Source organism: Luteibacter sp. UNCMF331Sha3.1 (genome assembly GCF_900109915.1).
Lineage (GTDB): Bacteria > Pseudomonadota > Gammaproteobacteria > Xanthomonadales > Rhodanobacteraceae > Luteibacter.
On sequence record NZ_FOBU01000001.1, the window covers coordinates 1,727,841 to 1,785,511 of the forward strand.

Genomic DNA, 57,671 nt, shown 5'->3' on the forward strand with positions numbered 1-57,671 from the left:
GAGCTCACGCCGCTCGAAGAAGCCCAGGCGTTGCACCGCCTGATCGAGGAGTTCGACCTGACGCACCAGCAGGCCGCCGACGCGGTTGGCCGGTCGCGCGCCGCGGTATCCAACCTGCTTCGCCTGATGGACCTGCCGGCGTCGATCAAGCAGCTGCTCGACGAAAGCAAGCTGGAAATGGGCCACGCGCGCGCCCTGCTCACGCTGCCCGCCACCATCGCCGAACCGCTGGCGCTGGAAGCGGCGCGTAACGGCTGGACGGTGCGCGAACTCGAGGAAGCGGCCCGCAAGGCCCAGCTCGAACCGAAGGGCAAGGCGAAGGCGCCGGCCGCCGACCCGAACATCGTCAACCTCGAGCGCGAACTCGCCGAGCGCTTCGCCACGCGCGTGGAAGTGGCGCACGGCCGCGGCGGCAAGGGCAAGCTCGTCATCCACTATCACAGCCTCGACGAGCTGGATGGCATCCTTTCCAAGGTCCGCTGAGCGGAACCTGTAAGGAATCGAAGATGGCGCCGGTCGTTAAGGGTGTGAATCCCAAGCAGCGCCAGTACGAAGCCATGGTGCGCGCCCTGTCGGCCGACCTCTATCGGTACGCCTTCTGGTTGTCGCGCTCCGAGACCGTCGCCCAGGACCTGGTCCAGGAGACGTTCCTGCGTGCGTGGAAGAACCTCGACGCCCTCCGCGACGCCGAATCGGCCAAGCCGTGGCTGTTCACCATTCTGCGCCGCGAGAACGCCCGCCTCTACGAGCGCAAGCGATTCGATACCGTGGAGCTCGACGACTCCGTGGTCGAGGACACCGCCTTCGCCAGCCCCGAGCGCAGCGGCGACGCCGCGCAGGTGCGCGAGGCGATCCTGAAGCTGCCCGAGAAATACCGCGACCCGCTGGCCATGCAGGTGCTGGGTGGCATGACCGGCGACGAGATCGCCGAACGCACGGGCCAGCAGCCGGGCGCGGTGACGACCCAGCTGTTTCGCGCCCGACAACGACTGAAAGACCTTCTCGGCGGACGCGCCCTGGCCGAGGGGAGCCGGAAATGAACTGCCTCGACTTCCGCCGCCGTATCGGCGCCGAACCCCGCTCGCGGGACCCGGAGCTCATCGCCCATCGCGACACCTGCAAGGACGGATGCGCCGCGTTCTGGCAGCGCGCCCAGCGTTTCGAAGACGACCTCGAAGCCGCCATGGCCGTGCCCGTGCCCGACGGGCTGGCCGATCGCATCCTGCTGGCGCAGGCCACCGGCGAGCGTCGGGGCCAGGTGGTGCGGCGTCGGGTCTGGATGGCCATGGCCGCCTCCCTGCTGATCGCCTTCATGGGCGCCGGCATGTTCTGGCGCCACGCCGACCTGAATTCGTTGCCCGCCCTCGCCGTGGCGCACATGCCGGGCGAGCTCGACGCGCTGAATCTCACACGCCCGATGACGGACGCCCAGGTGGAGGCCGGCTTCCTCGGCCGCTCGGCGACGCTGAAAGGCCCGGCACCCGGCGGCGTCACCTACGTGCACGACTGCATGGTGGGCACGCATGCCGCCGTCCACCTCGTCACGCGCATGAACGACGAGCCCGTGGTGGCGCTCTACATGCCGGGCACCATGAGCGAGGCGACGATCGATTTCCATCGCGACGGCTGGGACGGCCGGCAGATCGCGCTCAGTGGCGGCACGCTCGTGGTGCTGGCGCAGGGTGCGAGCCGACAGACGATGGACGCCGTCGCACGCGGCTGGCGCGATGCGATCGAAGGCTCCGGAGCGCCCGTCGTCGGGCGGATCTGAACGGTCGTTGAGACCGCCGCCCCATCCGGCGGTCGATGGGCGATAATGCGGCCCCCGACCCAGCCGCACCCGGAACCGAGATGACCGAACTCGCCGTGGTCGTGCCCGTCTTCAACGAGCGCGACAACATCCCGCCCCTTCTCGCCGAGATCGCCTCGGCCCTGCGCGGCCGGATCGACTTCGAGATCATCTACGTCGACGACGACAGCACCGACGACAGCGTCGCCGTGCTCACCGCCGCCCGCGCGCAGTACCCGGAACTCCGCATCATCCGCCACGTCACGCGCAGCGGGCAGAGCACCGCGGTGTCCAACGGCGTCCGCGCGGCCCGCGCGCCGTGGATCGCCACGCTCGACGGCGACGGCCAGAACGACCCCGCCGACATCCCGAAGCTGCTGGCCGCCCGTGCCGGTGCCGCGCCCGAGCTGAAGCTCTTCGCCGGCTGGCGCGTCACGCGCCGCGACAGCTTCAACAAGCGCATCTCGTCGAAGATCGCCAACGCGGTCCGCTCTCGCATGCTTCAGGACGACACGCCGGACACGGGCTGCGGCCTCAAGCTGTTCGAGCGCGAGACCTTCCTGCGCCTTCCCTACTTCGACCACATGCACCGCTATCTGCCTGCCCTGGTGAAGCGCGCCGGCTTCGCGAGCCAGAGCGTGCCGGTCGGTCACCGTCCGCGCACGGCGGGCACCTCGAAGTACGGCATGCTCGACCGCCTCTGGGTCGGCCTGGCCGACCTGCGCGGCGTGGCGTGGCTCATGCGCCGGGCCAAGGTCACGCGCACCGAAGAGATCTGACAGCGGTATGTGTAGGAGCCGCTATAGCGGCTCCTACGGGAGCCGCGATGCTCAGCGCGACAGCACCCGCGGATGCCATGCATCCAGCATCGCCGCGGTACGCTCGCGCCCCAGCTCGATGAGCTCTCGCGCGCGGTAGAACTCGTACACCGCCGACACGTTGCGCGGAATCTCCACCAGAAGGTCCGGCGGATACGCCGCGAGGCGCAGGCGCGACAGGTTCGCCTGCATGAGGTCCATCGACTGCGTCATGAGGTCGAACGCGCCGGGATCGCGTGTCTTGGTTTCGCCCAGCGGCAACACCTTGCCGATCAGACGGCCCAGCTTCGCGACATAGCCGGCATCGGAGACGGCCGTGACGTCCTTCTCGGGAGCTTTCGGGAATTGCGCCGCGCCGTCCACGCTCACCGCGATCACGTAGTCGGCGTCTTCGCGCATCAACGGAAGCACCGGGAGCGGATTGAGCAGTGCGCCGTCGACGAGGCGGCGTCCTTCATGGGCGTACGGACGGAACAGCGTGGGGATCGCGATCGACGCGCGGATCGCGTCGAACAGCGGGCCCTTCGTCAGCCACACTTCGCGCTCGCGATCGATGTCGGTGGCCACCGCGGTATACGCGATGTCCAGTTCCTCGATGTTGACCTCGCCGATGAGTTCGCGCAGCGCGGCCATGATCCGGTCGCCCTTGATGAACCCGCCGCCCGAGAAACTCCAGTCGACCAGTCGCAGCACGTCGAAACGCGCGAGCGTCGATACCCAGTCGCGGTAGATGTCGAGCTTGCCCATGCCGTAGATGCCGCCGATCAGCGCACCCATCGACGTGCCCGCGATCGCGACGATCTCGAAGCCGCGCTCCTCGAGCACTTCGATCGCGCCGATGTGCGCCAGGCCCTTCGCCGCGCCGGCACCGAGCGCCAGGGCGACGCGCGGCTTGCGCGGTTCGCCGCTCGAGGCCGGCACCGCGCCGGGATCTGCGATGTCGAGGTCGCTCATGGACGGCCTTTCAGTGGTGGTTGCCGTTCGCCTGATAGCCGGACAACGCCAGCTGCAGCAGGATCTTCATTTCTTCGCGGAGCGGCAACGGCGAGACGATCTCGGCGTCGGGTCCGTACTTCAGCACGTCCATCAGCAGTTCGCGCGAATTGGAGTACGGCACCTTGAGTTCGTAGCGGCCGTCGGGCAGCCACTCGCCCTTCTGCTGCGAATGCCAGTGTTCGTCGGCGACCCAGCGCGCCGCATGCGACGAGAACCGGATCGTCGCCCAGGCCTTCGGCTTGCCGGCGAAGATGCCGTAGCTCGACGCGAGCAGATCGTTGAGCTCGGCGTCCTCGACGTCCTTCGCCTTCGCGTCCAGGGCCTGCGGATCGGCGATGCGATCGACGGCGAAACTACGCAGCGCCTCGCGGTCGTGATCCCACACGTCGAGGTACCAGTTGTCGCGATAGTGCGTGAGGCGCTGCGGCGACACCGTGCGCTTGGTGTCGGAATTGGTGGTGCGCGCCTTGTACCGGAACGTGACCTGGCGGCGCTCGAGCACGGCGCCCGCGACGATACGGAACACCTGCTGGTCCATCTTGCGCGCACCCCACGAGATCACGCGGATGCGGTCGACAGGCAGCGCCTTGCCGCTGCCGTGATCGGAGAGCAGCCGTTCGATGCGCGCCTTGAACGGTGCGAGCGCGCCGGCGAGCACGCCGGGATCGGATCGCCCGATCAGCTCGTTCAGTGCCATCAACGCGGCGAGCTCGTCGCTGGTCAGCCAGAGGCCGGGCAGCTCGAAACTGTCGCCTTCGCCGGCCTCGTAGCGGAACGACGCCTGGTCGCCGGCCACGCTCTGCACGGGCGCGCCCAGCGCGTCGCGCAGGAAAGCGACGTCGCGATAGAGCGTGGCTCGCGAGCATTCCAGCTCGTCCATCAGTCGCGAGAGGGGCACCGGGTAATGGGCCGACTTCAGCAGTCGGTGCAGTGTCAGAATGCGCTCGTAGCGGTCCATTGGGGTGTCGCCGGCAGATGGAGCTTCGGGAAGTGTGTCCGCGTGGGCGTGATGCCCATATGTACGCAACCCAAGCATGGCGTCGGCCGCAGCGGTCCGCAAGAGAGGCCGTGCTGGACGTCCTGTAGGGGCCGCCGGTTTGCGCCCGGGGCCAATAGGCGCAAAAATGCTGCTTTGCGATTCTCCCAAGGCCCTCCCCCGACCATGGCGGAACCGAACGAGGCTCGCTCCGCGGTGCTGGGCCCGATGGGTCGGCCGGACGCGGGGGAACCTGCCCGCAACCTGTTCTCTACCCCGATCGTGGTCGTGCAGACGGCCACTTCGACGGGCTACGGCCTGTGGATGGTGCTGGGGACGGCGTTGGCGCTCGGTCTGTACCCCGACGGCCGTGGCGAGGTGCTCGCGCCGCTCACCGTCGGGCTCGCGTTGACCGCTACCGGGCTTCTGGCGACCTGCCTGCGACTACCTTTCGCGGCCGACTGGCACGGCTGGAATCCCGCCCAGCGGATGATGCCGACGGTCGAGGGCATGATCGCGATGGTCAATTTCCTGCCCATGCTCGCGCTCGCGGGCCTCGCGCGCGGTGAAAACGACTTCTGGGCCACCCGTGTCGCCGGCGGCATCCTCGCCGCGAGCAGCCTGGCGACGCTGGTGTATACCGCCCGCGCCGCGTCGCGCGACCTGGCGCCCCGCGTAGCGTCGATCGCCAACGCGCAGCCGGTCGGACGAGTGGTGTCCGCCCTGTTCGCCGGCGGTCTCTGGCTCTGGCTCTGCATCGCCCTGCAGTCCGAGACGCCGGCGGATCCGGTCAATCCCTGGCGGATGGCCCTGCTCGGGGTCGCGCTCGCGCTGGGGCTGGTCGAAGGCATGCGCTGGCGGGCACTCGTCCAGCTGGCGGCGGCGCATGGCGACGCGCAACTCACGTCCGCGGGCCGGGGACCCTTGCGGTTGCTGGGCTGGCGGGTCTGCGTGGCGCTGCTGTCGGTGGGGTTGCCGTCGTTGCTGCTGCTCTCCCACCCCGCTGGCCGGGCGCATGCGCTGGCCGCCGGTCTGGGGGCGTTAAGCTGCGTTATCGGTCAATGTCTCGAGCAGCGGCTCTATGGCCGCGCCTACGGCAGGCTCACGGCCAGCCACGCATGAATACCGATCGGGCGCGGGGGCGCCACCGGCCATCCCCAGGGCCGGACCCATTCCAACGAGTTTCCTTCCACATCCGGGTAGACGATGAAAAAACTGCTGATCGCCACGCTCGTTCTTGCCGCCCTGCCGTTCACGGCATCGGCGCAGGACGCCAACGCCAATTCGAACAGCGCCCAGAACGGCGGCTGGACCGGCTCGGGCGAATTCGGTTTCGCCTCGTCGCGCGGTAACTCGCGGTCCGAGAACGCCAACGCCAAGCTCGGCCTGAGCCAGGAAAACGAGCTGTGGAAGAACAACTTCTACCTCAACGGCCTGCGCTCCAAGGGTGAGGTGACCGTCGAAGACCAGGACGGCAACCCGGTCGACAAGTTCAGCACCACCGCCAACCGTTACGACACCGGCGCGTCCGTGGGCTACAAGTTCGACCCGCGCAGCTACGTCGTGACGGCCGCGCGTTACGAGCACGACGACTTCGGCGCCAACATCTGGCAGGGCATCATCTCGATCGGCTACGGCTACATCGCGCTGAAGAACGAGCGTGCCGAGCTCTCCTTCGAAATCGGTCCCGGTTTCAAGCGCTACCAGCCGGCCAACTCGACGCGCGCCGTGCTCAACGCGGATGGCACGCCGGCGACGGACGCCGAAGGCAACGCGCTCAGCGAAACCTATAAGCCGGATGCCGAGAAGGAAGTGGTCGGCCGTGGCCTGATCAACGCCAAGTACCGCCTCACCGACAACACGGCGCTGGAAGACACGCTGCTGGTCGAAGCGGGCTCGAAGAACCAGTACTACCAGAACGACATCGGCCTCTCGGTCAGCATGACGAAGAAGATGGCGCTCAAGGTGGGCTATCAGATCCGTTACAACAGCGATACGCAGCCCGGGACGGTGAAGACCGACAAGCTGACGACGACGAATCTGGTCTACAACTTCTGACGCGATGGGAGCCAGCCTGCTGGCGAAGGTTGCTTGCCGCGGCCACCCTTCGCCAGCAGGCTGGCTCCACCGTAGAGCGTCTCGCGATCAGCGCTGTGGCTTCAGGAACTCCGCCGCACCCTGCGCGATCAGCATCGCGGCCACTTCGTGGCCGAGCTCGACCGGCTTGTCCGCCGCGAAATCCGCCTGGGCGACCAGCAGGTCGCCGGTGGCGGCGTTGCCGACCATCCCATGCAGCGTGAGGCCGTGTTCGGCCACGACGCACCACGCACCGATCGCCACCGCGCAGCTCCCGCCGAGCTGTGCATTGAGGGCGCGCTCCGCGTTGACGGCCAGCAACGTGTCGGCATCGTTGAGCACGGCGAGCAGATCGCGCACGCGTGCGTCGTCGGCGCGGGACTCCACCGCGATCGCGCCCTGGCCCGGCGCCGGCAGCCAGTCGGGGCTGGCGAGGCGCAGGGTGATGCGATGGGACAGGCCCAGGCGATCCACGCCGGCGCAGGCGAGGATGATCGCTTCGTAATGGCCGTCGTCGAGCTTCGCCAGCCGCGTGTTCACGTTGCCGCGCAGGTCCAGCAGCTGAAGGTCCGGACGCAGGGCACGCAGCTGCGCCTGGCGCCGCAACGACGAGGTGCCCACGCGTGCGCCGTTCGGAAGGTCGGCGATGCTCTTGTAGTGGTTGCTGATGAAGGCGTCGGCGGCGTCGGCGCGGGGCAGGATCGCCGAGAGCACGAAGCCCTCGTCGAGCTCGGCCGGCACGTCCTTCAGCGAATGCACCGCGATGTCCGCGCGATCCTCGAGCATGGCGACCTCGAGTTCCTTCAGGAACAGGCCCTTGCCGCCGATGGTGGCGAGCGAGCGATCCAGGATCTCGTCGCCGCGCGTGGACAACGGCACCAGCTCCACCACCAGCCCCGGGTGCGCCTGGCGCAGCAGGGTGGCCACGTGCTCGGCTTGCCAGAGGGCCAGCGCGCTCTTGCGGGTGGCGATGCGAAGGGGTGCGGTCATGGTGAATCCGGGCTGACGTTCAGTCCGCCATTGTCTCGTAATCGCCGATCCGACGCAGCGTCGGTGGGAGCCAGCCTGCTGGCTCCCACCCGATCAATCACAACGGTGCGCGCAGGAGCTGGCGCACGGCCGGCAGGTTGCGGCGACTGACCTCGGGCGTGACGTCGGTGCCGGACAGGCGCGCGAGCACCCGCCCGTCGGCAAGGGTCTTCAGGCCCAGCAGGCGTTCGCGCGGCACGAGGCAGTTCCGGTGCAGGCGGACCAACCGCTCGCCGTGCGCGGCTTCGAGCTGGCGCAGCGACTCGTCGATCAGCCACATCCCGCCGCCATGGTGGACGGCGACGTATTTCTCGTCCGCCAGCAGGTAGATCACCTCGGCGAGCGCGACGCGCACTTCGTCGGCGCCGCTGCGTGCGCGCAGCCACGCGCCGCGTTCCGTACGCGCCGCGGGCCGTCGCGCGCTGGCGCGGTCGAGCGCTTCTTCCAGGCGCTCGATGCGCACCGGCTTGAGCAGGTAATCGGTAGCACCGAGATCGAAGGCGCTTAGTGCGTGCTGCTCGTATGCCGTGCAGAAGACGACCTGGGGCGGCGTGGTCAGCGACGCGAGCCGCCGCGCCACGGCGGTGCCCGTGAGCCCCGGCATTTCGATATCGAGCAGCACCACGTCGGGTTGCAGGCTCGCGCACGCGTCGAGCGCCGCGTCGCCATCGGCGACCTCGCCCACCACGACGACGTCGGCGCGCCGCGCGAGCAGGCCGCGCAAGCGGAGCCGCGCGAGCGGTTCGTCATCGACGATCAGGACGCGCACGCGCGGACTCCGGCAGGAAGACGGTGACGACGAAACGGCCATCGTGCGACGCGGCCTCCACCGAGGCGCGCTCGCCGAAATGGAAGCGCACACGCTCGCGCACATTGCGCAGACCGTGGCCCGTGCCCGGCACGGCGGGCCCTTCCGACAGCGGATTGTCCACCACGAACTCGACGCCGCCGCGCGCGACGCGCCCGGTCAGCCGGACCGTGCCGCCGCTGCGGCTCGGCTGCACACCGTGGCGGATCGCGTTCTCGATCAGAGGCTGCAACAGCAGTCGGGGCATCGGAAGGTCCGTGGGAACGTCGACCTCGCGCTCCACCCGCAACCGTTCGCCAAGACGCAGCGTTTCGATCTCGAGGTAGCGGTCCACCAGCGCCAGCTCGTCGCCGAGCGAGCCGACGGTGTCCTGATCGCTGCCGAGCGCCGCCCGGAACAGCTCGGCGAGGTTTTCGACCGTGCGCTCGGCGGCATCGGGATCGACGCGGATCAGCGTCGCCACCGCGTTCATGCTGTTGAAGAGAAAGTGCGGACGGATGCGTGCCTGCAGGGCCGCGACCTGCGCCTGCGCGCTGGCCGCGACACGCGTCTGCCACTGCGCGACGACGTAGAAGTAGCGCAACAGGCCGGCGCCCAGCAGCCCGGTGGCGAGCACGCTGTCGCGCACGAAGCCGAACGTGGAATCAGGGCTGAGGCCGAGCGTGAGGTTGTGATCCAACCAGCTCACCGCCGCCGCGCTGGCGCCCACCGTGAGCACCAGCAACAGCCACACCGCCGCGTACGGCCACATCCACGACAGGCGCTGCATCCACGGACGCAGCTTGCACAGCGCGACGGTCAGCAGCATCGAGAGCCAGCTGGTGAACAGCACGGCGATGCAGTAATCGCGCAGGTCGCCATCGTTACCGGGGGCCAGCCACATCAGCGTCACCGTGAGCGCACCGACCACCACCAACGCGAAAAGCACCGGCAGGCTGCAGAAATCGGGCAGCGGAGCCGACGGCGGACGCGGACTGGCGGGGAGCTCGGTGACGGACATGCCGCGAGTATGCCGGATGCCCGACGGAGCCGCCGCGCGCGGGATCACGCGTCGGCGAAGCGCTCGGACAGCCATCCACGGATGTCCTCGATCTCGGAAAGGCTGACCTGGTGCGCCATCGGGTAGCTATGCCAGTCGATCCGGTGGCCGAGGGCTTCGAGCGCCTGTCGCGACTGTTCGCCGAGTGCGATCGGCACGATGGGATCGGCGGTGCCATGTCCCCAGAACACCGGCGTCGCATGATTGGCACCGCTGCGCTCCGCCTCGATCGTGTCGTGCAGCGGCAGGTAGGCGGACAGCACCAGGATGCCCGCCAGCGCATCGCGATGACGGAGGCCGGCGGACAGCGCCATCGCACCGCCCTGCGAGAAGCCGGCAAGCACGATGTGCGAGGCCGGCACGCCACGCTCGACCTCGCGCGCGATCAGCGCCTCCACTTCGACGATGGACGCGCGGATCCCCTCGGCGTCCTGGCGGTCGGCGATGGAAAGCCCCTTGATGTCGTACCACGCGCGCATCGGCGCGTTGTTGTTTACCGTGACGGGCCGCACCGGCGCATGCGGAAAGACGAAGCGGATACCCGGCCATGCGGGATCCACGAGCTCTGGCACGATCGGCGCGAAGTCGTTGCCGTCGGCACCGAGCCCATGCAGCCAGATCACGGACCAGACAGGCGACGGCTGGGTTTCGTGTTCGACGGTCGGCAGCGGCATGGGTCGGTTTCCGTTGGAAAAGACCCGAATCGTAGCAGGCGAGGTTCAGCCAGCGCCGATCGCCAGCAGGCTGGCTCCCACCCTCCAGTAGCCATCAGGTGGAAGCCAGCCCGCTGGTGATCTGGTGGGAGCCAGCCTGCTGGCGATCCCGCGGCAGCGGGCATGTTTGCCTCAACGAAACAGGTGCGGCACGAAACAACTGGTATTGCGCGTAATCGGATCCCCGTCTTCACGGATGCCGATGCCTGCGGGCTCGTCGCCCACGATCCATGACCCGACGAGCGCATGACGCCCCTCGAAGACCGGCAGCGGCGCCAGTGCCTGATACACGTGCAGCGGCATACCGTCGCCCGGGTCGCGCTCGCCGAGGATGGCGATACCCTGTCCCTCGCGGCCCCAGTACGGTTTGCGCACCGCGGCACCGGCGACGTCGGCGCGCACGCGGCTGGCGGGCAGCAGGTTCGGATGCCGGGGAAACCATTCCCATAGCAGGGGCAGGATCGCCTTGTTCGACAGCACCATCTTCCATGCGGGCTCGAGCCAGCGCGTGGCGGCATCGGGAATGTGCGTCGAGAAGGCTTCGCTGAGCAGCCACTCCCACGGATACAGCTTGAACAAGCGCTCGATCGGCCGATCGGCGAGATCGATGAACGTGCGGCCCGACCAGCCGATCTCCTCGATGTCGAGCGGCTCCACGTCGAGCCCGGCCTGGACGCAGGTGTCGAGCAGGTAGTCGGTGGTGACCCCGTCTTCGATGTTGTCGTAGCAGGCGGCGAAATGAATCCGGCTGCGACGGCCGAACGACGCCCAGCGGTCGATCAGTTTCTCGTGGATCGAGTTGAACTGATCCGCGCCGCCGGCGACCTCCTCCAGCCAGTACCACTGCACGACCGACGCTTCGAAAAGCGACGTCGGCGTGTCGGCGTTGTATTCCAGCAGCTTCGGCGCGCCCCGCCCGTCGAACGAGAGGTCCATTCGGCCATACAGCGACGGCTCGCGGTCGCGCCAGCTCCGTTCGATGAGCGCCGCCGCGTGCTCGTCGAGACCGAGGTCGCGATAGCGCCCGCCGCGGATCACACGGTCGACGGCTTCGAGACAGAGCGCGTGCAGCTCGCCCGTCGCCCGTTCGAGCACGTCGATCTGCTGCTCGTCGAACACGTAGCAGGCGTCTTCCCGCCAGTAGGCCTGGCCGTCGATGGTGTGGAAGTCGAAGCCGATGCGCTCGACGCTCGCGCGCCAGTCGGCCCTGGGCACGATCGATTCGCGGCGCATCAGCTGCCCCGCGCGGAAACGCGCCCGCTGGAGCCGAAGCCGCCACGTCGGCCGAAGTCGACGCTCGACGGCCCATGGCCCGGTACGCCGCCGCCACGGAAGCTGCGCCCGGGGCCTGGGTCGCCGGCGAACGACCGGTCGCGCCAGTCGCTGCGGTACCACGGGCCGTAGTAGTGGTAGCCGCCGCCGCGATAGCCCGACGACGTCGCCTCGCGCGTGCATTGACCCGTCGCGTAATCCTGCTCGCAATCCTCCTGCGACGCATAACTGTTCCGCTGCACGTCCTTGCCGCCGAATGCAGCGATCCCCACGGCGGCGATGCCGAGCACGCCGACGACCACCGCGACGGAGCGCTTGCGCAGCAGGGGCTCCTTACGGGGATGGAACGAGGGGTGGCGGTAGTCCTTCGACAGCGAGAAGCGCGCATCCTCCCGGGGGGCGTCCGTATCCTTCCGGATCGGGGACGGCAGGGACGGCTTGTCGTTCTTCATGCCGGCGCCCTCAGTAGGTCATGGCGGCGGCGTTGATCGCGCCGACGCAGACCGCGACCACCGCGACGAAGAGCGCCACGGACCGCACGTCGTTCTCGATCTGGCCCCGGAGGTCGCGCACGACGAGCCTCAGCGCGGAATGCGTGAGCAGCTGCACTACCCACGCCACCAGTCCCCACACGGCGAGGTCCACGAGATTGACGCTGTGCGCGATGGCGCTGGCGAGCGGCTGGACGAATCCGATCGCTGCACCGCCGAGGCTGATCGCCGCGGCGAGGTTTCCATCGCGGATCAGTGCCATCTCGCGCTGCGGCGTGATCCAGATGTAGGTCACGACGAAGGCGAAGAAATACAGGATGCCCAGCGCGAGGTATGCGACGAACGCGGGCAGGGTGAACAGGTCCGATACGATCACGAGGCTTCCCTGGAGCGCGGCTCCCCTTGGCCGCCTCGCAAATATATGCGAAGCGTGGCGAGGTTGCCCGCTGCCGCGGGATCGCCAGCAGGCTGGCTTCCACCATGCCTGCCGAAAGCCGGAAGGTTGCCCGCTGCCGCGGGATCGCCAGCAGGCTGGCTCCCACCATGCCTGCCGAAGGCCGGAAGGTTGCCCGCTGCCGCGGGATCGCCAGCAGGCTGGCTCCCACCATGCATGCCGAAGGCCGGAAGGTTGCCCGCTGCCGCGGGATCGCCAGCGGGCGGGCTTCCACCTTGCCTACCGAAGGGTGGGAGCCAGCCTGCTGGCGAACTCGCGACGGACGTTATTCGCCCAGACCCAGCTCGGTCGCGAAGAACGTCATCGACAGCGCCGCGTTACCCACGCGCTGGCTGAAGGGGGCGCCGATACCGTGGCCCGCGTTCATGCGGGTCAGCAGCAGCACGGGCTGGCCCGAGGTGCTCGCATCCTGCAGGGCGGCGGCGAACTTGCGCGATTGCCACGGCGCCACGCGCGGATCGTTGGCGCCCGTGGTGAGCAGCACCGCCGGATACGACGTGCCCTTCTTCACGTTGTGCAGGGGCGAATACGCCAGCGTGGCCTTCGCCTGTTCCGGATCGACGACCGTGCCGTACTCGCTCACGTTGTACGGACCATTCGCGAACGCGGTCTCGTGGCGCGGCACGTCGTAGATGCCGACGGAACCGACGACGGCGCGGAACTGCTGCGGATGCTGCGTCAGCGCCGCACCCATCAGTAGGCCGCCGTTGCTGCCGCCGAGGATGCCGAGGTGTTTCGTGTCGGTCCACTTCGCATCGATCAACGCCTGCGATGCCGCGTAGAAATCGTCGAACACGTTCTGCTTGCGCAGCTTCTGGCCCTGCTCGTGCCACGCTTCGCCGAACTCGTTGCCACCGCGGATGTTCGCGTAGGCGAGCACGCCGCCGCGCTCGATCCACGCGAGATTCGGGCCGATGAAGCCCGGCGTGACGGGAATGCCGAAGCCGCCGTAGCTGTAGAGGATCGTCGGACGCTTGCCATTTGGCGTGACGCCGTCCATCGAGATCACCGTCACCGGGATCTTGCTGCCATCCTTCGAGGTGCCTTCGACACGGGTGACGCGCACCTTCGAATAATCCGCGGCGGGCTTCACTTCGAAGATCGTCCGGATGGAGCCGTTGGCACCGTCGTATTCCGCCCAGCGTGTCGGTTGCGTCCAGCCCGCATAGGTGATCAGCGCCTTGCTCTGTCCCTTCTCGGCGGCGACGCCACCGATCGCCACGCCCGTTGCCGGCAGCGGCACGCGGCGAACGAACGCCGCCTTTCCGTCGTACTGGTCGGCCCACCAGTCGGGACCGGCGCTGCGCACGACCAGGAAACCATCGCCGAGCGCGGTCACGTGCTGGATCGCGCCCTTGCCTTCGGGGAGCACGTCGACCGGCTTGCCGTCGGCACCGATGGCGACGACCTTGCCGCGCGGCGCCCCGGCGAAGGTGACGACGAAGAGCCGGTCGCCGACCCAGCTCGCCGAGCGGGCGTCCGCTTTCTGATCGAGGACCTTGCGGAACGTGCCCTGGCCTTCGCGAACGAAGACGTCGGCGGGACCGCCGTCACCCTCGTTGGCAAGCAGGGCGGTCGACCTGCCGCCCTCGCTGTCGAGAAGGATGTATTCGGCGACGTGCGAATAGTCCTTGCCGAACACCGTCTTATCCTTCGCCGCCGGCTCGCCGATCGTGTGGTGCGCCAGATAGGCGTCGAACTCGCGCAGCGGTTTCGCCTTGCCCGGCGTCGCGAAGCGCGCGTAGGTCACGCCTTTCTCGTCGGCGTCCCACGCCAGCGCCTGTGGCGTGGTGCCGCCGCCCGCCCAGGGCAGTTCGTCGGCCAGCGGCTTGCCGGTCGTGGTGTCGAGGATGTGGATCGTCGTCAGCTCGCTGCCGCCTTCGGCCGTACCGTAGGCGAGGAAGCGACCGCTCGGTGACGGCCAGTAGGCAGTGATCGCGGTGTTGCCGTCGCCCTTGTTGAGATCGACGAGGGTGCGGGTGGCGCCATCCGGCCAGGCCTTCGCCACCAGTACAGGCTGCGGCTGCGGCGGTGTGTTCTCGAAATAGAACAGCGTGCCGCCAGCGAGCGTCGGTGACGATCGCGTGGTCGAGGTGATGGCCAGCTCGCGGATACGCGCGCTCAGTTCCTTGCCCAGCGGCATCGCGCCGATGGTTGCCTCGGTGTATGCGTTCTGCGCCTCGATCCACTTCGTGACCTCGGGCGCGGTGGGATTTTCCAGCCAGCGGTACGGATCCGTCACGGCCTGCCCGGCGAGCGTCTCCGACACCACGTGCTTCGGGGTGGCCGGCGGCGTGGTCGAGGCGGCATGGGCGCCGAAGGCGAGGAACAGGCTGACGGCGAGAAGGCGAGGAACGATGGCGCGCATGGGGTGGACTCCCGGGGAGGATGGCCGAGCGTAGCAAAGGGCCGCACCGGGCTGCAGGCTGGCTCCCACCAACAACCAGTATCCTTTCTCGATTCACCGCTGCCGGAACCCTCCATGCGCGTCCTCGTCGCCGCCCTTCTCACCGTCCTCGCCGCCGCCCCGGCGCTTGCCGCGACGCCGCCGCTGGACATGGAAACGATCATGGCCGACCCGGACTGGATCGGGTCGCCGGTGGAAGACGCGTACTGGAGCGTCGACGGCGCGCAGGTCTACTACTCGCTCAAGCGCGACGGCAGCCCCGTGCGAGACCTCTGGCGCGCGGCGGCGGGTGGCGGTGCGCCCGAGCGCCTCGCTCCCGCGGCGGCCGTGCAGGCGGACGGCGCCGGAGCGGTGTTCGACCGCGATCATCGCCGCGCGGCATTCGTCCGGCACGGCGACGTGTTCCTGCGTGATCTCGCCAGCGGGGCCACGGTGCAGGTGACGCGCACCGCCGCGAAGGAAAGCGAGCCGCGCTTTTCGGCGGACGGCCGGCTGCTGACCTTCCGGGCCGACAAGGACTGGTTCGCCTATGCCGTGAACGGCGGTCCCGTCACCCAGGCCGCGGTGCTGGAAGAAAAGGACGATCCGAAGACGAAGCCCTCGGACGGCCTGAGCGACGAGCAGCAGTCGCTGTTCAAGACGCTGCGCGGTCTCCGCGCGGACGAGGACGCCATGGCTGCCGATGCCGACGCACTCGCGGCCGCCGATCCGGGCCGTATGCCGAAGCCATTCTGGCTCGGCAAGAACGTCGCGGTCGCCACGACATCGCTGTCGCCCGACGGTCGCTGGCTGCTGGTCGTCACGCAGGCGAAAGACGCCGATGCGGGCAAGATCGCGGATCTCACGCACTACGTCACCGATTCGGGTTACGCGGAGCCCGAGGCCACGCGCAGCTACGTCGGCCGCAACGACCCCGCGCCGCAATCGCTGCGCCTGCTCGACCTGACGACGCATGCCAGCTACGACCTCGACACCGCGACCCTGCCGGGCATCGGCGACGACCCGCTGGCCGCGCTTCGTGCGAAGGCGGTCGCCGCGCTGCGCAAGGAGGGCAAGACCGATCGCGCGGATGCCCTGGCCGCTCCGAAGAAGCGGCCCGTCATCGTCAACGCGGAGTACAGCCCCGGCATCGTCTGGAGCGACGACGGCCACGAGGTCGCCGTGCAGCTGCGCGCGATCGACAACAAGGATCGCTGGATCGCCACGGTGGACTTCGACCGCCACGCGCTGGTGAGCCAGCACCGCCTCACCGACAAGGCCTGGATCAACTGGGACGGCAACGACTTCGGCTGGCTGCGCGACGGACGCACCCTGTGGTACCTGAGCGAAGAATCCGGCTACGCGCAGCTCTACGTGCGGCCTCGCGGTGGCAAGGCCACGGCGCTGACGAAGGGCGCGTTCGAAGTCGATCACCCGGTGCTCAGCCCGGACGGCACCCGCTTCTACGTGCGCACCAACAAGGTGGCGCCGTACAGTTACGACGTCTACAGCGTGCCCGTGCAGGGCGGCGAACTCACGCGCGTCACCACGTACGAAGGCCTCGACGACTTCGCCCTGTCGCCGGACGGCCGCCGTCTCGCCGTGCTGCATTCGTCGTCGTACGTCCCGTCGCAGCTCGCCACGATCGGCGTGGACGGGTCGGACGCCCGCGACCTGACCGATACGCGCAAGCCGGGATTCAAGGCGCGCGAATGGATCGCACCGACGATCGTGCCGGTGCCGTCGCAGCACGGCGCGGGAAGGATCTGGGCGAAGTTCTACGGCCCGGCGGATGCCGCGGCCGCCGCGTCGCGACCGGCCGTGATCTTCGTCCATGGCGCGGGCTACCTGCAGAACGTGCACCTGTCGTACCCGGCGTATTTCCGCGAGCAGATGTTCCACAACCTGCTGGTGCAGCGCGGTTACGTGGTGCTCGACATGGACTACCGCGCATCCAGGGGCTACGGCCGCGACTGGCGCACGGCGATCTACCGGCAGATGGGCCACCCCGAACTCGACGACCTGCTCGACGGCAAGGCGTGGCTGGTGAAGGAGCATGGCGTCGACCCGAAGCGCGTCGGCATCTATGGCGGCAGCTACGGCGGCTTCATGACGCTGATGGCCTTGCTGCGCACGCCCGGCGAATTCGCGGCCGGTGCCGCCCTGCGCCCGGTGACGGACTGGACCAGCTACAACCACGAGTACACGTCGAACATCCTCAACGATCCCCAGATCGATCCGGAGGCGTACAAGGTGAGTTCGCCGATCCAGTACGCCGAGGCGCTCGCCGACCCGCTGCTGATCGAGCACGGCCTGATCGACGACAACGTGCTCGCCAGCGATTCCATCCGCCTGTACCAGCGCTTCATCGAGCTGCACAAGAAGAACTTCTGGATGTCGCTCTATCCGCTGGAGCGCCATTCGTTCGTGCACGCGGACTCGTGGTACGACGAATACCGCCGCATCGACGAACTCTTCCGCGACAGGCTGGAACCCGCCGCCGCGAAGTAACACCGGGTGTAGCCGCCGTGGATACCGGCTTACGCCGGTATGACGAAAGCTCGTCGCCCCGGCGTACGCCGGGGCCCACGGCGAGGCGATCGGTCTTCGCGACACGGCCTCCCACCAGAGAATTTACGCAAACGTTACGCCCCCGCCCCGCCGCGATACGCCGTAAATATCGCGTAAGGCGAACAATGCGCGCCGTTACCCCCGACGGAACGCTCCCGTGGAATTCCTGTACGTCCTCCTCCTCGTCGTCCTCACGGCACTGACGATCGGCTTCCTCATGATCTGCGACCGGCTCGGTCGTCGCTGAGGCATCGCCATGACCCTTTCCTATGTGATCGCCGCGATCGTCGCGGCCCTGCTCGCGGGTTATCTCTGCGTGGCCCTCCTCAAGCCGGAGTGGTTCGAATGACCGCGAACGACTTTCTCCAGATCGGCCTGTTCCTCGCCGTGTTGCTGGCGCTGGTGAAGCCCGCCGGCCAGTACATGGCGCTCGTGTTCGCCGACGAACCCAACCGCGTCACGCGCGCGGGCGCCGGTACCGAACGCCTGCTCTATCGCCTCGCGGGCATCCGCGCGGACGAGGACATGGGCTGGAAGCGCTATGCCATCGCCATGCTCGTCTTCAACGTGGCCGGCATCGCGGCGGTATACCTCCTGCAGCGGACGCAGCAGTGGCTGCCCCTGAACCCGCAGCACTTCGGTGCCGTGTCGCCCGACTCGGCGATGAATACCGCCATCAGCTTCGCCAGCAACACGAACTGGCAGGGCTATGCGGGCGAGTCGACGATGAGCTATCTCACGCAGGCCCTCGGCCTCGCGGTGCAGAACTTCCTCTCGGCGGCGACAGGTATCGCCGTGCTCATCGCCGTCGTCCGCGGCTTCGCGCGTCGCGGCGCCTCGGCCGTCGGCAATTTCTGGGTCGACATGACCCGCGCCACGCTCTACGTGCTGCTGCCCCTGTCGTTCATCATCGCACTGCTGCTCGTGTCGCAGGGTGTGGTGCAGAATCTGGTCCCGTATCTCGACGCGACCACGCTGGAGCACGGCAAGCAGTCGCTTCCGATGGGTCCGGCCGCCTCGCAGATCGCCATCAAGATGCTCGGCACCAACGGCGGCGGTTTCTTCAACGTCAACTCCGCGCATCCGTTCGAAAACCCGACGCCGTTCTCGAACTTCATCGAGATGCTCGCGATCTTCATCATTCCGGCGGCACTTTGCTACACGTTCGGCAGCATGGTCGGCGATCGCCGCCAGGGCTGGGCGATCCTGGCCACCATGCTGCTCCTTTTCGTTCCGCTGACGATCGGGCTCGTGGCCGCCGAACAGGCCGGCAACCCGGCGTTCCATGGGCTCGCCGTCGATGCGCAGGCAAGTGCCCTGCAGGCGGGCGGCAACATGGAAGGCAAGGAAACGCGATTCGGCATCGCCACGTCCGGCCTGTTCGCCGCGATCACCACGGCCGCCTCGTGCGGCGCGGTGAACGCGATGCACGACTCGCTGACGCCCCTGGGCGGCCTGGTACCCATGTGGCTGATGCAGCTGGGCGAAGTGGTGTTCGGCGGCGTCGGTTCGGGCTTGTACGGCATGCTCGCGTTCGCCGTGGTGGCCGTCTTCATCGCAGGCCTGATGGTCGGCCGCACGCCCGAGTACCTCGGCAAGAAGATCGAGGCGCACGAAATGAAGATGGCGAGCCTCGCGGTGCTGATTCCCTGTGCGCTCGTGGTGGTTTGCACCGCGATCGCCGTGGTGGCGCCAGCCGGCTATGCGGGCGTAGCCAATCCCGGCGCGCACGGCTTCAGTGAAATGCTCTACGCCGTCACGTCGGCCGCGAACAACAACGGCAGCGCCTTCGGTGGTCTTTCGGCGAACACGCCGTTCTGGAACGTCCTGCTGGGGATCTGCATGTTCCTGGCGCGTTTCCCGCTGGCGATCGCGATGCTGGCCATGGCCGGCTCGCTCGCCGCGAAGCGCGCGGTGCCCGTCACCGCGGGCACCCTGCCGACCCACACGCCGCTCTTCGTCACGCTGCTCGCCTGCGTGGTGATCGTGGTCGGCGCGCTGACCTTCCTCCCGGCGCTGGCCCTCGGGCCGATCGTCGAACAACTGATGTCCGCCACGGGCCATTGATCCATGACTACCCATGCCTCCGTACCGCGCGGTTTCGACCGCGCGCTGGTGACGCGCGCCCTCAAGGACGCGTTCCTCAAGCTCTCGCCGCGCCTGCAGTTCCGCAATCCGGTGATGTTCGTCGTCTTCGTCTGCAGCGTGCTGACCACCCTCCTCTGGGTGCAGGCGCTGACCGGCCACGGCGAAGCACCGGCGGGCTTCATCTTCTGGGTCGCCCTGTGGCTCTGGTTCACCCTGCTCTTCGCCAACTTCGCCGAAGCCCTCGCCGAAGGCCGCGGCAAGGCCCAGGCTGACGCGCTGCGCGGTTCGCGGCGTGACGTGCTGGCGAAGCGTCTGACGCAGCCGGAACGCGGCTCGCCGGTCATCTTCACGCCGTCGAGCGAACTGCGTTCGGGTCATTACGTACTCGTCGAAGCCGGCGACATCGTGCCGGGCGACGGTGATGTCGTGGTCGGCGCGGCGAGTGTCGACGAGAGCGCCATCACCGGCGAATCCGCGCCGGTGATCCGCGAATCGGGCGGCGACCGCAGTGCGGTGACCGGCGGTACCCGCGTCCTGTCCGACTGGCTCGTGGTGAAGATCGCCAGCAACCCGGGCGAGAGCTTCCTCGACCGGATGATCTCGATGGTCGAGGGCGCTTCGCGCCGGAAGACGCCGAACGAGATCGCGCTGACGATCCTGCTGGCGAAGTTCACGCTCATCTTCCTGCTCGCCTGCGCCACGTTGCTGCCGTACTCCATCTACAGCGTGCAGGCCGCCGGCGTCGGCCAGCCGATCACGCTGACCGTGCTCGTCGCCCTGCTCGTGTGCCTCATTCCCACCACGATCGGCGCCCTGCTCTCGGCCATCGGCATCGCCGGCATGGATCGCATGATCCGCGCCAATGTGATCGCGACCTCCGGCCGCGCCGTCGAGGCCGCCGGCGACGTCGACGTGCTGCTGCTCGACAAGACCGGCACGATCACCCTTGGCAACCGCCAGGCCGTCGCCTTCCACCCGGCGCCGGGCATCGAGGAACGCGAGCTCGCCGAGGCGGCCGATCTCGCGTCGCGTGCCGACGAGACGCCCGAAGGGCGCAGCATCGTGGCGCTCGCGGCGAAGACGTTCGGCTGGGCCGAGCGCCGCGCCGACGACAGCCGTGCCGTGTTCGTACCGTTCACCGCGCAGACCCGCATGAGCGGCGTCGACGTCGGCAGCCGGCACATCCGCAAGGGTGCGATGGATGCGGTCGAACGCTACCTCGACACGCAGGACAGCCACCTGCCGCCACTGGTCCGCCGCATGACGGAAGAGATCGCCCGTCGTGGCGCGACGCCGCTCGTCGTCGTGGACGGCTCGCTCACCCTCGGCGTCGTCGAGCTGAAGGACATCGTCAAGGACGGCATCAAGGAGCGCTTCGCGCAGCTGCGCCGCATGGGTATCCGCACCGTGATGATCACGGGCGACAACCCGCTGACCGCGGCGGCCATCGCGGCGGAAGCCGGCGTGGACGACTTCCTCGCCGAAGCGACCCCGGAGGCGAAGCTGAAGCTGATCCGCGACATGCAGTCCGAGAATCGTCTCGTAGCGATGTGCGGCGACGGCACCAACGACGCCCCCGCGCTCGCGCAGGCCGACGTCGCCGTCGCGATGAACAGCGGCACGCAGGCGGCGAAGGAAGCCGGCAACATGGTGGATCTCGATTCGAATCCCACCAAGCTGATCGAGGTCGTGGGCATCGGCAAGCAGATGCTGATCACGCGCGGCGCGCTCACCACGTTCTCCATCGCCAACGACATCGCGAAGTACTTCGCGATCATTCCGGCCGCGTTCGCGACGACCTACCCGGCGCTGGACCGCCTCAACGTCATGCATCTCGCGACGCCGCAGAGCGCGATCCTGTCCGCGGTGATCTTCAACGCGCTGATCATCGTCTTCCTCATCCCACTCGCCCTCAAGGGCGTGGCGTATCGCGCCCTGGGCGCCGCCGCGCTGCTGCGCCGGAACCTGCTCGTCTACGGGCTGGGTGGCGCGATCGTGCCGTTCATCGGCATCAAGGCGATCGACATGTTGCTGGTCCTCATCGGACTGGCGTGAACCGAGGTCACTCCATGCATTCCGTGAAGCTCACCGTTTTCATCGACGACCGCGCCGACCTGGACATGGAGGTCCATGTCGTGGCGCCCGACGCCGCGGCGGCCGCGAAAGCGCCTGCGCCGGTACCGCTGCGCCTCGTGCCGGAGCGTGCCACCACGCTCGACGACGAATACACGCTCGGCGGCTACGCCGGCATCTGATTTCAATCCATCTCAAGAGTCGATCATGAAATTCGCTTCGCTGGCCCTTTCCCTGGCCTTTGCTTCGCTCCCGCTCGCCGCTGCCGTCCAGGCGGAGGACGCGCCGCCGGTTACCGGTAACGTGGCCGTGGTGAACGACTACGTGTTCCGTGGCCTCACCCAGACCTGGGGCCATCCCGCGATCCAGGGCGGCGCCGATTACAGCCATCCGTCCGGCTTCGCGGCGGGCACCTGGGCTTCAAGCATCAGTGACAGGAGCTATCCCGGCGGCTCGATGGAATGGGACCTCTACGCCAGCTTCGGGCGTCCCATCGACGAGGACTGGTCGTGGCGGGTCGGTGTGTACGCGTACCTCTACCCCGGCGCCAATCTGGACGAGGCCGGTCTGCCGTCGCGCTCCTTCGACACGACGGAGGCGAACGCGGCGATCACGTGGCGACAGTTCACGCTCAAGTACAACCGCTCGCTGACGGATTACTTCGCCGCCGACACGGGGCAGGGTTACAAGGGCGACACGCGTGGCACCGGCTACGTGCAGCTCGACGCGGCATTCCCGTTGTCCGACGCGTGGTCGCTGGCAGTCCACGCTGGTCACACGCATTACACGTCGCGCTACGCCACGCCGCTTCCGAATGGCGCGCGTGACCCGGACTACAGCGATTACTCGGCGACGATCAAGTACCAGATCGCCCAGCACTGGTCGCTCAGTGCCGGCCTGACGCGGGCCACCAACGAGGCCGTCTACGGTCGCGTCTCGAGTTTCGTCAACGGCAACGACACGCGTGACGTCGGGGGAACCCGCGGCATCGTCATGTTCCAGGGCACGTTTTGAGGGATATCGTCATGAGCAGACTCATCAGACAAGCGGTCGTGCTGTTCCTCCTGCTGACGGCGGTGACCGGCGTGCTTTATCCGCTGGCAGCCACTGGCGTCGCGCAGGTACTGTTCCCGGCCGCGGCGAACGGTAGCCTCGTCAAGAAGGACGGAGTGCTGGCGGGCTCCTCCCTGATCGGCCAGTCGTTCACCCAGCCGGGTTACTTCTGGTCGCGCCCTTCGGCGACGTCGCCCGGACCGAACAATCCCGCGGCGTCGTCCGGCTCGAACCTCGGCCCGACCAATCCCGCGCTGACGGACGCGGCGAAGCAGCGCATCGATGCATTGCGCAAGGCCGACCCCGGTAACGACGCGCCCGTTCCCGTCGAACTGGTGGCCGCGTCGGGCAGCGGGCTCGATCCGGAGATCTCGCCGGCCGCGGCGCGCTACCAGGTGAAGCGCGTCGCACGAGCGCGTGGCATGGACGTCGCGAAGGTCGAGGCGCTGGTGGACGCGCATACGAAGGGGCGGCAGCTGGGCGTGCTCGGCGAGCCGCGGGTGAACGTGCTGGAGCTGAACATGGCGCTGGATGCCACGGGACGTTAGGGAGACAGGGTGGGAGCCCTTCGCCGGCAGGCTGGCTCCCACCAGGCAGGCTTTTGTTCCGATCGATCCGCTACGCTTCGCTTCATAGCCTTATCGACCTCCCATGACCGACTCCCGCGATGCCCGTGCCGATGCCTTGCTCCACTCGGTGAACGCCGAGGACGGCCAGCGCCTGAAGGTTTTCCTCGGTGCCGCGCCGGGGGTCGGCAAGACCTACGCGATGCTCGCCGCCGCGCGCGATCTCCGCCGGCAGGGGGTCGACGTGGTGATCGGCCTGGTGGAGACGCACGGCCGCGCCGAAACGGCCGCGCTCGTCGACGGCGTCGAGGTGCTGCCGACGCGTGTCGTGCGCCATGCGGGTCGCGACTTTCGGGAATTCGACCTGGAGGCGGCGCTCGTCCGCCGTCCGGCGGTGATCCTCGTCGACGAGCTCGCCCACACCAACCTGCCCGGAGGCCGGCACACCCGGCGCTGGCAGGACATCGCCGAGCTGCTCGACGCGGGCATCGAGGTCTATACCGCGCTGAACGTGCAGCACCTCGAGAGCCTCAACGACCAGGTGCGTCGCATCACCGGCGTGGCCGTGCGCGAAACCGTGCCGGACGCGTTCCTCGACCGCGCGCGCGACATCGTGCTGGTCGACCTGCCGCCCCGCGAGCTCATCGCGCGCCTGCGCCAGGGCAAGGTCTACGTGCCGGAAACGGCGGCCGTGGCGCTCGACGCGTTCTTCTCGCCGACCAATCTGGCCGCGTTGCGCGAACTCGCGGTCGAGACCGTCGCCGCCCACGTGGACAACGACCTGCGCGACCACATGCTCGCGCGCGGCGGTGCGATGCCCGTGCGGCGCCGTGTGATGGTCGCGATCGACGGATCGACGCAGAGCGATTACCTGGTGCGTGTCGCGCGCCGTATCGCGGAACGGCGCGGCGCGCCGTGGAGCGTGGTCTTCGTCGACCGCGGCCGCACGGTGGCGCAGCGACGCGAGCGGGTGGACGCCGCGATGCGCCTCGCGCGCCGGCTCGGCGGCGAGGAGGTGATCCTGCGCGGTCACGCGATCGCCGACGAGCTGCTCGCGTGGGCCGATCGCGAAGGGGTGGGCCAGATCGTGGTCGGCCGCACGCGCGAACGCCCCGTCGCGCGGCGCCTCGGCTATTCGCTGACGCAGCGCCTGCTGCGCCGTGCCGCGCACCTCGAGCTCACGATCGTCGCCACGCCGGCCGAGCGCGCACGCGCGCGCCATCGCCTGCGTCTGGGCGACGACGGAGGTACCCGTCGCGAATACGCCCTCGCGACCGTCGCCACGGTCGTCGCGATGGCGCTCTCGTTCGTCGCGGATCGCTTCCTGTCGGTCGCCAACCTCTCGCTCATCTTCCTCACCGCCGTCCTCTTCGTGGCGGCGCGCACGCGCATGGCCGTCGCCGTCTACACGGCGCTGCTCTGCTTCTTCGGCTACAACTTCTTCTTCGCGCCGCCGCGATACACGCTGGTGATCGCCAACGCCGACGACGTGCTCGCCGTGGTGCTATTCCTCGTCGCGGCGCTCGTCTGCAGCCGCCTCGCCACCCGTCTTGCCGGCCAGGTCCAGTCGCTGCGCGCCGCGCAGGTGCGTGCGCGCACACTCGTCGCGCTCGGTCAGCAGCTCGCCACCGCCGCCGACTCGGCAGCGGTGCGCACGGTCGGCGCGCGAGCCGTGGCCCGGGCGCTCGACGCCGACGTGGCGATTCTCGCGCGCGACGCGTCGCGTGCGCTCGTGGCCGAGGTCTTCGCGCCCGCCGCGTTCGACCTCACCCCGCAGGACGCCGCCGCCGCCGACTGGTGCGACGGCCACGGCGAACCCGCGGGACGCTACACCGACACGCTGCACGCCGCGTCCTGCTGGATGCTCCCGTTGAGCGGCGAAGCGCAGCCCGCCGGCGTCGTCGCGCTTCGTTTCCCGGCGACGCAGCGCGAACCCGACGCCGACCGTCGCGGTCTCGCGCTCGCCATGGTCCAGGACATCGGGCAGGCGCTGGAGCGCGCCAGGCTCGCCTCCGCGCTGGAAACCGCACGCGTGCAGGCGGAGACGGAAGGCCTGCGCAACGCGCTGCTCTCGTCGGTGTCCCACGACCTGCGTTCGCCGCTCGCCTCGATGATCGGGTCGGCCGGCACGCTGCTCAGCTACGACGCGCGGCTGCCGCCCGAGGAACGGGCGGCGCTCCTGCAGGCGATCCTCGGCGAGGGCCAGCGCCTCGATCGCTACATCCAGAACCTGCTCGACATGACGCGACTCGGGCACGGCACGCTGACGCTGCATCGCGACTGGATCGACGCCGGCGAAGTCGTCGCCGCCGCCGTGGCGCGCATGCGCCGCACGTTCCCCGACACGCGCATCGACGTGCAGCTCCCCCGCGAGACCGTGCTGCTGCACGTGCATCCGGCGCTGATCGAGCAGGCGCTGTTCAACATCCTGGAGAACGCCGCCCGCTTCTCGCCGCCTGACCAGGCCGTGCGCGTCGTCGTGCGCCGCGAAGCCGGGCGCCTGCTCGTGGACGTCAACGATCGCGGCCCCGGCATTCCGGAAGAAGAGCGGGCGTTGATCTTCGACATGTTCTACTCGGTCACGCGCGGCGACCGCGGCGGGCAGGGCACGGGTCTGGGGCTCGCGATCTGCCGCGGCATGATCGGCGCGCACGGTGGCAGCGTCGAGGCCTTGCCCCAGAGCGGCGGCGGCACGACCATGCGTATCTCGCTGCCCCTGACCGATCCCCCCGACGAGACCCGATGAACACGACCGCCCCCCGCGTGCTGGTGATCGACGACGAAGCCCAGATCCGCCGCTTCCTCGACATCGGCCTCCGCGCCGAGGGCTATCAGGTGCTGCTCGCCGAGACGGGCGATCAGGGGCTGGCACTCGCGGCCACGCAGTCGCCCGACGTGGTGATCCTCGATATCGGCCTGCCGGATCGCGAAGGTCACGACGTCCTGCGCGAGATCCGCCAGTGGAGCGAGGTGCCCGTGCTGATGCTGTCGGTACGCGATGCCGAAAGCGAAAAGGTGAAGGCGCTCGACCTCGGCGCGAACGATTACGTGACCAAGCCGTTCGGCATCCAGGAACTGATGGCGCGTGTCCGCGCGCTGCTGCGCCAGGGCGCCAAGGGCGGGCAGGCCGAGGTCCCGGTCCGCTACGACGACGGCGCGCTGTCGGTCGACCTCGCGCGACGCGAGGTGGTCGTCGATGGCGCGATCGTCGCGCTCACCCGCAAGGAGTTCGCCGTGCTGTCGCTGCTGGTGAGGCATCCCGGTCGCGTCGTCGGCCAGCAGCAGATCCTGCGCGAGGTGTGGGGGGCCACGCATACGCAGGACACGCATTACCTCCGCATCGTGATGGGAAAGCTGAGGCAGAAACTCGGCGACGATCCCGCGTCGCCACGCTGGCTGAAGACCGAGCCGGGTGTCGGGTACCGCTTCCCGGCACATTGACGACACGCTCACGCGGTTTTCATTGCAAGCCGGCCGCACGTGATTCGTGTCACATCGCGGCGTATTGAGGCGTTTTTTCAGATTTGTCCGATAGGCGCGGCTGCGGCATGCGACGACGCTCCGCACTCCCAGAAGAAGGAGTGTTGCATGCGCAGAGCGATCGTCGTCCATCTGTTCCTCGTCGTCGGTGCGTTCGCGCCGGCTGCCCAGGCCGCCGCGGTCGACTGCGCCGGCGAGCACTTCGTCGCGGGCGAACGAACGCTGCCCACGCACGACGAAGCGCTCGCGCAATGCCGCGCGGAAGAAGTCGCCATGACCCATCCCGAGCGCGGCAATTACGAAACCCAGCGTTCGTGCTACGACGTCAGCTCCCCGGGGACGCACGGCGACTGGCGGCACGGCCGTATCGCGGTCGATGTCGTGGAACGGCAGAGTGGCGTGGCGTACACGTTCGAGGCGCTGTGGATGTGCAAGCCGGTGAACTAGGCGAGCTGTCGCAAGCCCGTCGCGGCCGAGGCCGCTCCCCCAGTGCACATCGGCTCGCTGTGGGAGCGGCCTCGGCCGCGATGGGTGCTTGCCTGGGCGCCGCTAGCCCAACGCCTGCCTCGCCAGATACCGTCCCGGGGAATCGCCGAAGGCCTTGCGGAACATCGCCACGAACGCGCTCGGCGTGGCGTAGCCGAGCGCGTCGGATACGTTCGACACCGGCTCGCCCTTCGCCAGCCGCTCCAGCGCGCAGGCGAGGCGCGCCTGCTGTCGCCACTGCGCCACGCTGCACTGCGTCTCCTGGCGAAACAGGCGCGTGAGCGTGCGTACCGACATGCCGGCCCAGCTGGCCCATTCGTCGATGCCGCGCGTGTCGTCGGGACGTTCGAACATCGCCATCGCGATGCGGCGAAGGCGCCGGTCGACGGGCCATGGCAGATGCAGTTCCTCGACCGGCGCGCGGCGCATCTCGTCGAGCAGCACGGCGAACAGCCGATCGCGCGCGGGATCCGCCGGCGCGTCGAGGGGCCAGCTCGCGGCGCGCTTCACGATGGCGCGGAAAAGATCGTTCACGCCGAAGACGCACGGTTTGTCGGGCAGCCCGGCCGCGGCGCAGGGTGCGATGAACACACCCCACGCGTGACTCGGCCCCGCGATGCTCACCGTGTGCCGCTCGCCCGGTGGCATCCAGCCCGCGCGATGCGGCGGCAGCAGCCACGATCCGTGCTCGGTACGCGTGATCACCAGCCCCTGCTCGACGTAGAAGAACTGGCCGCGTACGTGGCTGTGCCAGTCCGTCTCCTCGAGCGGAATCTCGCCGCGTGCCTCGTACGCCACGAGCGGCGGCCCCTCGGCGCTTTCCAGCAGGGCATGGAGGTCGTCGTTGAGCATGTTGGCCGTTCCTCGACATAACTTGGCCAAGTGACGATATCAGGCCTAAACCTTCCATGGCTAACATTTGCATTCCCAACTATACGTCCCGCCCCGACGCCAGCGTGGTGCGTGCGGGACCCCGAACGGAGGGAATGCCCCATGATCCGTCTCGTTACCCCCGACTACAGCGACCTCGGCGAAGGCCGGGAGGCCGGCGATGCCCTGCTGACCTTCGTCGCCTGCGCGCACGCCATGCTCGACCCGTCCACCCCGGAGGAACAGGTCCGGCGCCTGGAAACCCGCCTTCTGGCCCAGCTGCCGACGCTTCGCGCGCTCGGCGTGTTTGACCTCTTCGCGGTCAGGGACACGGCGCTTGCCGCCCTGCTCGCCGACGAGGATGAACCGATTCATACCTGACAATAAATGCAATACGCATATTTGCCTTGACAACTATCCTGTGGGCAATAGAATATGCGGCATGAACAAGGTCGAATGCCTTATCTCGCCCGACGGGCGAGACAGCCTGGGTGTGCTGATCGGCTCGGTCCGTGCCGAGATCGTGCGCGCCATCGAGGCCGACCTCGCACGGCTGGGCGTCGACCTGAAGTTCACCCAGTTCCACATGCTGAAACGGCTGTCCATGCAGGGACCGATGTCGGCGACGGAGCTGGCCAGGGCGGTCGATCTGGATGGTGGCGCCATGACGCGCCAGCTCGACCAGCTCGAGTCCAAGGGCTACCTCCGCAGGCAGCCGCACGAGCAGGATCGCCGCGCGTTGCGCATCGAACTGACGGAAGCCGGCGTGGCGCTGTTCCGCCACCTGCACGAGACCAACGCGGGCACGCTCGAACGCGCCCAGCGCGATCTCTCCGCCGAAGAGCGCGAGCGGCTGCACGATTACCTGGGGCGCGTCCTCCGCGCGCTCCGCGACAAACCTTGATCTAACCGCCGAGGCGAAAAACTCATGCGTCTGCACACTCTCGTGGCGGCCGTCGGGGCCGCGTTGATCCTTTCCGGCTGCGTGACCAGCCGTGGGCTCGAGCCGCAGGGCCAGCTGACCGATCCGTCGACCCTTCACGCCGACCGCAGCCTTGCGAAGGCCCAGGTCTCCCCGGCCAACTGGCCGGCCGCCGACTGGTGGACGGGTCTCGGCGACAGCCAGCTGAACGGCCTGATCGACGAAGCGCTCAAGGGCAACCCCGATCTCGCCTCGGTCGACGCCCGCGTGCGTCAGGCGCAGGCCCAGTCGGGCGCGGCCGATGCCGCGCGCGACCCGACCTTCGGCGTCGGCGGCGGTGTCGCCGGCGCGCACCTGCCCGGCACCATCTTCCCGGCGCCCCTCGGCAACCACTTCGGCTGGACCAAGTACGGCTACGGCGACTTCAGCTGGGATCTCGATCTCTGGGGCGGCAAGCGCGACGCGTGGGAAGCCGCGGTCGGCGCGCAGCGCGCCAGCGAGATCGACGCGCGCGCCGCGCGTATCGAGATCTCCACCAATGTCGCACGCGCCTACGTGCAGCTCGGCTACGCGTTCACGCAGCTCGACGTGGCGAAGGCCGAGCTCGACCGCAGCAGCGCGTCGCGCGACCTGACCCGTCAGCGCGTCGCCGCCGGTGTCGACAACCAGATCCAGGTGAAGCAGGCCGACAGCGAGTTCGCGACCGCCGAACGCGAAGTGGCCGTGGCCGAGCGGGCCATCGACAGCGCGCGCAGCGCGCTGAGCGTGCTGCTCGGCAAGGGTCCGGATCGCGGCCTCGACATCGCGCGTCCCGCCACGCTCACGCCATCGGTGGTCGCGGTGCCCGCGAATCTGCCGGCCGATATCCTCGGCCGTCGTGCCGACCTCGTCGCCGCGCGCTGGCGCGTCGAAGCGGCGTCGAAGAACATCGCGGCGGCGAAGACGGAATTCCTGCCCAACGTGACCCTCGGCATCCTCGCCGCGCAGGTCGCCCCGGGCTCCGAGAACCTGTTTTCCGCGCACGCCCGCTTCGCCCAGATCCTGCCCGCCTTCAGCCTGCCGATCTTCGATGGCGGCCGTCTGCGCGCGAATCTCGCGGGCAAGGACGCCGACTACGATCTCGCCGTCGCGCAGTACAACAAGATCCTCGTCGGCGCGGTCAACGAGGTCGCCGACGACCTGTCGGGCCTCGATTCGCTCGGCACGCAGATCGCCGCCCAGCAGCGCGCGCAGGACGCCGCGCAGCAGGCGTACGACCTTTCGCAGCAGCGTTACAAGGCCGGCGTCGGCAGCTACCTGGAATCGCTGATCGTGCGTCAGCAACTGCTCCAGGCACAGCAGCGCATGGCCGCGCTCCGCGCGCAGCAGGTCGATACCTCCGTCCAACTGATCCAGGCGCTCGGCGGCGGCTTCCGTCCCGAGGCGGGCGACCAGCCGGTCGCCAGCGCCACGCCGGCCAACAACTAAGAACTCGTCCCGAGGCCATTCCGATGTCCCAAGAAAACACTGCCCCCGCCGGCGCCGTCGTGGTACCGCCACCGAAGAGCCGCCGCGGCTTCTTCCTCAAGCTGCTCGTCCTCGTGCTCGTGCTGGCCGGTATCGGCTGGACGGTCTGGTACTTCGTCGACGGTCGCTGGTATGAAGACACCGACGACGCGTACGTCAACGGCAACGTCGTGCAGATCACGCCGCAGATCGCCGCCACCGTGCTGTCCATCACGGCCGACGACGGCGACCTCGTCCACAAGGGCGACCTGCTGGTGAAGCTCGACGACAGCGACGCGCAGATCGCGGTGCTCAGCGCACGCGCCGAACTGGCGAACACGGTGCGTCGCGTCCGCGGCCTGTACAACAACGTGACCTCCGCGCAGGCGGACGTTTCCGTCCGCCAGACCGCGGTCGACCGCGCGCGCGCCGACTACAACCGCCGTCGCGACCTCGCCAAGTCCGGCGCCATCTCGGCGGAAGAACTCTCGCACGCGCTCGACACGCTGACCTCGGCGGAGGGCAGCCTCGCCTCTGCCCGCCAGTCGTACAGCACGAGCAAGGTGCTCGTCGACGACACCGTCGTCGCGTCGCACCCCGACGTGCGCGCCGCCGCCGCGAAACTGCGTTCCGCGTATCTCGACCTCGCCCGTTCGAAGATCGTCGCGCCGGTGGACGGATACGTCGCCAAGCGTTCGGTGCAGCTCGGCCAGCGCGTCCAGCCCGGTGCCGCCCTCATGGCCGTCGTGCCGCTGCACGAGGTATGGATCGACGCCAACTTCAAGGAAACGCAGCTCACCCACATGCGCATCGGCCAGCCGGTGGACGTGACGGCCGACGTGTACGGCAGCGACATCGTCTACAAGGCGACGATCCGCAGCCTCGGCATCGGCAGCGGCAGCGCGTTCTCCCTGCTGCCCGCGCAGAACGCCACGGGTAACTGGATCAAGATCGTGCAGCGCGTGCCGGTGCGCGTGGTCTTCACCGATCCGAAGCAGCTCGACCAGAAGCCGCTGCGCCTGGGCCTCTCGACGAAGGTGACCGTGTCGCTGCACGACCAGGGCGGCGCCCTGCTCGCGCAGAAGTCGCCGGCGAAGCCGGAGTTCTCGACCGACGTGTACGACCACCGCCTGGACGGCGTCGACGACGAGATCGCGAAGGTGATCCACGAGAACGCGTCCGCCGGCGAAGGCGAGCAGCAGAAGGCTCCGAAGTAAGGAACCGCCCGGACGGACGCCGCCGACCATCGCGGCGTCCGTTGCGACACTCATCTCACGACCAGGCTTTTCCATGAGCACCGAATTTCGACCGCCCAATCTGGCGCTGTCCACGGTCGGCCTCTCGCTCGCGACGTTCATGCAGGTGCTCGACACCACGATCGCGAACGTCTCGCTGCCCACCATCGCGGGCAACCTGGGCGTCAGTTCCAACCAGAGCACCTGGGTCATCACCTCCTTCGCGGTGAGCAACGCCATCGCGTTGCCGCTCACGGGCTTCCTCACCCGGCGATTCGGCGAGACCAAGCTGTTCGTCTGGGCGACGCTGCTGTTCTCGCTGGCTTCGTTCCTGTGCGGCATCGCGCAGAGCATGAGCATGCTGATCCTGTTCCGCGCCATCCAGGGCGCGGTCGCCGGCCCGATGTACCCGATCACGCAGAGCCTGCTGATCTCGATCTATCCACCGGCCAAACGCGGCATGGCGCTCGCCCTGCTGGCGATGGTCACCGTGGTCGCGCCCATCGCGGGTCCGATCCTCGGCGGCTGGATCACCGACAACTACACCTGGCCGTGGATCTTCTTCATCAACGTGCCGATCGGCATCTTCGCCAGCTTCGTCGTGGCGAACCAGATGAAGGGTCGCCCGGAAACCACGGAACGGCCGAAGGTCGACTACGTGGGCCTGATCACGCTGATCATCGGCGTCGGTGCGCTGCAGGTGGTGCTCGACAAGGGCAACGACGAGGACTGGTTCTCGTCGACGTTCATCGTCGTCACGTCGATCGTCGCGGCCGTCGGCCTCATCGTGTTCCTGATCTGGGAGCTCACCGACAAGGATCCGATCGTCAACCTGAAGCTCTTCCGGCATCGCAACTTCGCGATGGGCACATTGTGTCTCGTGCTGGCCTACGCCGCGTTCTTCGCCATCGGCCTGCTCGTGCCGCAGTGGTTGCAGCGCAACGTCGGCTACACGTCCACGTGGGCGGGCTTCGCGGCGGCGCCACTGGGCATCCTGCCCGTGATCCTCACGCCGTTCGTCGGCAAGTACGCGCACAAGTTCGATCTGCGCATCCTCGCCTCGGGCGCGTTCCTGGTAATGGGCGCGACGTGTTTCATGCGCTCGGACTTCTACCTCGAGATCGACTTCTACAGCGTGGCGATGGTGCAGCTCATCCAGGGTCTCGGCGTGGCGCTGTTCTTCATGCCGGTGCTGACGATCCTGCTGTCCGACCTGCAGCCGCGCGAGATCGCGGCGGGCTCCGGCTTGGCGACGTTCCTGCGCACGCTGGGTGGTAGCTTCGCGGCATCGCTCACCACGTTCATGTGGGACCACCGCGCCATCGTCCACCACGAGCGGCTGGCGGAGAACATCACGCCGTTCAACCCGCAGGCTCAGCAGACGCTGACGCAGATCGGGCAGGGCGACCCGCAGTTCGCTGCCGCCTCGGTGAACCAGATGATCACGCAGCAGGGTTACCAGATCTCGTTCAACGAGGTGTTCTACATGCTCGGGTTCGTGTTCTTCGCGCTGATCCTCGTGGTGTGGCTCGCCAAGCCGCCGTTCACGGCGAAGGGCGGCCCGGCCGCGGCGGCCGGCGGCCACTGACCCGTCCCGACGAAACGAAAAAAGCCGGCGCTGCGAAGCGCCGGCTTTTTTCTTGTGCGACGACCCGGCGTCAGATGTCGAAGCCGAAACCGACCAGCGCCATCGTCTCGCCGCGGTTGGGCTCCTGGAAGCTGCCGTTCGAGATGTGGCGGACCTGGAAGCTGACGTTCTTGTACTGCCAGCCGAGCGTGCTCACGAATTCGTAGCCGCTGGACAGAGCCTGCGTGCGGCCGCCGGCCGTGCCCGCCACCTGGAAGCTGAAGAAGAACGGCTGGTACCAGTCGCCGGCGCTGCCGTAATGAAAGCGTGCGCCCAGGGCGCCGACCCAGATGTCGTCCGTCGTGCCGGGATCGGCGTTGCGGTACTTACCGATGTCTCGGCCCTTGATGTAGCCGATCGACACGTCCGGCGACCAGGTGAATCGGCTCTGGCCCATGGCCTCGGGTGCGAAGACCGCCTCGGCGAAGAACGCGTTGGTGCCGTAGGAATTCATGTAGCTGCGCCCGCCCTGGATTTCGAGGTGCGTCTGGGCGGCGGCGGGAACGGTGACGGCGGCGAGCGATAGGGCGGCGAGAGCGCCAAGGGCGAGGCGGGACGAGCGCATGGGGGTGTGAGCCTTGTAGTGGGACGTTTGTGAACTGAATCGTTCGGTAAATAGTGTTCAGTCGGCGTGAAAAAAGGGGGCGGTGACAAATTATTCGCCCCGGGGTTCCCGTACGGCTTGGCCGGACATGCCGTTCTTCGCGATCCCGCGTTCAAGGCCGCCGCGCCGTGGCCGTTACAGACCCACGGGATCCGTCCGCGAGGGACGGCCGCAACGGGCAGCGAGGCGCAGGCAACGTGGAAGGCACGACGGAGACGATGTCGAGGAGGATGCGCGTCCGCTACGTGCGACTCGCGGCATGGGCCGGGTCGATCGCCCTTTCCGTGGGCGTCGTGGCACTCGTCGTCCTGCTTCAGCTCGACAGCTACCACGGCATGCTGGGCAATGCCCACCGGCAACTCTCGGGGTCGGCCATCGGCACCGTGCGCATGCTCGATCAGTACACGGAGGCCAGCCTTGGGCCGCTGCTCGCCATGCGCAACGCCATCGACAGCGGCGATCCCGGCCCCCTGCACATCCGGTTGTCGGAAGTGCAGGCCCGCCACCCCGAGCTGCCCACCTTCGTCGCCCTCGACGCCGACGGCGCGGTGGTCGCCTCGACCAGCGTGCCGCTCGCCAACTGGCGCGGCGCGCTGGCCGCGCCGCGCCGGACCGCGCTCGGCGTCAGCGTGCGGGTCGCGATCACCGACGCGCAGGGCGCCGAGCCACCGGCGATCCGTGTGCTCGTCGATTCGCGCGTGGCCCAGCCCGCCATCTTCGGCACGGTGATCGACGCCGAGCGTGTGCGCGACGGCATGCGTCATTCCATGCTCGGCGGTATCGCGGCGATGTCCGTGTTCTCGCCGGATGGCCGGTTCTTCGTGAGCAATCGCGAGGCCGCGTCGACGCGCTGGACCGGACCGGCGCCCGCGTCGGGAAGCGCGGGCCGCTACGAGGACGACACCTGGCTGTACGCGTGGCAGGCCTCGGCGAACTATCCGTACGTGGCGCTGGTCGCCATGGATCGCGAAGGCATCTTCGCCGAGTGGGTCCGGCAGGCCCGGCCCTCGATGCTGGCGACGCTCGCGCTGGTTTTCCTGCTCAACGGCTTCGCCGCGTTGTTCGACCGTGCGTACCGCAGGCAGACCCGGCTCGTCGATGCGCTGTCGCGCAGCGCGCGGCACCTGGGCGACGTGCAGCGCACCGGCCACATCGGGCTGTGGGAGGCCGACCTCGCCGAACGCACGATCGCGTGGTCGGGCCAGGTCCACGAAATCACCGGACTGCCGCCGGAGCGGCTCGACGGGCGCATCGGCACCTACTACAAGCTGGTACACCTCGACGACCAGCAGGCCATCGTCGACTGGCTGGAGCTTTTCTCCCACGGCGACGGTCCGTACGAATGCGAGCACAGGCTGTGCCGCCCCGACGGTCGCGAGGTGCGGGTGAACCTGCGCGCGGCGCGCATCGTGAGCGAGGAAGGCCACCTCATCCTCGCCGGTACCATCAGCGAGATCACCGCGCTGCATGAAACGCGGCAGCGCCTGCAGGACACCGACCGCGACCTCGCCGCGAGCGAGGCGGCCTACCGCCAGCTCCTCGCGCGCATGCCGCTTCCGCTGCTGATCGTGCGCGAGGGCTGCATCGAATACGCGAACCGGCTCGCGGAGGAACGGCTCGGCGGCGCGTCCACGACGCTCGTGGGGCGGCGCGCCGAGGATTACCTCGACGCCGAAGCGCTCGACGCCTTCCGCGGCGGCGCGCCCGAAGGCACCAACATCACCGCGTGGATCGAGCCGGCCTATGGCATGCCGTTCGAAGCGGAGCTGGCGCTGTCGGATTACCGCGACTCGCGCGGCGTCGGCACGCTGGCGATCATTCGCGACGTCACGGAGCAGCGCCGCTACGAAGACCAGCTGAACCACCAGGCCACGCACGACGAGCTCACCGGCCTGCCGAACCGTCGCGCGCTGCGCGAACGTCTCGACGCGCTGGTCGTGCAGTCGGTGGCGGACTCGACGGGGCTGATGGTGATGTTCATCGACCTCGACCACTTCAAGGTCATCAACGATGCCCTCGGCCACGTGCTGGGCGACCAGGTCCTGCGCGACGTCAGCCTGCGGCTGGGCGACGTGCTCGACGGTGTCGGGCAGGTCGGTCGCTTCGGCGGGGACGAGTTCGTCGCGATGGTGCCGTTCGACGGTTCACCCGTGAAGGCGGTCGAGATCCTTCCACGCCTCCAGCGCGCCATCGAGGAGCCGCTCTCCGTCGACGGCACCTTGCAGCGCCTGAAGTGCAGCATCGGCGTGGCCTTCGCCACGCGCGACGGCGCCGACGCGGACACGCTGATCCGCAACGCCGATACGGCGATGTACGACGCCAAGCGCTCCGGACGGCACGCATGGCGTTGCTATTCCGCGGAGATGCACGCCACCGCGATGGCGCGGCTGAGCGTGCTGACGCGCCTGTCCGAGGCGAACCTCGACGACGAGCTGGCGCTGGCCTGGCAGACGCAGCACGACGGTACGAGCGGCGCGATCACGGGCGTCGAGGTGCTGTTGCGCTGGCCGTCCGCGCCCGGCGACCTGCGTGGTAACGACCGGCTCGTGCCGCTGCTGGAAGAAACCGGCGCCATCGTCCCCGTCGGGCAGTGGGTCCTGCGCGAGGCATGCCGGCAGCAGCGGCTGGTGCTCGACACCATCGGCCACGACTGCCGCATCGCGATCAACGTGTCGGCGCAGCAACTCGTGCATACCGATCTGGTAGCCGACGTGCGTCGCGCGCTGGCAGAAACCGGTGCGCGCGCCTCGGCGCTGGAACTGGAGCTCACCGAGAGCGCCTTCATGAACGAGCCCGAGCGCGCGATCCGCACCCTGCACGAGTTGCGGGCGATGGGCGTGACGATCGCGCTCGACGACTTCGGCACGGGCTACTCGAACCTCACCTATCTGTCGCGCCTGCCGCTGGACAAGATCAAGATCGATCGCCACTTCACCGCGCGCCTGCTGGAAGACGAGGTGGATACCGCGATCTGCCGCTCGATCGTGTTCCTCGCCCGCAACCTCAACCTGCAGGTGGTCGCCGAAGGCGTCGAAACCGATCGCCAGCGCCGCTGGTTGCTCGACGAGGCCTGCATCGACATGCAGGGCTTCTACTTCTCGCGGCCCGTGCCGGTGCAGGATCTGGGGCGGACGTCTCGTCTGGATCCCATTCCGCTCTGACGCGGTTACCTTCGGGTGGGAGCCAGCCTGCTGGCGAAGGGTGCTTGCCGCGAGCACCCTTCGCCAGCAGGCTGGCTCCCACCGGGACGCAGGACCGGCCTTGCAGGTCGTTCACCCAGCGATCCAATCCGTTCTTCGCACGACGATTTATCCCGGATCGTCGCGCGCATACATTGTAGAAGGTGGCATCAGGCCACGTTCTTCCGGTGACTCCCATGTTCCGCGCCCCTGCGATCTTCGTCTCCCACGGTGCCCCCACGTTCGCGCTCGAGCCCGGTCTCCTAGGCTCGCGACTGACCGAACTCGGCGAGCGGCTGGCCAGCGCCAGTGCCATCGTCGTGGTGTCGCCGCACTGGCAGACCTGCGGCATCCGTGTGACCGGGTCCGCGCGGCCGCAGACGATCCACGATTTCGGCGGCTTTCCGCCGCCGCTGTACGCGCTGACCTATCCGTCGCCCGGTGCGCCGGGACTCGCCGCCGAAACGGCGTCGCTGCTGATCGAGGGCGGCTTCGTCGCGACGGTGGATGACGAGCGCGGCTACGATCACGGGGCGTGGGTGCCGCTTCGCTACCTGCGCCCGGATGCGGACACGCCGGTGATCCAGGTGTCCATGCCGCACAACCTCGACACGGCCACGGCGCTGCGGCTCGGGCGGACACTCGCGCCCCTGCGCGACCGCGGCGTGGCCATCGTGGGTTCCGGCAGCCTCACGCACAACCTCTACGAAGTCCGCCGCGACGGCGACACGGCGGAATACGCCCGTGCGTTCGCCGCGTGGAGCCGCCATGCCGTGCTCGGCGACGACGTCGACGCCCTGCGCGATTACCGGCAGGTCGCGCCGAGCGCGATCCGCGCGCATCCGACCGAGGAGCATTACCTGCCGCTGCTCGTAGCGCGCGGTGCGGCCGAAGACGATGCGCCGATGGTTATCGATGGCGGGATCACGTATGGCGTGCTGTCGATGGATTCGTACGCGTGGGGTGTGGCGTAGGCCGCCGCGCAGGTAGCGGCAGGGCGGCAAGCACCCATCGCGGCCGAGGCCGCTCCCGCAAGCACCCCGCTCCGTAGCAACGATCAGGTGGGAGCCAGCCTGCTGGCGATGGCTACATTTTTACCCGGAACATATTGCACCGATAATTTAGCCCGGGTAATATATCGGCATGTCTACCTACACCGCCTTCCACTCGCACACCCGCCTCGCCGCAGGATCGCTCGCCGCCGTGGCCGAACGATGCAAGGCCGTGCTCGATGCCAGCCCAGACGCCATGCCCATCGTGTACGACGATGCGACCGGCCGTGCCGTCGACATCGACTACCGCGGGACCACGCATGACGTGCTCGCTCGCCTCGCCACCCCAGGCGAGGCGCAGGCCGCGAAACGCGGTCCGGGGCGTCCGAAACTCGGTGTGGTCGCGCGCGAAGTGACGCTGCTGCCCCGGCACTGGGACTGGCTCGCCGCGCAGCCGGGCGGCGCGTCGGTCGCGCTGCGCCGGCTCGTCGAATCCGCGAGTCGCGATGGTGCGCCAGCGGACCGCACCCGTCAGGCGCGCGAAGCCGTGGACCGCGTGATGTTCGCGCTCGCCGGCGATCTGCCGGGGTACGAGGACGCCTCGCGGGCGTTCCATCGCGGGGAAGCCGGGGCGTTCGCCGAGATCGTTGGCGCGTGGCCGGCGGATGTGCGGGATTACATCGCCTTGCTGCACGACCGGGCGACGCCGTAGGACGATGCCTGGTGGGAGCCAGCCTGCTGGCGAAAGGTGCTTGCCGCGAGCACCCTTCGCCAGCAGGCTGGCTCCCACCGACGCGTGAACGAACCTCTTACGCCTCGCTCGGAATCAACCGTCCCGAGTCCTTGTCGCGCTGCTTGCGGATCTTCAGCCAGCGCTTGTACCGACGCTTGAGCATGCGACGGTGTTTCCGCTCCTTGCGATCGTGGTTCCACAGGTAGATGGCCGGCGTGCTGAGCAGCGTCAGCAGCTGCGACACCAGCAGGCCGCCGACGATGGCGATACCGAGCGGGCGCCGCATCTCCGAACCGACACCGAAACCGATGGCCAGCGGCAGCGCCGCGCCCATCGCGACGAGCGTGGTCATGGTGATGGGACGGAAACGCACCAGCGCCGCCTGACGGATCGCCTCGACAGGCGACATGCCCTGCTCGCGTTGGGCCACCAGGGCGAAGTCCACCATCAGGATCGCGTTCTTCTTCACGATGCCGATCAGCAACAGCACGGAGATGATCGCCATCAGCGTCAGCTGCGTCTGCGTGACCAGCATGGCGAGGAACGCTCCCGCACCGGCGGCCGGCAGCGTGGAGATGATCGTCAGCGGATGGCCGAGGCTCTCGTAGAGGATGCCCAGCACGATGTAGACGGCGACGATCGCGCCGATCAGCAGCACCATGCCGTTCGATTGCGCGTCGCGGATGCGCTGGTTCGCGCCGGTGAAATCCATGCGGATGCCCGACGGGAGCTGGATCGTCTGCACCGCCTGCTCCACCAGCGCGTTGCCGCGATCCGGCGTGACCTTCGGCGCCAGGTTGTATGTGATGTCCGCCGACTCGAGCTGGTTCTGGTGCGTGACCGCGTTCGGCACGGCGATGGGCGCGATCTTCGCCACCGCCGACAACGGCACCATCTTGCCGGCCTGGGTCTTCACATAGGTATTGAGCAGCGCCTCGGGACTGATCGTCTGCGCCGCGGCCGCCGTGAGCACGACCCAGTACTGGTTGATGTCCGAGTAGATGATCGACACCTGGCGCTGACCGAACGCATTGAACAGCGCCGAGTCGATATCGCCCATGCCGACGAGCAGCCGCGACGCCGCGTCGCGATCCACCTTCACCATCTGCTGCTTGCCGACGATGTCGAAGTCGCTGCCGACGTCCTTGAACTCCTTCATGGTGCGCATCTGCCGCACGAGCTTGAGCGTCCACGGCTGCAGGCTTTCGCCGCTGGTGCTGATCAGCTGGAACGAATACTGGCCGCGATTGCTGTTGCCGCCCCCGCCGCCGAGGAACTGAACGGGATTCATGAAGACCTGCACGTCGGAGAGCTTCTCGTATTCCTTGCCCAGCCGCGCGATGATTTCCTTCATCGATTCCCGGCGCTCGTCCGGCCCGCTGCCCTTCGGCTTCAGGTCGACAAACACCATGCCTGAATTACCGACCGCACCGCCGTTGTCGCCGCCAAGGATGGTGGTGACGTCGGCCACCGTGGCGTCCTTCTGCATGATGTCGCCGACGCGTTTCAGGCGGCGGGTCATTTCGTCGGGCGAGATGTTCGCGTCGGCCGTCACCTCCGCCTGCAACATGCCCGTGTCTTCCTCGGGCATGAAATTGCCACCGGCGGTCTTCACCACGGCCATGCCGAGCAGGAACGTCGCAATGAGCAGGATAAGCGGCTGCCAGCGCATGAGCCGCCGATGGCGCATGGCCCAGTCGAGGCCGCGTTCGTAAAAGGCGAGGAAACCGCGATCGAAGCGCTCGAGCGCGAGTTCCATCCGGCCCGGCTTGCGATCCGGGCGGTCGTGCTTGAGATAGTGCGCGCACAGTGCGGGCGTCAGCGTCAGCGACACGATCGCGGAGATGAGCACGGCGGCGGCGAGGGTCACGGAGAACTCGCGCAGCAGTTTCGTGATCATGTTGTTGCCGAACAGCAGCGGTGCGAAGACCGCCACGAGCGACAGGGTGATCGACACCACGGTGAAGCCGATCTCGCGGACGCCTTCGAGCGCCGCCTCCATCGGCTTCGCGCCGTTCTCCATGTGGCGGACGATGTTCTCGATGACGACGATGGCGTCGTCCACCACGAAGCCGATGCACAGCACGAGCGCCATCAGCGACATGGTGTTGAGCGTATAGCCCAGCGCCCACATGATGACGAACGCGCCCGCCAGGGACAGCGGCACGCTGAGCGTGGCGATCAGCGTCGGACCGAGACGGCGCAGGAACACCATCATCACCAGCACCACCATCACGATACTGATGAGTAGCGCGATCTTCACCTCGTGCAGCGCGGATTGGGTCGTCTGCGTGAGATCGAAGATTGGCGTGACCTGCGCGTCGGCCGGCAGCAGCGAGCGGAAGCGTGGCAGCGCGGCGCGGATGGCCTCCGCGGTGGCGATGGAGTTGGCTTCGGGGCGCTTGCTGATCTGCATGGTCACCGAGCGCTCGCCCTGGAACCACGCCTTCTGGTACTGGTCCTGTTGGCCGCTGAAGACCTTCGCGATATCGGCGAGGCGTACGGGGATGCCGTTGCGCACCGCGATGAGGATGTTGCCGAAGTCCGACGGATCGCGCAGCGAATCGTTCGCGACCACGGTCATCTGCGTATGGCCGTCGGACAGCACGCCCTGTGGCGACGTGACGTTGGCCGCGTGCAGCGCGTTCGACACGTCGTTGGTGGTCAGTCCTTTCGACGCGAGCGCATTGGTGTCGAGTTCGATGCGGACGGCGTGCGGCGTGCCGCCGAACACCTGCACGCGCGACACGCCGTCGATCTGGGCGACGGACGGCGCGATCAGCGTGTCCACCACGTCGAAGAGCTTGTCCGGCGGCATCGTCTTCGATGTCATCGCCACGAGCAGCACCGGAATCTGACCGGTATCGAACTTGAAGTACTGCGGCGGCGTCGGCATGCCGGCCGGCAGGTCCGCGGCGGCCGCGTTGATGGCGGCCTGCACGTCGCGCGCGGCGGCATCCGTCGACCGGTCCATGGTGAAGCGCACGCGCACGAACCCGGAGTTCTCCGAGCTGTTGGAATACATCTGGTCGACGCCGGGGATCTGACCGAGGTGGCGTTCCAGCGGGGCGATCACCGTGGACGCCATCGTCTGCGCGTTGGCGCCCGGCATCTGCACGCTGACGAACACCGCCGGTACTTCGATCGACGGCAACGCGGCCACGCCCAGCAGCATGTAGGCGATGGCGCCTGCCAGGGTAAGGCCCGCCGCGAGCAGCGAGGTGCCGATCGGCCGGCGGATGAATGGTGCGAAAAAGTTCACGACACTTCCTGTGATCGCGGGAAGAGTCCCCGCGCCCGCGAACTTTATGACGTTACGGCGATTTCGTCGCCTGTGCCTTTAGTGGGGACCCTGCCGGAAGGCAGGGGGTGGTCCGGTGGGAGCCAGCCTGCTGGCGAAGGGAGCTTGTCGCGAGCACCCGTCGCCAGCGGGCTGGCTCCCGCCGACCCTTCGGTAAGGCTCAACGCACCGGCGAGTAGCGCACGGTGAGGTAATACGTACGACCCAGCTGGTTGTAGTACGACGCGGTCTCGTACCGCTTGTCCGCCACATTGGCGACGCGGCCCTGCACGCTCCAGGCGGTGTCGAGGTGCCAGGTGGCGCGCACGTCGGCGGTGGCGTAGCCGCCGAGGCGGCGGGTATTGGCCGCGTCGTCGTAGCTGTAGCCCGAGGCCAGGATCGATCCACCCACCGTGAACGCGCCCAGGTCCTTGTCGAGGTCGGCGCGCGCGATGCGGCGCGGGCGGCGGGCCAGGAGGTCGTCCTTCTGGGGGCCATCGCCACGGTTCACCGGCTGCTGGAACGTCAGGTAGCCCCGTACGTGCCACCCGTCGACATCGGCGCCCACCTGGCCCTCGAGGCCGCGGATGCGCGCCTCGTCGACGTTGATCGGCAGGAAGTTGGCATCGAAGCCGATCAGCTCGTCGACGGTCGTCTGGTAGGCGTTGACCGCCCAGTTCCAGATGCCCGGCCGGGCCGAAAGGCCGATCTCGGCCGTGCGCGACTTTTCCGGTTTCAGATCGACCGGGGCGCCGTACGGATAGAACGCGTCGTTGAACGTCGGCGCATGGAACGCGGTGCCGTACGACGCGGTGATCTTCATGCCGTTGTCGAAGCGGAAACCGTAGGCGGCCGAACCTGTCGTGTGATTGCCGAACTGCGTATTGTGGTCGTGGCGCGCCGAGAGCTGGATCTCGTGCGGGCCGAACACGCCCTGGTACAGGGCGAACACGCCGGTGTTGTCGCGCGTGTCCTCGAGATACCCGCCGTCGCTCTTCAGCTTCTCCTGCTGGTAGTCGACGCCCACCGACAACGTCTGGCCCGTGGCCAGCGTGAAGTCGTTCTGCCACGACGCCTGGTTGCGCTTCGAATACAGGTAACCGACGCGCGCCTTGTCGACGCCGTAGTTCACGAAGTCGAGCGTCTTGTCCGCGCCGTTGAGGTAGTTGTCGGCACGGTCCTGGTTCTGGCCGAGGCTGATCGACATGCGCCAGTCGGTCATCGCGTCGAACGCGAGCTTCGTGCCGGCCACCTGCTGCGAACGACGGGTGAGGTTCTGGAAGTCGCCGTCGTATTCGATGTCGCCCTTGCTGCGCAGCCAGCTACCGGTGAGTTCCGTGCCGTTGTCCCACCGGTAGCCGCCCGACAGCGCGCCGTTGTAGGTGCGGTACGCGTCGTGGTCCGGTTCGTCGGTGAAGCAGCCCTGGAAGGCCGTGCCCGCGCCGATGCGGCAGGCGTTGATACCCGAGGTGTACTGGCCGCCGAGGCTGGCGTTGTACCAGCCGTGCGCCGTGCCGCCGGAGATGCCGACTTGTCCGGCCGTGTAGCCGTGGCTACCGCCCGTGACGGACAGCGACGGGCTCGGCGCCTCGCCCGCCTGACCGTGGCGGGTGAAGATCTGGATGACGCCGCCGATGGCGTCGGACCCGTAGAGCGCCGAGCGCGGCCCGCGAACGACTTCGATGCGATCGATCTGGCCGACGGGCAGCTGCTCGTACGCCGGCAGGCCGGCGCCGACCGTGCCGACGCGCACGCCGTCGACGAGCACCAGCGTGTGCGCCGAGTTCGTGCCGCGCATGAACAGCGACGTCTGCTGGCCGATGCCGCCGGTGTTGGCGACGTTGACGCCCGGCAGGCCGGTGAGCAGGTCGCGCAGCTCGACCGGCTGCATGCGCTCGATGTCGTCGCGGGTGATCACCGTGACGGGCGCCAGCACCTCGTCCAGCGGCGTCGGCGCGCGATTGGCGGTGACGACCACCGGGTCCAGACGTTCGGGGGCGTCGGCGGCGTGCGCGATGGCGATCGACGACAACAGGGCCGTCGCGAGCAGGGTCTTCTTCATGGAACCGTCTTCCTCCGCCGCGTGACGCGGCAATGCGGGAGTCGTCCGCGGAGGAGGCATGACGAACGGCGCACGGGAGCGATCCCGGAGGCTGTCCGGATCCGCCCTCCGCGAATCGACCGAAACAGAGGCGCCCGCCACGGGGGCGGGTCGCTCATCGGGCCGGTCTCCGGACTCGCGCCTGCCACGCTCGTGGCCGGACCCGGTGCCTTCCCGCTTTCGCAGTGGCGCATGACCGGTTCCGCGGAAGCCCATGGGCCTTCCGGACGCTTACCGTTGCGGGGGCAGTGCCGGCCTTGCCACGACGTGGCGCACCGGCTTCCCGTTTAATCCCCCCGAGGGGGACACCCGAACGGCGCGGATGCTACCAGCGCAAGGCACTGAAAGTCACGGAAATTTGCAAGATGGCGCACGGCCGGACGCCTAGATTCGATCCATGCGCACCCCGCCGGTCGATGCGATGGAGACGTGCCGTGACACCCTTTCTCAAAGCCAGACTGTCGTCGATCCTCGCCATCGGTGTGCTCGTCCTGGCCGGGGCGTCGGTCGTCCGCGCCGCGACCCCATTGCCCGACCCGGCGAAGGCCGGCTTCGCGGACAGGCTCTACCGACTCGATTGCGGCGATTCGCTTGCCAACGACGAGTCGGTGTGGACACCGGGAAAGAACATCGGAAAGCGCGTCCGCTTCTCGTCCACGTGCTGGCTGATCAGGCACGGCGGCGAATGGTTGCTCTGGGATACGGGGGTGCCGGAGAGCGCATTGAACGATCCCAGGGGATGGTCGACGCTGCCGAAGCTGATCGTCTACCACCTCGACAAGTCGATCACCGCCCAGCTGGCCGCCATCGGCCTGACGACGGGCGATGTCGCCTACGTGGCGGTATCGCACACGCACGGCGATCACATCGGCAACGTCGCGCTGTTTCCCGATGCGACCGTACTGATTCAGCGCGCCGAATACGAATGGATCCGCTCGCCCGACGGTGCGAACGCGAACGTGAACCAGTTGAAAGCCCTCGCCCGCCAGCTCATGGGTTCGCCAAAACGCCTGCGGCTGCTGGATGGCGACACGGATGTCTTCGGGGACGGCAGCGTGATGCTCGTCTCCACACCGGGCCACACCCCCGGCAGCCAGTCGCTCCTGGTGCACCTGAGGAAGACGGGCTTCGTCATCCTGTCCGGCGACGTCGCCCATTCGGCCGACAACCTCGAGCACGACATCGTGCCATCGCTCAATACCGACAAAGCCGCGTCGGTCGCCTCCATGGACCACGTGAAAGCGATGATCGAAACCTACCGCGCCCGGATATTCATCAATCACGACAAGGCGCAGGAAGATGCGCTGAAGCTGCTGCCCGCCTTCTACGACTGACGTTCAACCCCCTTCCAGCCTCGTGAGTCGACCGCCCACCGATGGGCGGGCGCATCCGGCGTGCCGCAATTTACATTTAAGTTGTTGAGAAATATGGCGTTCACAAAACTGGTCTTAACATGCACTTGACCATCGCAAAATGATTCGATTACAACCGTAAAGGATTGCCGTAGGGGGCGATTTTCTACGCCACGGGGAGGCAGCATCCCGCGGTCCGGATTCCCAGGGGTGGGACAGGACGGCAGCGATGCGGTTTACGGCGATCGCGAACGACGTCCGGTCCGCGCTTTGCGACCGGCGTTCCTTGCAGTTTCCTGGGGAGACAAACATGCAACGTTCCGCCCATCGCGCCGTAGCGATCCGCCGATCCGCCCTCTGCACCGCCCTCGCCCTCTGCTTCGCCAGCGGCGCCGTCATGGCCCAGTCCAACGCCTCGGGCGTGGTCTTCGGCCGCGTCGCCCAGCCGGAAGGCGCGACCGTCCGCCTCACCAACGTCGGTACCGGCACCGGTCGCGACATCAATGTCGACGCCGACGGCCGCTATCGCGCCACGTCGCTCCCCGTCGGTGTCTACAAGGTCACCGTGCTTCGCGGCGGCCAGGTCGTCGAGACGCGCGACAACGTGCAGGTGAACATCGGTGGCGGCGTGGACGTCTCGTTCGGCAACGCCGTCGCCAGCAGCACCGAGGCGCAGAACCTCGAAGGCGTGCAGGTCACCGGCAACGCCCTGCCGGCCATCGACGTCTCGTCGGTCGATTCGCGCACGGTGCTCACTTCCCAGCAGCTGCAGAAGATTCCCATCGCGCGCGACGTCACCGCCGCCGCGCTGCTCGCGCCCGGCGTCGTCGCCGGCGACGCGCGCTACGGCAACGTGGCATCGTTCGGTGGTTCGTCCGCGTCGGAGAACCAGTACTACATCAACGGTTATTCGGTCACCAACGCGCTCACCGGCCTCGGCTTCGTCAGCCTGCCGTTCGACGCGATCGACCAGCAGCAGATCTTCACCGGCGGTTACGGCGCGGAGTACGGTCGCTCGACCGGTGGCGTGATCAACATCGTCACCAAGCGTGGCGGTAACGAGTGGAAGGCCGGCCTCGGCCTGTACGTGACGCCGCAGGGCCTGCGCCAGACGCCCCGCAGCATCTATCGCGAAGACGGCACGCTGTGGCAGAACCGTCGCCGCAACAAGAGCACCGACGTGCAGTACACCGGCTACATCAGCGGCCCGCTCATCAAGGACAAGCTGTTCCTGTACGCGGCCGGCGACTTCACGCGCTCCGACAGCCGCAACACCAGCAGCATCGTGGCGCCGCAGCGCACCTATCAGGAGTCGAAGGCCACCAAGTGGCTGGCCAAGGTCGACTGGAACATCACCGACAACCACCTGCTCGAAGTCACCGGCTTCGGCGACAAGAGCAACGTGGAGCGCAGCGTCTACGCCTACGACTACGACGTCGGCGCACGCGGCGGCTACATCGGTACCGACAACCTGAAGAACTTCGACGCGCTGGCCGGTGCCGCACCGGGTGGCGACGTCTACGTCGGCAAGTACACCGGCTACATCACCGACAACCTCACCATCAACGCGTTGTACGGCCACAGCAAGACCGTGCACCAGCGCGACCTCGTCTACGCCAGCAACCCGAACTGCCCGTGGATCACCGACAACCGCGGTCTCCCGGCCGAGCAGATCACGGGTTGCGGCCTCGTCAACAACACCGTCCTCGGCAATGGCGCGGAAGACAAGACCCACGGCTGGCGCTTCGATGTCGAGTACATCGCCGGCGACCACGACATCCGTGCGGGCGTCGACAACCAGACGCTCGAGTCGTATTCCGGTCAGGTCTACGAAGGTGGCTATCGCTGGGTGTACGGCCCGGCCGGCAACATTCCCAGCCGCGGCATCGTCCGCCCGCCGGGCGTCGACTACTACGCGCAGAAGCGTCTGTTCCTCACCGGCGCGAGCGTCAAGGTTGAGCAGGAAGCGCAGTTCATCGAAGACAAGTGGCAGATCACGGACCGCTGGCTGGCGTCCATCGGCCTGCGCAACGAGCAGTTCAAGAACATCAACGGCGAAGGCGAAACCTACGTCAAGCAGCGTCACCAGCTCGCGCCGCGACTCGGCCTGACCTGGGACGTGTTCGGCGACTCCACGTTCAAGATCTACGGCAACGCGGGCCGTTACCACCTCGCCATCCCGTCGAACGTCGCGATCCGCGGCGCGTCCGCGTCGACGTATTACTCCGAGTACTACACGTACACCGGCGTGGCCCCGAACGGCGAGCCTACGGGAATCCAGCAGATCGGCACGCGCGCCTACCTCAACGGCGAAGACGGCACGCCGCTGAACCCGAAGACGATCGCATCGCAGGGTATCGACGCGTACTTCCAGGACGAATACATCCTGGGCTTCGACAAGGCGATCAACGCCGACTGGAGCTTTGGCGCCAAGGCGACACTGCGCAAGCTGAAGAGCTCGATCGACGACTTCTGCGATTCGCGACCGTTCGAGAAGTACGCCGCCCGCAACGGCATCGACCTGACGAACGCCTCGATCCCGGGCTGCTATCTGTTCAACCCGGGCAAGTCGAACACGTTCCTCGTCGACATCGACAGCCAGGGCACGCTCGTGCCGTTCGCGCTCACCAAGGACGACTTCACGTCGCCGGAAGGCGTCGCGTTCCCGGACCTCAAGCGCAAGTACTACTCGCTGGAGCTCTACCTCGAGCATCAGCTCGCGGATAACTGGTACGCCCGCGTCGACTACACGTTCTCGCGCAGCTACGGCAACTCGGAAGGCCAGCTCAAGTCCGACATCGGCCAGATCGATCCGTCGGTGACGCAGGACTGGGATGCGCCGGAAATCATGCAGTACTCGAACGGCCCGCTGCCGAACGACCGCACGCATCAGCTGAAGGCGTACGGTTACTGGCAGGCCTCGCCGGAGTGGCTGATCGGTGCGAACGTCGCCATGGCCACCGGTCGTCCGAAGAACTGCCTCGGCCAGGATCCGGTCGACGCGATCCAGTACGGAGCCTCGTACTTCGAGTGCGGTTTCCAGCCGGCCCCGCGCGGTTCGCAGGGTCGCCTGCCCTGGACGTGGAGTCTCGACCTGAACGCGGAATACCGGCCGATGTGGGCAGGTGCGAAGCAGCCGCTGGCCTTCACCGCGGCGGTGTTCAACCTCGCGGGCAAGCAGCGCACGGTCGCGCAGATCGACACGGGCGAGCTCGACACCGTGGACGACACGACGGGCCTGCCGGCCGTGAATCCGGACTATCGTCGTCCGGTGGCCTATCAGACGCCGCGTTACTTCCGCCTCGGCGTGCGTTACGACTTCTCGCTCTGAAGAGCGGGAACCGAGCGCGCCCGGACGACGTATCCGGGCGCGCTTACGAACGATGATCCCCCCAGATTGGCCGGCGCGGAGCGCCGGCTTTTTTATGGGTGAGAGGTCAAGGATCGGGTGGGAGCCACCAGGATCTTCAGGCCGTATGGACCCGCACGCCGCCGATCCAGGTTTCCGCCACGTGCTGCGTATCGTCCAGCACCACGAAGTCGGCGCGGTAGCCGGCCGCGATGTGACCGTGCGTCGTCGCCAGACCGAGGAACGCGGCCGGATAGGTGGACGCCATGCGCGCGGCCTCGTCGTAAGGCACGCCGACCATGTTCACCGTGTTGCGCAGCGCGGTCGCCATGTCGAGCGCGGAGCCGGCGAGTGTGCCGTCGGCCGTCTGGCAGACGCCGTCACGCACCGTGATCGTTTCGCCCTTGAGCACGAAGTTCGGGTTGTCCGAACCCACCGGCGGCATCGCGTCGGTGACGAGCATCATCTTCTCGCGCGCCTTCGCAGCGATCGCGACGCGCAACGACGCCGGATGCACGTGGTGGCCGTCGACGATCAGACCGCACCAGCTGCCCGCGTCTTCCAGCGCCGCGCCGACCACGCCGGGCTCGCGGCTGGTGAATGGCGTCATGGCGTTGAACAGATGCGTGAAGCCGCGCACGCCCGTGGCCAGCGCGTTGCGCGTGGTCTCGTAATCCGCCGCGGTGTGGCCCGCGGCGACGATGACGCCGTTCCCGACGAGCTGCGCGAGCACCTCGGGCGACGCGCGCTCGGGGGCCAGCGTGAGCAACGTCACGCCACCGTGGCGACGCGCGACCATCGCGATGTCCTCGGCGCCCGCGATGCGGAACTTGGCCGGGTCGTGCACGCCCTTGCGCTCGGGCGCGATGAACGGGCCTTCGAGATGGATGCCGAGCACGCCCGGCACGCCCTGCTCGACGGCCGCGTTCACGGCGTCGATGGCTTTCGCCATCACGTCGGCGTCGTCGCTGATCAAGGTGGGGAGGAAGCCGGTGGTGCCGAACTTCGCGTGCGCCTCGCCGATCGTGCGGATCGTGTCGACCGTCGGCGCGTCGTTGAACAGCACGCCGCCACCGCCGTTGACCTGGCAGTCGATGAAGCCGGGGAGAAGCGTCCGGCCGCCCAGGTCGTGACGTTCCGCCGCGCGCACGCGCGGATCGGACGGCAGCGCCAGGCCGGTGATCCGGTCGCCGTCGATCAGCACGGCGAAGCCGCCCTGGAACCCGTTGTCGGTGAGTACGCGGCCGTTGACGAGGGCGATGGTCATGCGTGATTCCTTTAGCGGCGAAAGACCGTCAGACGGTCTCGGTGACCTTGTTCAGATGCGGGGGCACGTCGGGGTTGAAGCCGCGCTTCAGCGCGAGGGCGGCCGTGGCACGATAGAAGCTCTGCACGGTGACCAGCGGCGCGCTGATCGGTGCGGTGGCGACGAGCGGCAACACCCCATCGCCGGTCGCGCCGGGCGCGGCGACCCATACCTTGGCGCCGCGCTTGCGGAACTCGGCGGCGACGTCGAGCACGCCGGGCAGCGTGTCGTCGTTCTGCGCGAAGAACAGCACCGGGAAGTCCGGGCCCACGAGCGCCATCGGGCCGTGCTTCACTTCCGCCGAACTGAACGCCTCGGCGTGCAGACCGCAGGTTTCCTTGAACTTCAGCGCCGCCTCGAGGGCGCCGGCGAAGCCGAAGCCACGGCCGACGACGAACAGGTTGTGCGCGTCGACGAGACCATCGGTCAGCGCGCTCCAGTCGGCGTCCCACCCGGTGCGCAGCTGCGCGGGCAGTGCCGCGAGCGCGTCGCCGATGGCGGCGTTGCCGCTCCAGCGCGCGGCGACGTGCAGGATCGCGGACAGCGCGCCGAGATAGCTCTTGGTCGCGGCGACGCTCGTCTCGGGGCCGGCATGCAGCGGCACGACGACGTCGGCGACCGCCGCCAGCGGCGACTCCACGACGTTGACGAGCGCGACGACCAGTGCGCCGGCTTTCTTCGCCGCTTCGGCGTTGCGCACCAGGTCGGGGCTCTTGCCCGACTGCGAGATCGCGATGTACAGCGCGCCGTCGAGATTCTGCTTCGCGTGGTAGATCGACGTGACCGACGGCGACGCCGACGCGGTGACGACGCCGAGCTGGGTCTCGAACACGTACTTGGCGTACATGGCCGCGTGATCCGAGCTGCCGCGGGCGCACGTGATGATCATGCGCGGCGGGTTGGCGCGAAGGCGCGCGGCGAGCGCGGCGACCACGGCCTCGTTCTGCGCGAGCTGGCGCTCCACGACCCCGGCGGTTTCGTGGGCTTCGCGGAACATCAGGGTGTCTTGCGGATGGATCGTCATGGGGTGCGTCGTGCCCGTCAGTCGCTCTGCAGTTCCGCGACGAAATCGTAGATGTCGCCGCGGTACCACGAGCAGGTGAATTCGACGATGCGTCCGTCGTCGAGGAAGCTGCGCCGTTCGATGTTGAGGCCGGCACTGCCGGCGCCGAGACGGAGCAGTCGAGTCTGCGCGGGCCCGAGGACCACGGCGCGAAGGCGTTGCAGCGCGCGGAGCGGCCGATTGCCCAGTTTGTCGAGGGCTTCGTAGAGGGAGTCCTCCACGAGGCTCGGATCCGGCAGCAGATCGAGCGGCACGGCGCTGCGCTCGATGGCGAGCGGCTCGTCGCCGGCGTAGCGAAGGCGATGCAGGCGAACCACCTGCGTGCCCGGTGACAGGTTCATCGCCATGGCCTCTTCGGGCGTGACCTCGCCGATGGCGCGCTCGAAGAATTCCGATCTCGGATTGAGGCCGCGGGCGCGGAGATCCTCGGTGAAGCTGGTCATGCGCGACAGCGGCTTCACGATGCGTTCGGAGACGAACGTGCCGGCACCGTGTCGCTGAGTCAGCAGGCCGTCCTCGACCAGACCGCCGATCGCCTTGCGCACGGTGACGCGGGACAGGGTGAGGGCCCTGGCCAGATCGCGTTCGCTCGGCAGGGCGTGGCCCACCTGGACCTCGCCGTTTTCGATCACGTTCCGGATCGCGCGGCGCAGGCGCATGTACGCCAGCGGCTGCCGGACCGCCGGATCGAGGTGCAGACGCTGGTATTCGGCGACAAGGGCGCTTTCCATGGCGGTGAAGATACCAATCCCCGACCACTGCGGCAAGACCGTGCAACCTGGGGCATACCAGCGGCCGATTCAAACACCCGTTTGCACGATCTAAATGAACCGTGGAAACGTTTCCGGTATGTTTTCGGGGCGTTAAGGGCGGCGAAAGGTCGCGTCGAGTGGTACGGGGCTGGTACGTCCTGGTATGTCACTGGTACGATCCTGAGGCATCCTTCCCTACCAGAGGCCGCCGACGTGAGCGCTCCCCTTCATCCGATCGAGCCGTTCGATCTGGTCATCTTCGGCGGCACCGGCGATCTCGCCGTCCGCAAGCTGCTGCCGGCCATGTACCACCGGTTCGTCGACGGTCAGATCCAGCCCACCAGCCGGATCGTCGGTGTGGCGCGCGAGGGCCTGGACGACGCGGCCTACCGCGACATCGTCCGCTCCTCCGTGGAGAAGGGCGTGTCGCACGTGGTGCCGGCGCAGCTCGACGCGTTCATCGCCATGATCGGCTATCGCTCGCTCGACGCCCGCAAGGCCGACGGCTGGGACGAATTCGCCACGCTCATGGGCGAGAAGGCGGACCACATCCGCGTGTTCTATCTCTCGACGTCGCCGGACATCTTCACCGACATCTGCCAGCGTCTCGGTTCGCTGGGCATGAACGGCGAGCGCTCGCGCGTCGTCCTCGAGAAGCCGATCGGCCGCGATCTCGAAAGCGCCAACGCGATCAACGACGCGGTCGCCCAGGTCTTCGGCGAATCGCAGACGTACCGTATCGATCATTACCTCGGCAAGGAGACGGTGCAGAACCTCCTCGCCCTGCGCTTCGCCAACGCGCTGTTCGAGCCGCTGTGGAACGCGCAGCACATCGACCACGTGCAGATCACCGTCGCGGAAACCGTCGGCGTCGGTCATCGCGCCGGCTACTACGATCGCTCGGGCGCGCTGCGCGACATGGTGCAGAACCATATTCTCCAGCTGCTGTGCATGCTCGCCATGGAGCCGCCGTCGTCGCTGGCGCCGGACGCCGTGCGCGACGAAAAGCTCAAGGTGCTCCGTTCGCTGCGCCCGATCGATGCGCGCAACGCGGGTCAGCTGACCGTGCGCGGCCAGTACCGCGCCGGTGCCGCCGAAGGCCAGGGCGTGCCCGGCTACCTCGACGAGCTCGGCAGCGACCAGTCCCGCACCGAAACCTTCGTCGCCCTCAAGGCGGAGATCGGCAACTGGCGCTGGGCTGGCGTGCCCTTCTACCTGCGCACCGGCAAGCGCCTGCCGAACCGTGTTTCGGAAATCGTGGTGACGTTCCGCCAGTTGCCGCATTCCATCTTCGATCCGGCCAGCGGCCCGCTGCTGCCCAACCGTCTGACGCTGCGTCTGCAGCCGGACGAGGGCGTGAAGCTCTGGCTGACGATCAAGCATCCGGGACCGGGCGGCCTGCGCCTGCGCCACGTGCCGCTCGACATGAGCTTCGCGGCGGCGTTCGGCGTGCAGCAGCCCGATGCCTACGAGCGGCTCATCCTCGACGTCGTGCGTGGCAATCCGACCCTCTTCATGCGTCGCGACGAAGTCGAAGCGGCGTGGAAGTGGGCCGGCCCCATCCTCGACGCGTGGGAAGCGAGCGGCGATACGCCGAAGCCGTACACCGCGGGCACCTGGGGTCCGAGCGCCGCCGTGGCGCTCATCGAACGCGATGGCCGTACCTGGGCCGAGGATGCCGCATGAACGCCAAGATCGAACGCCATGAATTCGCCGACAGGCTCACGCTCGCCGACCAGCTCGCACGCGATGTCGCGTCGAAGCTCGCCGCCGCGATCGCGGAACGCGGCAAGGCCAGCATCGCCGTCTCCGGCGGCAGCACGCCCAAGGCGATGTTCGCCGTGCTCGCCGAGCAGGAAATCGACTGGTCGAAGGTAACGATCACGCTCGTCGACGAGCGCTGGGTCGATACCGACAGCGACCGCTCCAACGCGAGGCTCGTCGCGGAGCACCTGCTTCACCACGAAGCGCACACGGCGACGTTCCTTCCCCTGTTCGACCAGGCGCACAAGGGCGACGTCGACGCCGCGCTCGCCGCGGTCGGCGCGCGCATCGACGCGCTCGGGGGCACGTTCGACGTGCTGATCCTTGGCATGGGCGGCGACGGCCATACCGCATCGTTCTTCCCGGGCGGCGACAATCTCGAGGCAGCGCTCGATCCGAAAGGCGGCAAGACGGTGCTTTCGATGCGCGCGCCGGACGCCGGCGAGCCGCGCATCACGCTCACGCTGCCGAAGGTGCTCGCGACGCGAGCGCTCTACGTGCACATCGAAGGTGCCGACAAGAAGGCGATCCTCGCGAAAGCCGAAGCCGGCGAGGACTACCCCATCGGTGCCGTGCTGAAGCACGCGACGGTGCCCGTCGAGATCTACTGGGCCCCCTGATACCCACGCCATACCGCCGCGCGGCAGACGCGCGGCCACGGATCGCCCGCCGGGGGGCGGCGGTCCACACGACGGCCTCGTGCCATCAAGGCACGTGGCGCGGTCAAAGCCTCAGGAACATGCCATGACCACCCATCCCATCCTCGCCGAGGTGACCCGGCGCATCGTGGAGCGTAGCCGCGACTCGCGCGCCGCGTACCTCGCCAAGATCGACGCCGCGCGCGGCAAGGGCGCGAAGCGCCACCACCTCTCGTGCGGCAACCTCGCGCACGGGTTCGCCGCGTGCGCGGAGAAGGACAAGGACGCGCTGCGCAACGGCCACGCCGCCAATCTCGCGATCGTCACCTCGTACAACGACATGCTCTCGGCACACCAGCCATACGAGCGCTATCCCGAGCTGATCCGGCAGACGGCGCGTTCGTTCGGCGCCACCGCGCAGGTCGCCGGCGGCGTGCCCGCGATGTGCGACGGCGTCACGCAGGGTCGCCCCGGCATGGAGCTGTCGCTCTTCTCGCGCGACCTCATCGCGATGGCCACCGCGGTCTCGCTGTCGCACGACATGTACGAAGGCGCGCTGTACCTCGGCATCTGCGACAAGATCGTGCCGGGCATGCTGATCGGCGCACTCAGCTTCGGGCACCTCGCCTCGGCGTTCGTGCCGTCGGGTCCGATGCCGTCGGGCATCCCGAACGAAGAAAAGTCGAAGGTCCGCCAGGCGTTCGCCGCCGGCAAGGCGACGCGCGCGGAACTGCTCGAGGCCGAGGCGCGTTCGTACCATGGCTCCGGCACCTGCACGTTCTACGGCACCGCCAACTCCAACCAGATGCTGATGGAGATCATGGGCCTGCACCTGCCCGGCGCGAGCTTCGAAGCGCCCGATACGCCGCTGCGCGACGCGCTCACGCGTGCCACCGTCGAGCGCGTGCTCGCCATCGACTCGCTCGGCGACGCATACCTGCCGCTCGGCCACATCGTGGACGAACGCTCGGTCGTCAACGGCGTGGTCGGCCTGCATGCGACGGGCGGTTCCACCAATCACCTGCTGCACCTCGTCGCTATCGCGCGCGCCGCGGGTGTCGAACTGCGCTGGGACGACTTCGATGCCCTGTCGGCCGTCGTGCCCCTGCTGGCGCGCGTGTACCCGAACGGCTACGCCGACGTGAACCACTTCCACGAAGCGGGCGGCATGGGCTTCCTCATCGACCAGCTGCTCGATGCCGGCCTGCTGCACGGCGACGTGAACACGATCATGGGCCCGGGTCTGCACCACTACCGCAACGTGCCGGTGCTGGAAGGCGACGCGCTCGTCTGGAAACCGGTGTCGAAGGAAAGCGGCAATCGCGGCGTGCTGCGATCGATCACCGAACCGTTCCGCCAGGACGGTGGCCTGCGCATGCTCAAGGGCAACGTCGGTCGCGGCGTCATCAAGGTGTCGTCGGTGCCGGAAGACCGCATGGTCATCGAGGCGCCCGCCATCGTGTTCGACGAACAGGACGACGTGAAGGCCGCCTTCGATCGCGGCGAACTCGACCGCGACTTCGTCGCCGTGGTCCGTTTCCAGGGCCCCCGTGCGCGCGGCATGCCCGAATTGCACAAGCTGACGCCCACCCTGAGCCTTCTGCAGGATCGCGGCCATCGCGTCGCGCTGGTCACCGACGGGCGTATGTCGGGCGCGTCGGGTCGCGTGCCCGCAGCCATCCACGTCACGCCGGAAGCCGAAGCGGGCGGTCCCATCGCGCGCATCCGCACGGGCGACATCGTGCGCCTCGACGCGAACGAAGGCACGATCGAGGTGCTCGTCGCCGCGGACGAATGGAACGCGCGCATTCCCGACAACGTCGACCTGGCCATGCATCACACCGGCATGGGCCGCGAACTCTTCGCCATGTTCCGCCAGTCCGCCGTCACGGCCGACCTGGGCGCGGGCGTTTTCTGATCCACCGGAGTAGCAGATGAGCAACGAAGCAAAGCAGCAGCGCGTCGAATCCACCCTGCGCCTCGCGCCCGTGGTCCCCGTCGTGATCATCGACGACGCGTCGAAGGCCGTGGGCATGGCGCGCGCGCTCGTCGCCGGCGGCGTCCCCGCGATCGAAGTGACCCTGCGTACGCCCGCCGCGCTCGACGCGGTGCGCGCGATCGCCGCCGAAGTGGAAGGTGCCGTCGTCGGCGTCGGCACCGTGCTGACCGCGCGCGACCTCGAGAACGCCTGGAAAGCCGGTGCGAAGTTCGCCGTGTCGCCGGGCAGCGCACCGCGCCTGCTCGACGCCGCCGACGATTCGGAACTGCCGTTGCTGCCGGGCGCCGCGACGTCGAGCGAAGCGATGGAACTGCTTGAACGCGGTTATCGCTTCCAGAAGTTCTTTCCGGCCGTGCCCGCCGGCGGCGCGAAGCTGATCGGCGCCTGGGCCAGCCCGCTGCCCCAGATCCGCTTTTGTCCGACGGGCGGCATCAGTCTCGCCAACGCGCCCGAGTTCCTTGGCCTTTCGAACGTCGTCTGCGTCGGCGGCTCGTGGCTGACTCCGGCGGACAAGCTCGCCGCGTCGGACTGGGCCGGCATCGAAGCCCTGGCCCGCGAAGCGGCGCAGCTGTCGCGCTGAACGCGATGGGTGGGAGCCAGCAGGCTGGCTCCCACCGGGCAGGGATGGCTGGGTTAGCATGCACTCCTTAGTCGCCTCCGCTACCCCGCCCCCATGATCTACATCCTCCTCGCCGTCGCCTTCAGCGTGACGGTTTCGGTGCTGCTCAAGCTCGCGCGTCGTGCGAACGTCGACATTGTGCAGGCCGTCGCGACGAATTACGTGGTCGCCGCCACGCTGGCCACGATGCTGCTCGGCGCCACGCCGCAGGCGGCCATCGACGCGCCCGCCACGTGGACGCCGCTCGTGCTGCTCGGTGTGCTGCTCCCCGCGATCTTCGTCGTGCTCGCGCACTCGGTGCGCACCGCGGGCATCGTGCGCACCGACGTCGCCCAGCGACTCTCGCTATTCGTTTCGCTATTCGCCGCGTTCGCGTTGCTTGGCGACACCCTCACCGCGCCAAAAGCGACGGGCATCGCCCTGGCGGTCGTCGCCGTGGCGTGCGTGTTGTGGCGTCGCCGCACCGAGGCGGCCAACGACCGCGGCGGCATGCTGGCACCGCTCGCCGTGTTCGCGGGCTTCGGTGCGATCGACGTCTGCTTCAAGCTCGTGGCACAGGCCGGTGCACCGTTCGCCAGCGCGTTGCTGGCCTCGTTCCTGATCGCGATGGTGCTCTGCTGGATCGCCGTGATCGTTC

The 57,671-nt window shown here is 68.1% G+C and carries 48 protein-coding genes and 1 riboswitch (2 of these 49 cut by a window edge); of the genes, 31 read left to right on the top strand and 17 right to left on the bottom strand.

Going from position 1 to position 57,671, the window contains the following annotated elements; all coding sequences use genetic code 11:
- The 4 genes from BMX32_RS07620 to BMX32_RS07635 form a co-directional block, all read left to right on the top strand.
- Positions 1–483, top strand: partial view of a ParB/RepB/Spo0J family partition protein gene (locus tag BMX32_RS07620; protein WP_029213729.1) — the 3' portion only. 390 nt of this gene lie to the left of the window's left edge; only the last 483 of its 873 coding nucleotides appear in the window; its start codon lies off the left edge, out of view; its stop codon occupies positions 481–483.
- 23 nt (positions 484–506) lie between these two features.
- Positions 507–1,040 carry a sigma-70 family RNA polymerase sigma factor gene (locus tag BMX32_RS07625; protein WP_089976393.1) on the top strand — a complete coding sequence of 178 codons (534 nt, stop codon included), beginning with the start codon at positions 507–509 and terminating at the stop codon, positions 1,038–1,040.
- On the top strand, positions 1,037–1,771 hold the full coding sequence (locus BMX32_RS07630) for a DUF3379 family protein (RefSeq protein WP_089976396.1): 735 nt from the start codon (positions 1,037–1,039) through the stop codon (positions 1,769–1,771). The genes BMX32_RS07625 and BMX32_RS07630 overlap by 4 nt, the downstream gene beginning before the upstream one ends.
- 80 nt (positions 1,772–1,851) lie before the next feature.
- On the top strand, positions 1,852–2,568 hold the full coding sequence (locus tag BMX32_RS07635) for a glycosyltransferase (RefSeq protein ID WP_089976399.1): 717 nt from the start codon (positions 1,852–1,854) through the stop codon (positions 2,566–2,568).
- A 51-nt stretch (positions 2,569–2,619) separates the two neighbouring features.
- Here the strand turns inward: BMX32_RS07635 and BMX32_RS07640 are convergent, their stop codons facing one another.
- Complete coding sequence (locus BMX32_RS07640) at positions 2,620–3,561, bottom strand: patatin-like phospholipase family protein (protein WP_089976403.1); 942 nt, start codon at positions 3,559–3,561, stop codon at positions 2,620–2,622.
- Between the two features lie 10 nt (positions 3,562–3,571).
- A complete protein-coding gene (locus tag BMX32_RS07645) occupies positions 3,572–4,561 on the bottom strand; it encodes a helix-turn-helix transcriptional regulator (RefSeq protein ID WP_029214057.1) in 990 nt (329 codons plus the stop codon).
- A gap of 306 nt (positions 4,562–4,867) precedes the next feature.
- Between BMX32_RS07645 and BMX32_RS07650 the strand changes: the two genes are divergently transcribed.
- On the top strand, positions 4,868–5,701 hold the full coding sequence (locus tag BMX32_RS07650) for a hypothetical protein (protein ID WP_139206692.1): 834 nt from the start codon (positions 4,868–4,870) through the stop codon (positions 5,699–5,701).
- A gap of 84 nt (positions 5,702–5,785) precedes the next feature.
- Positions 5,786–6,637 carry a DUF481 domain-containing protein gene (locus BMX32_RS07655; protein ID WP_089976410.1) on the top strand — a complete coding sequence of 284 codons (852 nt, stop codon included), beginning with the start codon at positions 5,786–5,788 and terminating at the stop codon, positions 6,635–6,637.
- An 87-nt stretch (positions 6,638–6,724) separates the two neighbouring features.
- Here the strand turns inward: BMX32_RS07655 and hemC are convergent, their stop codons facing one another.
- The 8 genes from hemC to BMX32_RS07695 form a co-directional block, all read right to left on the bottom strand.
- On the bottom strand, positions 6,725–7,645 hold the full coding sequence (gene hemC / locus BMX32_RS07660) for a hydroxymethylbilane synthase (RefSeq protein WP_089976414.1): 921 nt from the start codon (positions 7,643–7,645) through the stop codon (positions 6,725–6,727).
- A gap of 97 nt (positions 7,646–7,742) precedes the next feature.
- Complete coding sequence (locus BMX32_RS07665; protein ID WP_089976418.1) at positions 7,743–8,453, bottom strand: LytR/AlgR family response regulator transcription factor; 711 nt, start codon at positions 8,451–8,453, stop codon at positions 7,743–7,745.
- The gene (locus BMX32_RS07670) at positions 8,431–9,492 is read right to left on the bottom strand and encodes a sensor histidine kinase (RefSeq protein ID WP_089976423.1); all 1,062 of its coding nucleotides are present in this window, start codon (positions 9,490–9,492) and stop codon (positions 8,431–8,433) included. Before BMX32_RS07670 ends, BMX32_RS07665 begins: the two co-directional genes overlap by 23 nt.
- A 44-nt stretch (positions 9,493–9,536) precedes the next feature.
- The gene (locus BMX32_RS07675) at positions 9,537–10,205 is read right to left on the bottom strand and encodes an alpha/beta hydrolase (RefSeq protein WP_089976427.1); all 669 of its coding nucleotides are present in this window, start codon (positions 10,203–10,205) and stop codon (positions 9,537–9,539) included.
- A 171-nt stretch (positions 10,206–10,376) separates the two neighbouring features.
- Positions 10,377–11,477 (bottom strand): glutathionylspermidine synthase family protein, encoded by a 1,101-nt coding sequence (locus tag BMX32_RS07680; protein ID WP_089976431.1) that lies wholly within the window; start codon positions 11,475–11,477, stop codon positions 10,377–10,379.
- On the bottom strand, positions 11,477–11,968 hold the full coding sequence (locus BMX32_RS07685) for a hypothetical protein (RefSeq protein WP_089976435.1): 492 nt from the start codon (positions 11,966–11,968) through the stop codon (positions 11,477–11,479). Before BMX32_RS07685 ends, BMX32_RS07680 begins: the two co-directional genes overlap by 1 nt.
- Before the next feature lie 10 nt (positions 11,969–11,978).
- On the bottom strand, positions 11,979–12,383 hold the full coding sequence (locus BMX32_RS07690; protein WP_211664185.1) for a DUF350 domain-containing protein: 405 nt from the start codon (positions 12,381–12,383) through the stop codon (positions 11,979–11,981).
- A 343-nt stretch (positions 12,384–12,726) separates the two neighbouring features.
- Positions 12,727–14,829: a prolyl oligopeptidase family serine peptidase gene (locus tag BMX32_RS07695; RefSeq protein ID WP_089976438.1), complete on the bottom strand. Its 2,103-nt coding sequence runs from the start codon at positions 14,827–14,829 to the stop codon at positions 12,727–12,729.
- 114 nt (positions 14,830–14,943) lie between these two features.
- Here BMX32_RS07695 and BMX32_RS07700 point away from each other — a divergent pair, with 114 nt between their 5' ends.
- The 10 genes from BMX32_RS07700 (at position 14,944) to BMX32_RS07745 (ending at position 27,125) form a co-directional block, all read left to right on the top strand.
- Entirely contained in the window at positions 14,944–17,358 is a 2,415-nt protein-coding gene (locus tag BMX32_RS07700) for a S9 family peptidase (RefSeq protein ID WP_089976441.1), read from the top strand.
- A gap of 316 nt (positions 17,359–17,674) precedes the next feature.
- On the top strand, positions 17,675–17,767 hold the full coding sequence (gene kdpF, locus BMX32_RS07705) for a K(+)-transporting ATPase subunit F (protein WP_089976445.1): 93 nt from the start codon (positions 17,675–17,677) through the stop codon (positions 17,765–17,767).
- Positions 17,764–19,485 (top strand): potassium-transporting ATPase subunit KdpA, encoded by a 1,722-nt coding sequence (kdpA, locus tag BMX32_RS07710; RefSeq protein ID WP_089976449.1) that lies wholly within the window; start codon positions 17,764–17,766, stop codon positions 19,483–19,485. Before kdpF ends, kdpA begins: the two co-directional genes overlap by 4 nt.
- Positions 19,486–19,488: 3 nt before the next feature.
- Positions 19,489–21,561: a potassium-transporting ATPase subunit KdpB gene (gene kdpB / locus BMX32_RS07715; protein WP_089976453.1), complete on the top strand. Its 2,073-nt coding sequence runs from the start codon at positions 19,489–19,491 to the stop codon at positions 21,559–21,561.
- 14 nt (positions 21,562–21,575) lie between these two features.
- Positions 21,576–21,761, top strand: a complete 186-nt coding sequence (locus tag BMX32_RS07720) for a hypothetical protein (protein ID WP_089976457.1) — start codon at positions 21,576–21,578, stop codon at positions 21,759–21,761.
- A gap of 25 nt (positions 21,762–21,786) precedes the next feature.
- A complete protein-coding gene (locus BMX32_RS07725) occupies positions 21,787–22,593 on the top strand; it encodes a TorF family putative porin (RefSeq protein WP_089976463.1) in 807 nt (268 codons plus the stop codon).
- 11 nt (positions 22,594–22,604) lie between these two features.
- A complete protein-coding gene (kdpC, locus tag BMX32_RS07730) occupies positions 22,605–23,180 on the top strand; it encodes a potassium-transporting ATPase subunit KdpC (RefSeq protein ID WP_089976467.1) in 576 nt (191 codons plus the stop codon).
- A 103-nt stretch (positions 23,181–23,283) separates the two neighbouring features.
- Positions 23,284–25,944, top strand: coding sequence for a sensor histidine kinase (locus BMX32_RS07735; RefSeq protein WP_089976471.1), 2,661 nt, complete (start codon positions 23,284–23,286; stop codon positions 25,942–25,944).
- Entirely contained in the window at positions 25,941–26,639 is a 699-nt protein-coding gene (locus tag BMX32_RS07740) for a response regulator (RefSeq protein ID WP_089976474.1), read from the top strand. The genes BMX32_RS07735 and BMX32_RS07740 overlap by 4 nt, the downstream gene beginning before the upstream one ends.
- Positions 26,640–26,786: 147 nt before the next feature.
- Positions 26,787–27,125, top strand: coding sequence for a hypothetical protein (locus tag BMX32_RS07745; protein WP_089976479.1), 339 nt, complete (start codon positions 26,787–26,789; stop codon positions 27,123–27,125).
- A 102-nt stretch (positions 27,126–27,227) separates the two neighbouring features.
- On the opposite strand, the gene BMX32_RS07750 is transcribed toward BMX32_RS07745, so the two are convergent.
- Entirely contained in the window at positions 27,228–28,016 is a 789-nt protein-coding gene (locus BMX32_RS07750) for an AraC family transcriptional regulator (protein ID WP_089976483.1), read from the bottom strand.
- Positions 28,017–28,157: 141 nt separating this feature from the next.
- Between BMX32_RS07750 and BMX32_RS07755 the strand changes: the two genes are divergently transcribed.
- The 5 genes from BMX32_RS07755 to BMX32_RS07775 all read left to right on the top strand — a co-directional run bounded on the left by BMX32_RS07755 (position 28,158) and on the right by BMX32_RS07775 (position 33,264).
- A complete protein-coding gene (locus BMX32_RS07755) occupies positions 28,158–28,415 on the top strand; it encodes a hypothetical protein (RefSeq protein ID WP_089976488.1) in 258 nt (85 codons plus the stop codon).
- A 61-nt stretch (positions 28,416–28,476) separates the two neighbouring features.
- On the top strand, positions 28,477–28,938 hold the full coding sequence (locus tag BMX32_RS07760; protein ID WP_089976491.1) for a MarR family winged helix-turn-helix transcriptional regulator: 462 nt from the start codon (positions 28,477–28,479) through the stop codon (positions 28,936–28,938).
- Positions 28,939–28,962: 24 nt separating this feature from the next.
- A complete protein-coding gene (locus BMX32_RS07765; protein ID WP_089976494.1) occupies positions 28,963–30,423 on the top strand; it encodes an efflux transporter outer membrane subunit in 1,461 nt (486 codons plus the stop codon).
- Positions 30,424–30,446: 23 nt separating this feature from the next.
- Complete coding sequence (locus BMX32_RS07770; RefSeq protein WP_089976497.1) at positions 30,447–31,658, top strand: HlyD/EmrA/EmrK family protein; 1,212 nt, start codon at positions 30,447–30,449, stop codon at positions 31,656–31,658.
- Between the two features lie 73 nt (positions 31,659–31,731).
- The gene (locus BMX32_RS07775; RefSeq protein ID WP_089976501.1) at positions 31,732–33,264 is read left to right on the top strand and encodes a DHA2 family efflux MFS transporter permease subunit; all 1,533 of its coding nucleotides are present in this window, start codon (positions 31,732–31,734) and stop codon (positions 33,262–33,264) included.
- A 70-nt stretch (positions 33,265–33,334) separates the two neighbouring features.
- Here BMX32_RS07775 and BMX32_RS07780 read toward each other — a convergent pair whose 3' ends face one another.
- Entirely contained in the window at positions 33,335–33,868 is a 534-nt protein-coding gene (locus BMX32_RS07780; protein WP_089976506.1) for an acyloxyacyl hydrolase, read from the bottom strand.
- Between the two features lie 269 nt (positions 33,869–34,137).
- Here BMX32_RS07780 and BMX32_RS07785 point away from each other — a divergent pair, with 269 nt between their 5' ends.
- The 3 genes from BMX32_RS07785 (at position 34,138) to BMX32_RS07795 (ending at position 38,790) form a co-directional block, all read left to right on the top strand.
- Positions 34,138–37,068, top strand: a complete 2,931-nt coding sequence (locus BMX32_RS07785; protein WP_089976509.1) for a bifunctional diguanylate cyclase/phosphodiesterase — start codon at positions 34,138–34,140, stop codon at positions 37,066–37,068.
- Between the two features lie 215 nt (positions 37,069–37,283).
- Positions 37,284–38,060 carry a dioxygenase family protein gene (locus BMX32_RS07790; protein WP_089976513.1) on the top strand — a complete coding sequence of 259 codons (777 nt, stop codon included), beginning with the start codon at positions 37,284–37,286 and terminating at the stop codon, positions 38,058–38,060.
- Between the two features lie 169 nt (positions 38,061–38,229).
- Complete coding sequence (locus BMX32_RS07795; RefSeq protein ID WP_089976517.1) at positions 38,230–38,790, top strand: DUF2239 family protein; 561 nt, start codon at positions 38,230–38,232, stop codon at positions 38,788–38,790.
- Between the two features lie 97 nt (positions 38,791–38,887).
- On the opposite strand, the gene BMX32_RS07800 is transcribed toward BMX32_RS07795, so the two are convergent.
- Together BMX32_RS07800 and BMX32_RS07805 are read right to left on the bottom strand one after the other, a co-directional pair.
- Positions 38,888–42,073: an efflux RND transporter permease subunit gene (locus BMX32_RS07800; protein ID WP_089976521.1), complete on the bottom strand. Its 3,186-nt coding sequence runs from the start codon at positions 42,071–42,073 to the stop codon at positions 38,888–38,890.
- A 199-nt stretch (positions 42,074–42,272) separates the two neighbouring features.
- Positions 42,273–44,153, bottom strand: a complete 1,881-nt coding sequence (locus tag BMX32_RS07805; protein WP_089976524.1) for a TonB-dependent receptor domain-containing protein — start codon at positions 44,151–44,153, stop codon at positions 42,273–42,275.
- 142 nt (positions 44,154–44,295) lie between these two features.
- Positions 44,296–44,520, bottom strand: a riboswitch (cobalamin riboswitch).
- Positions 44,521–44,626: 106 nt separating this feature from the next.
- On the opposite strand from BMX32_RS07805, the gene BMX32_RS07810 reads away from it, so the two are divergent.
- Positions 44,627–45,526: an N-acyl homoserine lactonase family protein gene (locus BMX32_RS07810; protein ID WP_211664186.1), complete on the top strand. Its 900-nt coding sequence runs from the start codon at positions 44,627–44,629 to the stop codon at positions 45,524–45,526.
- Positions 45,527–45,854: 328 nt separating this feature from the next.
- Positions 45,855–48,875: a TonB-dependent receptor gene (locus BMX32_RS07815; RefSeq protein WP_089976532.1), complete on the top strand. Its 3,021-nt coding sequence runs from the start codon at positions 45,855–45,857 to the stop codon at positions 48,873–48,875.
- A 136-nt stretch (positions 48,876–49,011) separates the two neighbouring features.
- Here BMX32_RS07815 and nagA read toward each other — a convergent pair whose 3' ends face one another.
- The 3 genes from nagA to BMX32_RS07830 are packed head-to-tail and all read right to left on the bottom strand — an operon-like array spanning position 49,012 to position 51,993.
- A complete protein-coding gene (gene nagA, locus BMX32_RS07820; protein ID WP_089976536.1) occupies positions 49,012–50,160 on the bottom strand; it encodes an N-acetylglucosamine-6-phosphate deacetylase in 1,149 nt (382 codons plus the stop codon).
- Between the two features lie 28 nt (positions 50,161–50,188).
- Positions 50,189–51,223, bottom strand: a complete 1,035-nt coding sequence (locus BMX32_RS07825) for an SIS domain-containing protein (protein ID WP_089976540.1) — start codon at positions 51,221–51,223, stop codon at positions 50,189–50,191.
- A gap of 17 nt (positions 51,224–51,240) precedes the next feature.
- Positions 51,241–51,993: a GntR family transcriptional regulator gene (locus BMX32_RS07830; protein WP_089976543.1), complete on the bottom strand. Its 753-nt coding sequence runs from the start codon at positions 51,991–51,993 to the stop codon at positions 51,241–51,243.
- 234 nt (positions 51,994–52,227) lie between these two features.
- Here BMX32_RS07830 and zwf point away from each other — a divergent pair, with 234 nt between their 5' ends.
- The 5 genes from zwf to BMX32_RS07855 all read left to right on the top strand — a co-directional run.
- Entirely contained in the window at positions 52,228–53,700 is a 1,473-nt protein-coding gene (zwf, locus tag BMX32_RS07835; protein WP_089976547.1) for a glucose-6-phosphate dehydrogenase, read from the top strand.
- Positions 53,697–54,398, top strand: a complete 702-nt coding sequence (gene pgl / locus BMX32_RS07840) for a 6-phosphogluconolactonase (RefSeq protein WP_089976550.1) — start codon at positions 53,697–53,699, stop codon at positions 54,396–54,398. The genes zwf and pgl overlap by 4 nt, the downstream gene beginning before the upstream one ends.
- A 124-nt stretch (positions 54,399–54,522) precedes the next feature.
- On the top strand, positions 54,523–56,334 hold the full coding sequence (gene edd, locus BMX32_RS07845) for a phosphogluconate dehydratase (protein ID WP_089976551.1): 1,812 nt from the start codon (positions 54,523–54,525) through the stop codon (positions 56,332–56,334).
- A gap of 16 nt (positions 56,335–56,350) precedes the next feature.
- Entirely contained in the window at positions 56,351–56,995 is a 645-nt protein-coding gene (gene eda / locus BMX32_RS07850; RefSeq protein ID WP_089976554.1) for a bifunctional 4-hydroxy-2-oxoglutarate aldolase/2-dehydro-3-deoxy-phosphogluconate aldolase, read from the top strand.
- 93 nt (positions 56,996–57,088) lie between these two features.
- A protein-coding gene (locus tag BMX32_RS07855; protein ID WP_089976557.1) for an EamA family transporter crosses the window boundary here: on the top strand, positions 57,089–57,671 show its 5' portion. The gene runs 272 nt beyond the window's last position; 583 of the gene's 855 nt are visible here — the first part of the coding sequence; it begins with the start codon at positions 57,089–57,091; its stop codon lies off the right edge, out of view.

Coding starts and splice junctions, on each gene's coding strand:
- BMX32_RS07625 (WP_089976393.1), top strand. CDS start 507: ATGGCGCCGGTCGTTAAGGGTGTGAATCCCAAGCAGCGCCAGTACGAA.
- BMX32_RS07630 (WP_089976396.1), top strand. CDS start 1,037: ATGAACTGCCTCGACTTCCGCCGCCGTATCGGCGCCGAACCCCGCTCG.
- BMX32_RS07635 (WP_089976399.1), top strand. CDS start 1,852: ATGACCGAACTCGCCGTGGTCGTGCCCGTCTTCAACGAGCGCGACAAC.
- BMX32_RS07640 (WP_089976403.1), bottom strand. CDS start 3,561: ATGAGCGACCTCGACATCGCAGATCCCGGCGCGGTGCCGGCCTCGAGC.
- BMX32_RS07645 (WP_029214057.1), bottom strand. CDS start 4,561: ATGGACCGCTACGAGCGCATTCTGACACTGCACCGACTGCTGAAGTCG.
- BMX32_RS07655 (WP_089976410.1), top strand. CDS start 5,786: ATGAAAAAACTGCTGATCGCCACGCTCGTTCTTGCCGCCCTGCCGTTC.
- hemC (WP_089976414.1), bottom strand. CDS start 7,645: ATGACCGCACCCCTTCGCATCGCCACCCGCAAGAGCGCGCTGGCCCTC.
- BMX32_RS07670 (WP_089976423.1), bottom strand. CDS start 9,492: ATGTCCGTCACCGAGCTCCCCGCCAGTCCGCGTCCGCCGTCGGCTCCG.
- BMX32_RS07675 (WP_089976427.1), bottom strand. CDS start 10,205: ATGCCGCTGCCGACCGTCGAACACGAAACCCAGCCGTCGCCTGTCTGG.
- BMX32_RS07680 (WP_089976431.1), bottom strand. CDS start 11,477: ATGCGCCGCGAATCGATCGTGCCCAGGGCCGACTGGCGCGCGAGCGTC.
- BMX32_RS07685 (WP_089976435.1), bottom strand. CDS start 11,968: ATGAAGAACGACAAGCCGTCCCTGCCGTCCCCGATCCGGAAGGATACG.
- BMX32_RS07695 (WP_089976438.1), bottom strand. CDS start 14,829: ATGCGCGCCATCGTTCCTCGCCTTCTCGCCGTCAGCCTGTTCCTCGCC.
- BMX32_RS07700 (WP_089976441.1), top strand. CDS start 14,944: ATGCGCGTCCTCGTCGCCGCCCTTCTCACCGTCCTCGCCGCCGCCCCG.
- kdpF (WP_089976445.1), top strand. CDS start 17,675: ATGACCCTTTCCTATGTGATCGCCGCGATCGTCGCGGCCCTGCTCGCG.
- kdpA (WP_089976449.1), top strand. CDS start 17,764: ATGACCGCGAACGACTTTCTCCAGATCGGCCTGTTCCTCGCCGTGTTG.
- kdpB (WP_089976453.1), top strand. CDS start 19,489: ATGACTACCCATGCCTCCGTACCGCGCGGTTTCGACCGCGCGCTGGTG.
- BMX32_RS07720 (WP_089976457.1), top strand. CDS start 21,576: ATGCATTCCGTGAAGCTCACCGTTTTCATCGACGACCGCGCCGACCTG.
- BMX32_RS07725 (WP_089976463.1), top strand. CDS start 21,787: ATGAAATTCGCTTCGCTGGCCCTTTCCCTGGCCTTTGCTTCGCTCCCG.
- kdpC (WP_089976467.1), top strand. CDS start 22,605: ATGAGCAGACTCATCAGACAAGCGGTCGTGCTGTTCCTCCTGCTGACG.
- BMX32_RS07735 (WP_089976471.1), top strand. CDS start 23,284: ATGACCGACTCCCGCGATGCCCGTGCCGATGCCTTGCTCCACTCGGTG.
- BMX32_RS07740 (WP_089976474.1), top strand. CDS start 25,941: ATGAACACGACCGCCCCCCGCGTGCTGGTGATCGACGACGAAGCCCAG.
- BMX32_RS07745 (WP_089976479.1), top strand. CDS start 26,787: ATGCGCAGAGCGATCGTCGTCCATCTGTTCCTCGTCGTCGGTGCGTTC.
- BMX32_RS07750 (WP_089976483.1), bottom strand. CDS start 28,016: ATGCTCAACGACGACCTCCATGCCCTGCTGGAAAGCGCCGAGGGGCCG.
- BMX32_RS07755 (WP_089976488.1), top strand. CDS start 28,158: ATGATCCGTCTCGTTACCCCCGACTACAGCGACCTCGGCGAAGGCCGG.
- BMX32_RS07760 (WP_089976491.1), top strand. CDS start 28,477: ATGAACAAGGTCGAATGCCTTATCTCGCCCGACGGGCGAGACAGCCTG.
- BMX32_RS07765 (WP_089976494.1), top strand. CDS start 28,963: ATGCGTCTGCACACTCTCGTGGCGGCCGTCGGGGCCGCGTTGATCCTT.
- BMX32_RS07770 (WP_089976497.1), top strand. CDS start 30,447: ATGTCCCAAGAAAACACTGCCCCCGCCGGCGCCGTCGTGGTACCGCCA.
- BMX32_RS07775 (WP_089976501.1), top strand. CDS start 31,732: ATGAGCACCGAATTTCGACCGCCCAATCTGGCGCTGTCCACGGTCGGC.
- BMX32_RS07780 (WP_089976506.1), bottom strand. CDS start 33,868: ATGCGCTCGTCCCGCCTCGCCCTTGGCGCTCTCGCCGCCCTATCGCTC.
- BMX32_RS07785 (WP_089976509.1), top strand. CDS start 34,138: ATGCGCGTCCGCTACGTGCGACTCGCGGCATGGGCCGGGTCGATCGCC.
- BMX32_RS07790 (WP_089976513.1), top strand. CDS start 37,284: ATGTTCCGCGCCCCTGCGATCTTCGTCTCCCACGGTGCCCCCACGTTC.
- BMX32_RS07795 (WP_089976517.1), top strand. CDS start 38,230: ATGTCTACCTACACCGCCTTCCACTCGCACACCCGCCTCGCCGCAGGA.
- BMX32_RS07805 (WP_089976524.1), bottom strand. CDS start 44,153: ATGAAGAAGACCCTGCTCGCGACGGCCCTGTTGTCGTCGATCGCCATC.
- BMX32_RS07815 (WP_089976532.1), top strand. CDS start 45,855: ATGCAACGTTCCGCCCATCGCGCCGTAGCGATCCGCCGATCCGCCCTC.
- nagA (WP_089976536.1), bottom strand. CDS start 50,160: ATGACCATCGCCCTCGTCAACGGCCGCGTACTCACCGACAACGGGTTC.
- BMX32_RS07825 (WP_089976540.1), bottom strand. CDS start 51,223: ATGACGATCCATCCGCAAGACACCCTGATGTTCCGCGAAGCCCACGAA.
- BMX32_RS07830 (WP_089976543.1), bottom strand. CDS start 51,993: ATGGAAAGCGCCCTTGTCGCCGAATACCAGCGTCTGCACCTCGATCCG.
- pgl (WP_089976550.1), top strand. CDS start 53,697: ATGAACGCCAAGATCGAACGCCATGAATTCGCCGACAGGCTCACGCTC.
- edd (WP_089976551.1), top strand. CDS start 54,523: ATGACCACCCATCCCATCCTCGCCGAGGTGACCCGGCGCATCGTGGAG.
- eda (WP_089976554.1), top strand. CDS start 56,351: ATGAGCAACGAAGCAAAGCAGCAGCGCGTCGAATCCACCCTGCGCCTC.